This is a genomic window from Desulfovibrio porci (assembly GCF_009696265.1).
Lineage (GTDB): Bacteria > Desulfobacterota > Desulfovibrionia > Desulfovibrionales > Desulfovibrionaceae > Desulfovibrio > Desulfovibrio porci.
The window spans coordinates 1-56,866 of sequence record NZ_VUMH01000004.1 but is presented as its reverse complement, the minus strand read 5'-3'; the positions used below and the strand labels follow the sequence as shown (position 1 = coordinate 56,866).

51 protein-coding genes, 1 CRISPR repeat array and 1 riboswitch (1 of these 53 cut by a window edge) are annotated in these 56,866 nt (G+C 62.1%); of the genes, 27 read left to right on the top strand and 24 right to left on the bottom strand.

Annotation, left to right across the window (positions count from 1 at the left end):
* Window positions 1-31 carry the 5' end (the start) of a YigZ family protein gene (locus FYJ44_RS05270; protein ID WP_154509866.1) on the bottom strand. Its footprint begins 611 nt before the window's first position, so only the first 31 of its 642 coding nucleotides appear in the window; it begins with the start codon at window positions 29-31; its stop codon lies off the left edge, out of view.
* A 371-nt stretch (window positions 32-402) separates the two neighbouring features.
* Here FYJ44_RS05270 and FYJ44_RS05265 point away from each other — a divergent pair, with 371 nt between their 5' ends.
* From FYJ44_RS05265 to proC, 5 genes are all read left to right on the top strand, one after another.
* The gene (locus FYJ44_RS05265; RefSeq protein WP_154509864.1) at window positions 403-906 is read left to right on the top strand and encodes a rubrerythrin family protein; all 504 of its coding nucleotides are present in this window, start codon (window positions 403-405) and stop codon (window positions 904-906) included.
* A gap of 643 nt (window positions 907-1,549) precedes the next feature.
* The gene (locus tag FYJ44_RS05260; protein ID WP_154509862.1) at window positions 1,550-2,875 is read left to right on the top strand and encodes a S41 family peptidase; all 1,326 of its coding nucleotides are present in this window, start codon (window positions 1,550-1,552) and stop codon (window positions 2,873-2,875) included.
* 59 nt (window positions 2,876-2,934) lie between these two features.
* Window positions 2,935-4,251, top strand: a complete 1,317-nt coding sequence (locus FYJ44_RS05255; protein ID WP_288230343.1) for a divergent polysaccharide deacetylase family protein — start codon at window positions 2,935-2,937, stop codon at window positions 4,249-4,251.
* A 31-nt stretch (window positions 4,252-4,282) separates the two neighbouring features.
* Window positions 4,283-4,699: a nucleoside-diphosphate kinase gene (ndk, locus tag FYJ44_RS05250; protein ID WP_154509860.1), complete on the top strand. Its 417-nt coding sequence runs from the start codon at window positions 4,283-4,285 to the stop codon at window positions 4,697-4,699.
* 4 nt (window positions 4,700-4,703) lie between these two features.
* On the top strand, window positions 4,704-5,507 hold the full coding sequence (gene proC / locus FYJ44_RS05245; RefSeq protein WP_288230345.1) for a pyrroline-5-carboxylate reductase: 804 nt from the start codon (window positions 4,704-4,706) through the stop codon (window positions 5,505-5,507).
* Window positions 5,508-5,631: 124 nt separating this feature from the next.
* Here the strand turns inward: proC and FYJ44_RS05240 are convergent, their stop codons facing one another.
* Window positions 5,632-6,081, bottom strand: a complete 450-nt coding sequence (locus tag FYJ44_RS05240) for a MarR family winged helix-turn-helix transcriptional regulator (protein ID WP_154509858.1) — start codon at window positions 6,079-6,081, stop codon at window positions 5,632-5,634.
* 132 nt (window positions 6,082-6,213) lie between these two features.
* On the opposite strand from FYJ44_RS05240, the gene FYJ44_RS05235 reads away from it, so the two are divergent.
* Window positions 6,214-7,440 carry an MFS transporter gene (locus FYJ44_RS05235; RefSeq protein WP_229772516.1) on the top strand — a complete coding sequence of 409 codons (1,227 nt, stop codon included), beginning with the start codon at window positions 6,214-6,216 and terminating at the stop codon, window positions 7,438-7,440.
* 339 nt (window positions 7,441-7,779) lie between these two features.
* Here the strand turns inward: FYJ44_RS05235 and FYJ44_RS05230 are convergent, their stop codons facing one another.
* Window positions 7,780-8,607: an AMIN domain-containing protein gene (locus FYJ44_RS05230; RefSeq protein WP_154509856.1), complete on the bottom strand. Its 828-nt coding sequence runs from the start codon at window positions 8,605-8,607 to the stop codon at window positions 7,780-7,782.
* Window positions 8,608-8,648: 41 nt separating this feature from the next.
* The gene (locus tag FYJ44_RS05225; protein ID WP_154509854.1) at window positions 8,649-9,413 is read right to left on the bottom strand and encodes a tetratricopeptide repeat protein; all 765 of its coding nucleotides are present in this window, start codon (window positions 9,411-9,413) and stop codon (window positions 8,649-8,651) included.
* A 93-nt stretch (window positions 9,414-9,506) separates the two neighbouring features.
* Here FYJ44_RS05225 and FYJ44_RS05220 point away from each other — a divergent pair, with 93 nt between their 5' ends.
* On the top strand, window positions 9,507-9,851 hold the full coding sequence (locus FYJ44_RS05220; protein ID WP_374042601.1) for a hydrogenase maturation nickel metallochaperone HypA: 345 nt from the start codon (window positions 9,507-9,509) through the stop codon (window positions 9,849-9,851).
* Between the two features lie 63 nt (window positions 9,852-9,914).
* Window positions 9,915-10,574 carry a hydrogenase nickel incorporation protein HypB gene (gene hypB, locus FYJ44_RS05215; RefSeq protein ID WP_154509850.1) on the top strand — a complete coding sequence of 220 codons (660 nt, stop codon included), beginning with the start codon at window positions 9,915-9,917 and terminating at the stop codon, window positions 10,572-10,574.
* Between the two features lie 117 nt (window positions 10,575-10,691).
* On the opposite strand, the gene FYJ44_RS05210 is transcribed toward hypB, so the two are convergent.
* The 5 genes from FYJ44_RS05210 to FYJ44_RS05195 all read right to left on the bottom strand — a co-directional run bounded on the left by FYJ44_RS05210 (window position 10,692) and on the right by FYJ44_RS05195 (window position 16,038).
* Complete coding sequence (locus FYJ44_RS05210) at window positions 10,692-11,195, bottom strand: MFS transporter (protein ID WP_229772539.1); 504 nt, start codon at window positions 11,193-11,195, stop codon at window positions 10,692-10,694.
* A gap of 29 nt (window positions 11,196-11,224) precedes the next feature.
* Window positions 11,225-11,920 (bottom strand): MFS transporter, encoded by a 696-nt coding sequence (locus tag FYJ44_RS14585; RefSeq protein WP_229772515.1) that lies wholly within the window; start codon window positions 11,918-11,920, stop codon window positions 11,225-11,227.
* 147 nt (window positions 11,921-12,067) lie between these two features.
* Window positions 12,068-13,054, bottom strand: coding sequence for a carbon-nitrogen hydrolase family protein (locus tag FYJ44_RS05205; protein ID WP_229772514.1), 987 nt, complete (start codon window positions 13,052-13,054; stop codon window positions 12,068-12,070).
* A gap of 290 nt (window positions 13,055-13,344) precedes the next feature.
* Window positions 13,345-14,694, bottom strand: a complete 1,350-nt coding sequence (locus FYJ44_RS05200) for a sigma-54 interaction domain-containing protein (RefSeq protein ID WP_154509844.1) — start codon at window positions 14,692-14,694, stop codon at window positions 13,345-13,347.
* A gap of 369 nt (window positions 14,695-15,063) precedes the next feature.
* Complete coding sequence (locus FYJ44_RS05195) at window positions 15,064-16,038, bottom strand: peptidoglycan glycosyltransferase (protein WP_154509842.1); 975 nt, start codon at window positions 16,036-16,038, stop codon at window positions 15,064-15,066.
* 219 nt (window positions 16,039-16,257) lie between these two features.
* Between FYJ44_RS05195 and FYJ44_RS05190 the strand changes: the two genes are divergently transcribed.
* From FYJ44_RS05190 to FYJ44_RS05145, 10 genes are all read left to right on the top strand, one after another.
* Entirely contained in the window at window positions 16,258-17,022 is a 765-nt protein-coding gene (locus FYJ44_RS05190; RefSeq protein ID WP_154509840.1) for an SPOR domain-containing protein, read from the top strand.
* A gap of 205 nt (window positions 17,023-17,227) precedes the next feature.
* A complete protein-coding gene (locus FYJ44_RS05185; protein WP_326833669.1) occupies window positions 17,228-18,694 on the top strand; it encodes a catalase in 1,467 nt (488 codons plus the stop codon).
* Between the two features lie 215 nt (window positions 18,695-18,909).
* Complete coding sequence (locus FYJ44_RS05180; RefSeq protein ID WP_154509838.1) at window positions 18,910-20,769, top strand: sigma 54-interacting transcriptional regulator; 1,860 nt, start codon at window positions 18,910-18,912, stop codon at window positions 20,767-20,769.
* A gap of 213 nt (window positions 20,770-20,982) precedes the next feature.
* Complete coding sequence (locus FYJ44_RS05175; protein ID WP_154509836.1) at window positions 20,983-21,774, top strand: sulfotransferase-like domain-containing protein; 792 nt, start codon at window positions 20,983-20,985, stop codon at window positions 21,772-21,774.
* A 262-nt stretch (window positions 21,775-22,036) separates the two neighbouring features.
* Complete coding sequence (locus tag FYJ44_RS05170; protein ID WP_288230361.1) at window positions 22,037-22,864, top strand: ABC transporter ATP-binding protein; 828 nt, start codon at window positions 22,037-22,039, stop codon at window positions 22,862-22,864.
* Between the two features lie 37 nt (window positions 22,865-22,901).
* The gene (locus tag FYJ44_RS05165; protein ID WP_154509834.1) at window positions 22,902-23,708 is read left to right on the top strand and encodes an ABC transporter ATP-binding protein; all 807 of its coding nucleotides are present in this window, start codon (window positions 22,902-22,904) and stop codon (window positions 23,706-23,708) included.
* 247 nt (window positions 23,709-23,955) lie between these two features.
* Window positions 23,956-24,735, top strand: a complete 780-nt coding sequence (locus FYJ44_RS05160; protein WP_154509832.1) for an ABC transporter permease — start codon at window positions 23,956-23,958, stop codon at window positions 24,733-24,735.
* A 116-nt stretch (window positions 24,736-24,851) separates the two neighbouring features.
* A complete protein-coding gene (locus FYJ44_RS05155; RefSeq protein ID WP_154509830.1) occupies window positions 24,852-25,871 on the top strand; it encodes an ABC transporter substrate-binding protein in 1,020 nt (339 codons plus the stop codon).
* 83 nt (window positions 25,872-25,954) lie between these two features.
* Window positions 25,955-26,215, top strand: a complete 261-nt coding sequence (locus tag FYJ44_RS05150) for a CBU_0592 family membrane protein (RefSeq protein WP_154509828.1) — start codon at window positions 25,955-25,957, stop codon at window positions 26,213-26,215.
* Window positions 26,216-26,378: 163 nt separating this feature from the next.
* Complete coding sequence (locus FYJ44_RS05145; protein ID WP_154509826.1) at window positions 26,379-26,642, top strand: RNA recognition motif domain-containing protein; 264 nt, start codon at window positions 26,379-26,381, stop codon at window positions 26,640-26,642.
* 146 nt (window positions 26,643-26,788) lie between these two features.
* Here FYJ44_RS05145 and FYJ44_RS05140 read toward each other — a convergent pair whose 3' ends face one another.
* The 5 genes from FYJ44_RS05140 to FYJ44_RS05120 all read right to left on the bottom strand — a co-directional run bounded on the left by FYJ44_RS05140 (window position 26,789) and on the right by FYJ44_RS05120 (window position 30,289).
* Window positions 26,789-27,259: a hypothetical protein gene (locus FYJ44_RS05140; protein WP_154509824.1), complete on the bottom strand. Its 471-nt coding sequence runs from the start codon at window positions 27,257-27,259 to the stop codon at window positions 26,789-26,791.
* A gap of 75 nt (window positions 27,260-27,334) precedes the next feature.
* A complete protein-coding gene (locus FYJ44_RS05135; protein WP_154509822.1) occupies window positions 27,335-27,877 on the bottom strand; it encodes a flavodoxin family protein in 543 nt (180 codons plus the stop codon).
* 115 nt (window positions 27,878-27,992) lie between these two features.
* The gene (locus FYJ44_RS05130) at window positions 27,993-28,715 is read right to left on the bottom strand and encodes a carboxymuconolactone decarboxylase family protein (protein ID WP_154509820.1); all 723 of its coding nucleotides are present in this window, start codon (window positions 28,713-28,715) and stop codon (window positions 27,993-27,995) included.
* Window positions 28,716-28,728: 13 nt separating this feature from the next.
* The gene (locus tag FYJ44_RS05125; RefSeq protein ID WP_154509818.1) at window positions 28,729-29,232 is read right to left on the bottom strand and encodes a (R)-mandelonitrile lyase; all 504 of its coding nucleotides are present in this window, start codon (window positions 29,230-29,232) and stop codon (window positions 28,729-28,731) included.
* A gap of 64 nt (window positions 29,233-29,296) precedes the next feature.
* Window positions 29,297-30,289 (bottom strand): aldo/keto reductase, encoded by a 993-nt coding sequence (locus tag FYJ44_RS05120; RefSeq protein WP_154509816.1) that lies wholly within the window; start codon window positions 30,287-30,289, stop codon window positions 29,297-29,299.
* A gap of 204 nt (window positions 30,290-30,493) precedes the next feature.
* Here FYJ44_RS05120 and FYJ44_RS05115 point away from each other — a divergent pair, with 204 nt between their 5' ends.
* The 8 genes from FYJ44_RS05115 (at window position 30,494) to FYJ44_RS05080 (ending at window position 41,686) form a co-directional block, all read left to right on the top strand.
* Window positions 30,494-30,766, top strand: coding sequence for a hypothetical protein (locus FYJ44_RS05115; RefSeq protein WP_154509814.1), 273 nt, complete (start codon window positions 30,494-30,496; stop codon window positions 30,764-30,766).
* A 3-nt stretch (window positions 30,767-30,769) separates the two neighbouring features.
* A complete protein-coding gene (locus FYJ44_RS05110) occupies window positions 30,770-31,708 on the top strand; it encodes an AraC family transcriptional regulator (protein WP_154509812.1) in 939 nt (312 codons plus the stop codon).
* A gap of 172 nt (window positions 31,709-31,880) precedes the next feature.
* On the top strand, window positions 31,881-32,876 hold the full coding sequence (gene hlyD / locus FYJ44_RS05105) for a secretion protein HlyD (protein ID WP_154509810.1): 996 nt from the start codon (window positions 31,881-31,883) through the stop codon (window positions 32,874-32,876).
* Window positions 32,873-34,681, top strand: a complete 1,809-nt coding sequence (locus FYJ44_RS05100; RefSeq protein ID WP_154509808.1) for an ATP-binding cassette domain-containing protein — start codon at window positions 32,873-32,875, stop codon at window positions 34,679-34,681. The genes hlyD and FYJ44_RS05100 overlap by 4 nt, the downstream gene beginning before the upstream one ends.
* A gap of 175 nt (window positions 34,682-34,856) precedes the next feature.
* Window positions 34,857-35,192 (top strand): ArsR/SmtB family transcription factor, encoded by a 336-nt coding sequence (locus tag FYJ44_RS05095; RefSeq protein ID WP_154509806.1) that lies wholly within the window; start codon window positions 34,857-34,859, stop codon window positions 35,190-35,192.
* Between the two features lie 28 nt (window positions 35,193-35,220).
* The gene (locus tag FYJ44_RS05090; RefSeq protein WP_154509804.1) at window positions 35,221-39,240 is read left to right on the top strand and encodes an MFS transporter; all 4,020 of its coding nucleotides are present in this window, start codon (window positions 35,221-35,223) and stop codon (window positions 39,238-39,240) included.
* A 173-nt stretch (window positions 39,241-39,413) separates the two neighbouring features.
* A complete protein-coding gene (locus FYJ44_RS05085) occupies window positions 39,414-40,541 on the top strand; it encodes an ABC transporter permease (protein ID WP_154509802.1) in 1,128 nt (375 codons plus the stop codon).
* 2 nt (window positions 40,542-40,543) lie between these two features.
* On the top strand, window positions 40,544-41,686 hold the full coding sequence (locus FYJ44_RS05080) for an ABC transporter permease (RefSeq protein ID WP_154509800.1): 1,143 nt from the start codon (window positions 40,544-40,546) through the stop codon (window positions 41,684-41,686).
* 19 nt (window positions 41,687-41,705) lie between these two features.
* Here the strand turns inward: FYJ44_RS05080 and FYJ44_RS05075 are convergent, their stop codons facing one another.
* The gene (locus FYJ44_RS05075) at window positions 41,706-42,410 is read right to left on the bottom strand and encodes a potassium channel family protein (RefSeq protein WP_154509798.1); all 705 of its coding nucleotides are present in this window, start codon (window positions 42,408-42,410) and stop codon (window positions 41,706-41,708) included.
* Window positions 42,411-42,537: 127 nt separating this feature from the next.
* Between FYJ44_RS05075 and FYJ44_RS05070 the strand changes: the two genes are divergently transcribed.
* Complete coding sequence (locus FYJ44_RS05070) at window positions 42,538-43,014, top strand: hypothetical protein (protein ID WP_154509796.1); 477 nt, start codon at window positions 42,538-42,540, stop codon at window positions 43,012-43,014.
* Between the two features lie 221 nt (window positions 43,015-43,235).
* Here the strand turns inward: FYJ44_RS05070 and FYJ44_RS05065 are convergent, their stop codons facing one another.
* The 9 genes from FYJ44_RS05065 to dnaE all read right to left on the bottom strand — a co-directional run bounded on the left by FYJ44_RS05065 (window position 43,236) and on the right by dnaE (window position 54,504).
* Window positions 43,236-43,859, bottom strand: coding sequence for a flavodoxin family protein (locus FYJ44_RS05065; RefSeq protein WP_154509794.1), 624 nt, complete (start codon window positions 43,857-43,859; stop codon window positions 43,236-43,238).
* 80 nt (window positions 43,860-43,939) lie between these two features.
* Window positions 43,940-44,077: a hypothetical protein gene (locus tag FYJ44_RS05060; RefSeq protein ID WP_154509792.1), complete on the bottom strand. Its 138-nt coding sequence runs from the start codon at window positions 44,075-44,077 to the stop codon at window positions 43,940-43,942.
* Complete coding sequence (locus FYJ44_RS05055; protein WP_154509790.1) at window positions 44,062-44,913, bottom strand: WcbI family polysaccharide biosynthesis putative acetyltransferase; 852 nt, start codon at window positions 44,911-44,913, stop codon at window positions 44,062-44,064. The genes FYJ44_RS05060 and FYJ44_RS05055 overlap by 16 nt, the downstream gene beginning before the upstream one ends.
* A 170-nt stretch (window positions 44,914-45,083) precedes the next feature.
* Window positions 45,084-45,500, bottom strand: a complete 417-nt coding sequence (gene queD, locus FYJ44_RS05050) for a 6-carboxytetrahydropterin synthase QueD (RefSeq protein WP_154509788.1) — start codon at window positions 45,498-45,500, stop codon at window positions 45,084-45,086.
* A complete protein-coding gene (locus FYJ44_RS14425; RefSeq protein ID WP_195840955.1) occupies window positions 45,497-45,670 on the bottom strand; it encodes a hypothetical protein in 174 nt (57 codons plus the stop codon). Before FYJ44_RS14425 ends, queD begins: the two co-directional genes overlap by 4 nt.
* 95 nt (window positions 45,671-45,765) lie before the next feature.
* Entirely contained in the window at window positions 45,766-46,923 is a 1,158-nt protein-coding gene (locus FYJ44_RS05045) for a glutathionylspermidine synthase family protein (protein WP_154509786.1), read from the bottom strand.
* Window positions 46,920-47,480 (bottom strand): DUF1190 domain-containing protein, encoded by a 561-nt coding sequence (locus FYJ44_RS05040; RefSeq protein ID WP_195840954.1) that lies wholly within the window; start codon window positions 47,478-47,480, stop codon window positions 46,920-46,922. Before FYJ44_RS05040 ends, FYJ44_RS05045 begins: the two co-directional genes overlap by 4 nt.
* 212 nt (window positions 47,481-47,692) lie before the next feature.
* Complete coding sequence (gene mgtA / locus FYJ44_RS05035) at window positions 47,693-50,416, bottom strand: magnesium-translocating P-type ATPase (RefSeq protein ID WP_154509782.1); 2,724 nt, start codon at window positions 50,414-50,416, stop codon at window positions 47,693-47,695.
* Between the two features lie 308 nt (window positions 50,417-50,724).
* Window positions 50,725-50,882, bottom strand: a riboswitch (M-box (ykoK) riboswitch).
* A 145-nt stretch (window positions 50,883-51,027) separates the two neighbouring features.
* Entirely contained in the window at window positions 51,028-54,504 is a 3,477-nt protein-coding gene (gene dnaE, locus FYJ44_RS05030) for a DNA polymerase III subunit alpha (RefSeq protein WP_154509780.1), read from the bottom strand.
* A gap of 114 nt (window positions 54,505-54,618) precedes the next feature.
* A CRISPR array of direct repeats spans window positions 54,619-56,836; the repeat unit is 32 nt; unit sequence GTTTCAATCCACGCCTCCGCGTGGGAGGCGAC.
* Between the last annotated feature and the right edge of the window lie 30 nt (window positions 56,837-56,866).

Genomic DNA, 56,866 nt, shown 5'->3' with positions numbered 1-56,866 from the left:
GCCCGGCGGCGGGGATGGGATAACGCGCCATTGCTATGTTCCGTTTTCCGCCGGGCAGAATTCGTGGATGCAGGCCGCGGCGTTGGGAAGTGCCACAGGTGGAATGTCCCCGGCCCTGCAACAGGCGCGGCGGTAAAAGCCGCCTTCCGGATGGGAAACGAGCGCGAAATGCGCGATTACTGCCTCGGCGTTCATCGTTAGTTCAGTAACGTCCAATGCCCGCCGGGGCAATGGAAAAATTTATTTTATAAAACAAATTATATAAATAGGTTATGAGGTAAACGCAAATTTCTCTCGGCAAATGCCCAAAAAAGGCTTTACAAGACCGGCGGCTTTTTATAAACAGGAATCGTTCCTGCTAATGGAAGCAACAAAATTTCACATACGCTAAAGGAGAGAACAATGAGCAAGACCCAGGAAAATCTGATGGCCGCCTTTGCAGGCGAGTCCCAGGCCAATCGTAAATACCTCGCTTTCGCCCAGGTGGCCGACAAGGAAGGCATGCCGCAGGTCGCCAAGCTGTTCCGCGCCGCCGCCGCCGCTGAGACCATCCATGCGCACGCGCACCTGAAAAACGCCGGCAAGATCGGCGACACGGCCGCCAATCTGCAGTCCGCCCTGGAAGGCGAGACCTACGAATTCACCAAGATGTACCCCGAAATGATCAAGGACGCCCAGGCCGAAGGCAAGACCGCTGTGGCCAAGTACTTCGAATTCGCCAACAAGGTGGAAGAAGTGCACGCCAACCTGTACAAGAAGGCGATTGCCGATCCTTCCGGCCTTGCCAATGTGGACTATTATGTCTGCAAGATCTGCGGCTACACCCACGAAGGTCCCTGCGACGCCTGTCCCGTGTGCGGCGCCGGCGCGGCGGCTTTCTTCAAGGTGGAAGAGTGCTGCAAGTAGCCTGACCCGCGCGACGGAGCCATGCCGCTTTTGGGGGCGGCGTGGAAGCCGGGTTGCGACTGTGATGGTTGGAGGGGCCGCCGCAAGGCGGCTCCTTCAGGCTGCAGACAAAGTCGGCAGCCCCGAAAATCAGGAGTAGGTCGCGGCTTTGCCGCGCCGTTACGCGACTGATTTCCGTGCCTTTCCGCCCGGCGGCTCTGTCGCCGTCGGTGGCGCAAACCGCGCGAAGCGGGGTTTGTCATCACGCTGGAGGGGCCGCCGCAAGGCGGCTCCTTTCTTGTTGGCGCGGGCCGCGCGCCGGGCGGCCGCAACGCCTTCGGCATTGCATTTTGGGCTGAAAAGAGTCAGTATCCGCTTGATGTTTTTTGCAGCCATCGGCGCTGTTGGCGCAACAAGACCAGATTGGCGTTGAAACGGCATCCCGTTTCAAAACCGGCGTTATCTGCGGTCGGCGGAAAATGTGGTTTTCCCGTGGCTGCGGGTAGGGGCGTCGCCGTTCAGCGCCGCCGGGCGGTGCGTATGTTCAATGCGGAACCGCTTGTTATCAACAACTGACGGCGACGCGGGCGTCCGTCCGCTTTCCCGCTTCCCGGCTTCTGCCTCGGGAGAGCGGGTTTATGTATATCGCCGTGGAGGCCTTCTTATGCGTGTTTTTGTCCGCTCCTGCATTTTTGCGCTTCTTCTGGTTCTGTGCGGCCTGAGCGCGGTCCAGACCGCCGATGCGGCGGCCAAAAAAGAACCCGCCAAGGAAGCCCCCAACAAATTCGAAGCGTTGAAACGCTTCAGCCAGGTGCTCGACCTGGTGGAACGCTATTACGTGAAGGATGTGACCCAGACGGACCTGATCAACGGGGCCGTCAAGGGCATGCTGCAGGGCCTTGACCCGCACTCCACCTTCATGAATACGGAAGAATACAAGGAAATGCAGGAAACCACCTCCGGCGAATTCTTCGGGGTGGGCATTGAAATTTCCATGGAGAACGGCCAGGTCGTGGTGGTGACGCCCATTGAGGACACCCCGGCCTTCCGCGCGGGTCTCCAGTCCGGCGACGTGATCCTGTCCATCAACGGCCAGCCCACGCAGGAGCTTTCGTTGCAGGAAGTCGTCTCGCGCATCCGGGGAGCCAAGGGCACGGAAGTGGAGCTGACCGTCCTGCACAGCGACGCCAAGACCCCGCAGACCGTGCGCATCGTGCGCGACGCCATTCCCCTGATCAGCGTCAAGTCCAAGAAGCTGGACGACGGCTACTACTGGGTGCGCCTGACCCGCTTCTCCGAACGCACCACCGAGGAACTCAAGGAAGCGCTCAAGGATGCGGAAAAGGAAAGCAAGGCCACGGGCGGCCTCAAGGGCATTGTGCTGGATCTGCGCAACAATCCCGGCGGCCTGCTGGACCAGGCGGTCAGCGTGTCCGACATCTTCCTGCAAAAGGGCGTGATCGTTTCCATCAAGGGCCGTCGTGACAACACTGACCGTGTCTACGAAGCCAAAAAACAGTCCGACGACGTGCGCGTGCCCATGGTTGTGCTGGTCAACGCCGGTTCGGCCTCGGCCTCGGAAATTGTGGCTGGCGCGTTGCGCGACCAGAAGCGCGCCCTGATTCTGGGCGAACGCTCCTTCGGCAAGGGGTCGGTGCAGAACATCATTCCGCTGTCCGACGGCTCCGGCCTCAAGCTGACGGTGGCCCTGTACTATACGCCCAACGGCAGTTCCATTCAGGCCGAGGGCATCGTGCCCGACCTGGAAGTGGTCTTTGAACCGCCGCGCACCGAGGACAAGGATAACCCGCGTTTCCTCCTGCGCGAGCAGGACCTCAACCGCCATCTGGAAAACGGCAAGGACAAGAAGGGCGGCCAGAGCAAGGCCAAAAAAGACGAGGGCAAGGAGCAGCTGGCCCGCGACAATCAGCTGCGCATGGCTCTTCAGGTCGTGAAAAGTCTGCCCAAGATGCGGGAGATTCAGAATTAGGCGGCGTTGTCTTCGTCCCCGCAGCCGGGGATGAGGCCCGCCGGACGGCATAGCCCAGCGTGTACGATAAAGAAAGAAACGGCAGCCCCCTGACCGGCCCCCTCGGGTCCGGCGGGGGGCTGCGTGCTTCCAGCCGCCTGGGGCTGGGCGGCCTGGTCTGGCTGTTGTGCTCCCTGGTTTTTTCGCTCTGGTTGGGCGATGGGCTCAACGTGCCGGACGTTGCGGAACGGGGCGGCCCCGCCGCTTCTGACGCCCGGATCGACGCCGTCGGCCGTCAGGCGGCGCCGCCAATGGGCGAGCGGGAAGCCCGGCTCGCACTGGCCGGGCTGGACGCGCTGGTCATCCGGACGCTGCCCCAGGCCCTGCCGTTCGCCCGCTGGCGGCGCGAGGAAGAACTGCCGCCGGGCGTCGCGGACGCGGGCGCGCGCCGGTATCGGATCACAGGACGCTGCGCGCCGTTGCGCCTGGCCGTGGCGCTGCTGGAAAAGCTGCATCCGGCGACGACTTCGGACTTTTCCGCCCTGTCCGCCGCCGGGCGGGACGCTTTGCGTCCTCGTCTGGCCTGGACGGATGAGGGCGTGCTGGAAATCCGCCTCAACGGGCGGTTGAGCCACAGTTTCTATTTCCCCGGCCGGGAGCGGGAACTGGCCGACCTGGCCCGGCCCATGCCCACAGCCGCGCTGGTTCTGGTCATAGATGATCTGGGCCGGAGCCTGGAAGCCGCCGAAGCCCTGGCCGCCCTGCCTTTTCCCGTGACCCTGGCCGTCTGGCCGCTCGCGCCCAAAACCGGCGCGACAGCGGCCCTGGCCGGACAGATGGGTCTGGATTGTCTGGTGCATCTGCCCATGGAGCCCTTGCCGCGCGCCGACGGCTCCCGTCCCAAACCCGGACCGGGCGCGCTGTTCGCGGATATGAGCCCGCAGGCTCTGGCCGCCGTGCTGGAACCCGACCTGGCCGCCGCGCCCACGGCACTGGGCCTGAATAATCATATGGGTTCCCGCTTCACGGGCAGCGCCTCCGCCAGCCGTTTGCTCTGCGCGCAACTGGCCGGGCGCGGTTTTGTTGTTCTGGACAGCCTGACCCAGCCCCATTCCCGGCTGGCGGAGGCGGCCCGCGCCGCCGGACTGGTCAGCGTGAGCCGGGCTGTTTTTCTGGATACGCGCCGGGAAAGCTCCGCTGTTCTTGCCGCCCTGGACGCGGCGGCGGCCAGGGCGCGCTCCGCCGGTTTTGCCGTGGCCATCGGCCATCCCTATCCGGAAACGCTCAGCGCGTTGCGCCGCTGGCAGGACAAGGCCGCTACGCCCGTCGTTCCCTTGCGCCGCCTGGTCTGGCATCTGGCGCAACGCCAGGCGGCGCGGGACGCGCGCGGCCGCTGATTTTTTTGAACGGTATATCAAGGAGAAAACCATGCAGGACACCCTTGCCATCATCAAGCCGGACGCCGTGGCGCGCGATCTTGCCGGGGAAATCCTGGCCGCCGTGCAGGCCGCCGGACTCCGCATCGTCGGTCTGAAAATGCTGCGTCTGAGCAAGGCCCAGGCCCAGGGCTTTTACGCCGTGCACGCGGAACGCCCCTTTTTTGACAGCCTGACGGATTATATGGCCTCCGGGCCGGTGGTCTGCGTCGCGTTGCGGGGCGAGGACGCTGTGGCCCGCTACCGGGCGCTGATGGGCGCCACAAATCCGGAGCAGGCCGAACCCGGCACCTTGCGTCACAAATACGGGCAGAGCCTTGAGGCCAACGCCGTGCACGGTTCCGACGGACCGGACACCGCCGCCGTGGAACTGGCCTTTTTCTTCAACAAACTTGAAATAGTGGAGTGACGTCGTGAAGATCACCACAATAGGCTGCGTGGGCTGCGGCAATATGGGCGGGGCCATTCTCGCCGGTCTGGCGGACAGCCTGCATGCGGGCTATGCGTTCTGCGGCTATAATCGCACGCCGGAACGCATGAAGCCTCTTCTGGAAAAGGGCGTGACGGCCAAAGCCGACGCCCGTGCCGTGGCGGAAGATTCGCATATTGTCATTCTGGCGGTCAAACCCTACCAGGCGGCCGCCGTGCTGGCGGAGATGCGCCCGAAGCTCGGCGCCGACAAGGTGCTGGTGTCCGTGGCGGCGGGCATCAGTTTGAAAAGCCTGCGTGAGGCCGCCGGTGACCGGTGCGCGGTGGTGCGCTGCATGCCCAACACCCCGGCCCTGGTGGGCAAGGGCGTTTTCGCGTTTTCCTTTGAGGAGGACGCAACGTCGGAGAGCAAAGCCGGGCTGATGGAACTCTTCGGTGCGCTGGGCCTCTGTCTGGAACTGCCCGAAGCCCGCTTTACCGCCTTTTCCGCCCTGATCGGCGCGGGCCCGGCCTATGTGTTCGAGATGATGCAGGGGCTGGTGCAGGCCGGTGTGACCCTGGGCTTTCAACACAAGGAAGCCCGCCGCATGGTGGCCGCGCTCTTTGCCGGTTCGGCGCGCATGGCCGAACTGAATCCCGCTCCGTTGATGCAGCTGCGCGACGAAGTCTGCTCGCCCGGCGGCCTGACCATTGCCGGGGTCAATCAGTTGGACCGCGCGGGCTTGCCGGGGCTTCTGGTGGATGCCGTACTGGCCGCCGATGCGCGCGGCCGGGAAATGGAAAGCTGAACGTCGCGCTGTGAGCCCGACCGCCGGAAGCCGCGCAGGTGAGGGCGGACGGTCTTGCGTCAGATTGCGGGGAATCCGGGTGGACCGGGTTCCCCTTTGCGTTTGTAAGCTGGTTTTTTCCAGCTCAGAGTTGAGGATCGCCCGTCATCGCGTCGTCCTTGAATGCCTTGGCGGCGTCGGTGAGACGTTGCAAGAGCGTCTGCAAGGTTTCTTTCTCCTGCCCGGAGAAACGGCTGGTGACGGCGGCATCCCAGTGGGCCACGACCCGCATGATTCGCGGGTAGAGGTCATAAGCCCGCTGCGTCGGATGGACGGTGGTGGTGCGTTTGTCGTGCGGATTGCTTTCCCGGCGGATGAAGCCGGCCCGCTCCAGCTGCGTCAGGGCGCGCGTCACATTGCTTTTGTTGATGCCGATGCGCTCGGGCAGTTTGTCCTGGGTAATGCCCGGCTCTCTGCACAGCGCGAGGATGAAAAGATACTGGCTTGTATTGATGCCCAACGGCGCGAGCGCCTTGCCGAGATACATGTAGTAGTGGCGGTTGGCCAGTGTGATCCATTTGCAGGTCAGATCCAAAATTGTTTCCTTGGCGCTGGACGGTTTCGCGCGGGGCCGTTCCGCCGTAGCCGGTTGAATCCGCGCTTGACAGAGAAGAGAAAAACACATAACCGTTGCGTCCGCAACAATTTTATGCGCAGGAGATTTGCCATGCCTGATCGCCGCATCCGCCGCCAACAGGCGGCAAACACAGCCAACGTGGGAACATGGAGGACGCTGCGGGAGATCTGCAACCGCAACTTCAGTGTGGTGACGCTGATCAACCTGCTGGTGATGACCGCCTATTATCTGATATTTGTCACCAGCACCGCCTATGCCCGGGATGCCTTCGCTGCAAGCCTGAGCACCGCCGGTTTTACCGCCGGCATCATGGTCATCGGCTGTCTGGTCGGGCGTTTCGTCACCGGTAACTTGCTGTCTATTTTCGGTTGCCGGATGGTTCTTTTCGCCGGGTTGCTGCTGTACGTCGTCAGCATGGCGGGCTTTTTTCTGGTGGATTCCCTGGGCTTGCTGTTGGCGCAACGCTTCTGGGCCGGTGTGGGCGTGGGCGTTATCGGCACGGCCACGGGCACCATTGTGGCCTATGTAATTCCGCAGCGGCACCACGGCTTCGGGGTCAGCCTGTTCAGCATGAGCACGGCTCTGGCCCTGGCCCTGGGGCCGTTTCTGGGCATCACTCTGAGCACGCGCATAGGTTATGCGACGCTGATGTGGGTCAATGTGGGCATCGCCCTGGTCTGCATGCTCATCTTTTTCGGGCTGGCGGCCCTGCCGTCCATGCGCCACCGCCATCGTTCCTTCTTTAGCTTGAACAGCTACATTGACCCGCGCGTGGTGCGCTTTTCCCTCGTGGCCCTGGTGGTCTGTCTGAGCTACGGCTGCGTGCAGGCCTTTATGACCTCTTTCGCCGCCGAGCGCGCCCTTTCCGGTCCGGCCAGCCTGTTCTTTCTGTTGTACGCCGTGGCCGCCCTGGCCACCAGGCCGCTGACGGGCCGCCTGTTCGACACCCGCGGCGAAAACGTCATTTTTTATCCCATCCTGTTGCTGACCGCGCTTTCCCTGATTCTCCTCGCCCGCGCGGAAAGCGGCTGGATGCTGCTGCTGGCCGGTCTGGTGCTCGGTATGGCTTCGGCAACTTCCAGTCCGTGGGGCAGGCCGTATCCCTCTCGCTGGTCTCGCGTTCCCGCTTTGCCCAGGCCACCACGACCTTTTTCATCTTTTTTGATATGGGCATCGGCTTGGGTCCGTATATCTTCGGTTTCCTGGTGCCTTCCGTGGGGTACGGCGGCATGTACCAGGCGCTGGCCTTTACCGTGCTGGCCGCGCTGGGCCTTTACTATATGCTGCATGGGAGGTTTGCGGGTTAGGGCGTATTGACACTATGTTTGCCCCCTGGCTGCGTTGAACTTCGCCTTTTATTCCAGTCGAGTACCATATCTCTGCTGTGCTCATCCGTATGCAGCTTGCTGCAACGGCTGAGGCACGAGCACATTTCTTCCATAAAAGGCTTGTTCTCCTTGCCGGAAACAAAATTCCTGTAGTGTCAACACGCCCTGAGAGATGTTGCTGTATTGCCCATACGCCCTCCGTCTGCGCCGGATTCGCCCCGCGCGAAGGAAACTATCCGGCGGCTGGGCCTTGCCTCCAATAAAGAAAAACCCTTCCGAAATACTTCGGAAGGGTTTTTCTTTATCTCCGCCGTGTCGCGGAAAAAGCTTACTGATCCACCCGTACGTCCAGCGTGTTGCCGTCCTTGGCAAGCACCAGACGGGTGGTGCGCGGTTTTTCCTTGAGGTCGATGACCACGCGGGTCTTGTCACCCATTTTGCCGACGCGCACATTGCTTACCAGGGGGTTGCCGGGCACGCCCGGTGCCTTGATCTGCCACTGGCCCTCCAGGTCAACCACCACGCGCTCGGGATTGCTCAGATTCATGCTCTTGTAACGGAGGGGCGCGTTGCCCGTCAGGCGCACCGTGGCCCCCTTGTCCCGCGCGAAGACCACAAAACGGCTGATGCTGCGTTCACGCGGGGCTGCGGTTTTTTCCGCCTTGGGCTTTTCGGCCTTGGCCTTTTCAGTCTGGGCCGGGCGCTCGTCTTTTTTGGCCTCGGCGCGGGCGGGCGTTCCGCTTTCCGCCTTGGCGGACGGCGCGGGGCGCTCCGCGGCCGGGGGCGGCGTGGACGCGCCCGGATGTTCACGCTCGGCTGTCTGCGGCGCGGGAGCGGCAGGTGAAGCCGGGGGCGTTTGAGCCCGCTCCGGTGTCTGCTCCACGGCGGGCATGGCGGTTTCGGCGTCGTCCCGGGGCAAAGGCGGCAGTTTGGGTTCTTCGCGGGCCGCTTCCGGCGGTGCGGCGAATCCGTTGCGGCCGCCGTCCGCCGGAAGCGGCGGCAGGTCCGCGCCGTTGTCCGGCGTGGTTGGTTGGCTGACTTCCGCCGCCGGGGCCGGGGCGGGTTCAGATTTGCGGCCCAGACGTTCATTGAGCATGATCAGCGCCATGCCCAAGATGCAGACCGCCAGAAGAAGACTGAGAATGACTTTGTTCATGCCGTATGGCTCCTGTCAAAAGGCGAGTTGCTCGCTCTGGTTCAGCGCGTCCGCCGGGGACGGTTTTTGCCGGGCCTGAGCTGTTTTTCTTTCCTGATATGGGCCAGCATCCTGGGATAGAGGGCTTCGCGGGCGTCCAGGCGCATGGCCGTGTGAATGTGCGCGGCGGCTTCGTCATACGCGCCCATGGCGCAGAGGATGCGGGCCAGGTTGAAATGGGCGTGATCGTCCTCCGGGGCCAGTTCCAGAGCCCGCTTGCCGAAAAGCAGGGCCAAGTCCGGCATGGCTGTTTTGCGCAGTTTCGCGCCGAAATCGCGGAACATATGCTTGTGGACGGGCGAAATATTCTCGGTGGCGGCCGCCAGCTGCTCCAGCGCGGTGATGGCGGCCTGCCGCTCGCGCGGGCGCTTCAGGCGCAATAAGGCCTTGCGGAAGTTTTCGCGTAGTGTGATTTCCGTCTGTTTGGCCCGTCGCGCGTTGTCCAGGCCGCTCAGCAGGTCGCCGTCCAGTTCCGGGGCTTTTGACTCGGACTCGGTCGGAGCGGGCGACTCCGGAAGGTCCGCCAGGGCGCGGACGTCCAGCATGGTCATGGGCATGGCCAGAATGGAGGGCTCGGCCCGGAAGTGCGCGGCGAAACGGGCGGCGCTGACGCGTCGCGCCTCCGCCCTGGGCTGGAAGGCGCTGTCCAGTTGTTGCACCGCGTAACCCGCTTCCGCCAGTTCCCAGACGAAAAAGAGCGTCTTGCGGGAGCCGTCCGCCTTGGCCGAGGGCTGAGAGTATACGCCAAGATATTTTGGAGGACGCATGGGCGAAATGTACATTATTTGCGCCGAATGGCAAGATTCCCGGCGCGCCCTTTACGCAGCGGGGGCTTTCGGCTAGCATGGGGAATGCACGAAATGGCTATCGCACAAAGCCTTCTGGCTATGGCAGAGGAAGAAATAGCCCGCCAGAACTGCACCCGTCTGGAAATGGTGCGCGTGGAGTACGGCGCGCTGTCGGGCGTGGTGCCCGAATCGCTGCAATTCGGCTTTGAAACCCTGATCAAGGGCACGCCTCACGAAGGGGCCCGGCTGGAGCTGGTCTGCCTGCCCTTGCGCCTGCGTTGCCCGTTCTGCGGCAAGGTGTTCGGCGGTGAAGGGCAGGATGCCCTCTGGCAGCCGTGCCCCGGCTGCGGCGAGCAGTTCGGACATGTGGTGGAGCAGGGCAAGGAGTTAATTTTGAGCCGCCTGGAAGCCCGCTAGGGCGTGTTTCTAAAGAGTGGTCACCCTGCCCGAGAGCAGGGCCGGAGATGGAAGGAGAAAAACATGCAAATTCCCGTGGTGCGCAACGTCCTGGAAGCCAATGAAAAAATGGCCGCCCATGTGCGGCGGCAGTTGAGCGGCCGCAAAATTCTGACGCTCAATCTGATCAGCTCTCCCGGCGCGGGAAAAACCTCGCTGTTGGAGCGCACCCTGCGCGATCTGGCCGGGGAGTTCCGCATGGCGGTCATCGAGGGCGACCTGCAGACCGACAACGATGCCCGCCGGGTAGCGGCCACCGGCGCGCAGGCCGTGCAGATCAACACTGACGGCGGCTGCCACTTGGACAGCAATATGGTTCTCACGGCGCTGGACAGCCTGGAACTGGACGGCCTGGACATCCTCTTCATTGAAAATGTGGGCAATCTGGTCTGCCCGGTGGAATTCGACTGCGGCGAGGACGCCAAAGTGGCCCTGCTGAGCGTGACCGAGGGCGACGACAAGCCGGAGAAATATCCCCTGCTGTTCAATCTGGCCAAGGCTCTGGTGCTGAACAAGGTGGACCTGCTGCCGCATGTGGACTTCGACATGACGCGCGCCCGTTCCTTCGCCACCAAGCTGAACAAGGACCTCAGCGTGTTCGAGGTCTCCTGCCGCGACGGCGGAGGCCTGGATGCGTGGTATGCCTGGCTGCGCAAGATGCGTGAGGAGAAGAAGGCTTCATAGCTTTTGCTGTCGTCATTTCTGTCCGCGAAGAAGTATTTGTTTTTAATCCGGGAAAGAAGGCCGGAACGTTGATAACCCAGTCAGCGTTCCGGCCTTCTTTCGGCGAAGCGTCCCCGGCTACGCCTCTTTTGGGGCTGGCGGCCGGTTTATGAGTACCAGGATCAGGGCCAGGAAGCCGAGCGCCGAGGCCATGATGAAGGGCGTGATATAGGTGCCCGTCATATCCCTGAGAAAGCCGCCGGAGAAGGGGCCGAAAAAGCCCGCGATGCCCCAGGCGGTGAAGAGCAGGCCGTAATTGGAATTTTGCGCGCCGGAGCCGAAAAACTGCACGCACAGGGCCGGAAACAGGGTGAAGATAGCTCCGTAATTCCAGCCGATCACGGCCGCCGTCAGCCACAGCAGCGCCGGACTGGAGCCGGTGTAGTACAACGCGCCGAGCGCCACCCCCTGGATCAGGGAGATGATGGTGAAATAGCGCTTGCTGCCGAAGCGGTCGGCGAAGTAGCCGGAACCGACCCGGGTGGCCGCGTTGGTTATGGTCAGCGCCATGACGGCGCCTGCGGCGAGCCCCGGAGTAAGGCCGGAGTCCGTGCCGAAGGCCGCGATGTGCCCCGTGACCAGAAGACCGGCTGAAGCGGTGAAGAAGTACGTCAGATACAGCAGCCAGAACTGTCCGCTGCGGATGCTCTCCTCGTATGTATAGTCCCGGTATCGTGCCGGTTTGCCGTTCGCCCCGCTCTGATCGGCGTCCGTCCGTGCGGCGACCAGCCGTCCGGCGGCGCGGTGAGCAGAAGGCCCGGCAGGCAGGAAATGAGGGCCATGATGACGCCGCAGTAACGGAAGACGTAACGCCAGCTGAGGTTTTCGATGATCCAATTGGATACCGGAGCCATCAGCGAAGAGCCGATGCCCAATCCCAGAACGATGACGCCCGTGGCCAGCGCTTTGCGATCGGGCCACCATTTGGGGGCGAGCCCCACGGGCGGAAGATAGATCAGACCCGCGCCGCAGCCGGACATGAGGCCATAGGTGAGGTACAGCTGCCATTTTTCCTGGATATAGCCCGTCAGAAAGAAGCCGCATCCCAGAAGAAGTCCGCCGAAGAAAACCACCATTTTGGGGCCGTAACGATCCGTCAGGCGCCCGGCCACAAAGCTGGCCGCGCCGTAACAAAGGCAGCAGATGGAAAAGGCCAGCGCAATCGCGGTGCGGCTCCAGCCGAACTCCTGCTGAAGCGGGGCGATGAACAGACTCCAGGCGTAGGTGGTCATGCCCACGGCCGCGTTGATGAAAAAGCCCAGCACCAGTATGACCCAGCGCGGATATGGAAGTTTTTGCGGATCCATGTCTATCCCTCCTTGCACTCGGTTGGCCGGAAACGCGGAACAGTCAGGGCGCTTCCGGCGGTGTGGTCCTGTCCCGTGGGCGGATGCGCACACCGCCCGGCCCGGCACGGGCAAGGCCGAAGGAAACGGCCTTGCCCGCGGGCTTGCTTATTCCTCTTCGCATTCTTCTTCGAAAAAAGCGCAGTCGGACAGGTTTTCGTAGTTGAAGGAGGACTGCTCCCGCTCGTTCACGAACAGGCGCATGACGTCAGGCCGCGTGTAATGGCCGGTCACGTCAAAATCGAACTTGGCTTCCCGGATCTGCCCCATGTCGAGCTCCGCGCAGGCGATCCCTTCCTCGTCCCAGAGGGGGCCGCCGAGGTATTCGCCAAAGGGGTTGATGATGGCGCTGCCGCCGCGGTGCAGAACATCCGGCTGGCCGGCCAGTTCGTCGTAGCACAGCAGATCGGTGGGGAAAGCGCTCTTGGGCAGGAACTGATTGCAGGTCAGCACAAAGCAATGGCTTTCCAGGGCTATGTGGCGCATGGATATCTGCCAGCTCTCGCGGGCGTCAAAGGTGGGCGCGAGGTAGATGTCCAGCCCTTTGCCGTACATGGCGGATCGCAGGAGCGGCATATAGTTTTCCCAGCAGATCACAGCGCCGATCTTGCCGAAGGGTGTTGTGAAAACCGGCAGGGTGCTGCCGTCGCCGCTGCCCCAGATCAGCCGCTCGGCGGCCGTTGGGACGAGCTTGCGGTGTTTGCCCAGAACCTTGCCGTTGGGACCGATGAAGAGCGCGGTGCAGTAGAGGGTGGAGGTGTTTTCCTCCCGTTCGATGACGCCGCTGACCACATACGCTCCGGCCTTGGCGGCCGCCGCGGCCAGAGCGTCGGTTTCCGGGCCCGGGATGCAGATGGCGTTTTCATAATACCTGCGGAAATCCTTGCGCCCTTCAGGGGTGCGTATGCCCACCCGCACCCCCAGGTGCATGCCCTTGGGGTAGCCGCCGATGAAGGCTTCCGGGAAAAGCATCAGCTTCACGCCGTTGCCTGCGGCCTTTTCAATCAGTTCACAGGCCTTTTTTATGGTGCCGGGAGTGTCAAACATGCGGGGGGTGGCCTGGATGACGGCTACTTTTACGGTTTTCTCTTTCATGTCCAAATCCTCCTTTGGGGATATGCGGTTCGCTCCATGCGGAACCGTTCATGAAAACAGGCGCTTGCCGGATTTCAGGCGCGGAGCGCCTGAGACTGTTGACAAAGTCGGCAGCGGCGGCAAACGTTTTCCATGATCGCAAAACGCATGCCAAGGACATGCGTTGCGCAACGCTTGGTCGCGAACCTTTGAATGGCGCGCGATTAAGAAGAATGGTCTTTGTGCCGGAAGGGCGGATGGGATGGACGCGGTATGCAATGCGGCATACCCTGGGGCGGAGAGGCTATGCGCTAACGCATAGGCCCCAGAATTTTACGCAGTTTGCGGCTGGCCGTGGACTGGTCTATGCCCAGGGCCCTGGCGACGCCCGTTGTGGTTCTGTACTTCCTCCAGGCCATCTGGAGAAGGTTTTCCTCCGTCAGGCGCAGGCAGTCCCTGAGCAGCATCACGTCGTCGAGGTTCATACTTTTCTCGTAGGATTCCCCGCTGATGTCGCCGGGCAGGTCGCAGGCGTCGATAGTGTTCGTTTCGGCTGTCAGCAGCATGCGCTCCACGATGTTTTCCAGCTCACGGATGTTGCCGGGCCAGAGATGGTTCGCCAGACAGGCGAGGGCGCGCGCGTTGAATTGCCGGGAATAGCCGAAGCGCCGTTCGAAGCGGGCGCGGATGTGGTCCACCAGAGCCGGGATGTCGCTCCTGCGCGCCCGCAGGGGGGGCAGGTGGATGGGCAGGGTGGTCAGCCGGAAGTACAGGTCCAGCCGGAACTCCTTGTCTTCCACCATTTTCGCCAGGTCGCGATGAGTTGCGGCAATGATGCGGGCGTTCAGCCGACGTTCTTTGGTGCCCCCCACCTTCAGGTAGGTTTTGTCCTGGAGGAGGCGCAGGAATTTGCTTTGCAGGGAGAGAGGGATTTCACCGATCTCGTCCAGAAAAAGGGTGCCGTCCCCGGCGGCTTCCACAAGGCCCTTTTTCCCGCTTCGCTCCGCTCCGGAAAAGGCGCCCGGCTCGTATCCGAACAGTTCCGATTCCAGCAGGTTGGCGGCGACGGCGCCGCAGTCCACCTTGACGAAAGCTTTATCCGGACTGCGCAGCCTGTGTATCCGGCGCGCGACGATATCCTTGCCGGTGCCCGATTCGCCGGTCACCAGCACGTTGACGTCCAGGGGGGCGACCCGGTCGACCAGCCTGTTGACCTCGCGCATGGCCTCGCTCTGAAAGAAAAAATCCTGTCCTTCCGCGGATTGCCTGTCGCGCGGGCTGACGTCCCTGGCGCTGTTGACGACCCTGTTGAGGTTGCCCTTGCCGTCAAAAATGGGCGTTCCAACGATATGCAGGCGTCGTCCGACGGCGGTTTCCTGGGCGACCGCGACACGCTTGCGGGCTTCCAGGACTTTCCGGACTCCGGAAGGTTTCCAGACCCCTTTCCTTTCCAGGTCAACGACGTTTTTCCCATATAACTCCGGAGCGGTATATCCCCAGAGCTGTTCGCAGCCGCTGCTCACCCAGAGCGTGTTGCCGCGGGCGTCCGCAATATAAACGCCGTTGATGACGCTGCCGGCGTCCGGAAAAAGTTCTCGCCCGGTCAGTAAAAGGTACAGAGTCGTTAAATCTATCCGTTCGGAGATCTGGACTGGTTTCATCGCTTGCACCTCGTTTGCGGAAAAGCATTCGTGCCGGGCGTTCCCTCCAGTCCGGAGCAAAGGCGTGTAAAAAAACGGGTGAACCCAGGTTCACGGCCTATGGCGTATGCCGTCGCCATGACCGGACGCAACCGGCGGTGAACGGCGGAAAGGAAACAAGCCAATATGAATCTACGCTATGCCGGAGTATACGTCCACAGGTAGCGGAGGCTGGGTGGGGTAATCAGAGAAATTCAGGAAAGGGTAACGCCCGGAGCGCGGGAGATCCCGCCTTGCGGGCATGAGAAATTTCACCCGGGCGGCACACCGCGAATCCGGGTAGCCGAAGGGCGGATTGCTTCCGGCAATACGCATAAAGATTAAGATGCCCTAACGGCCGCCTTCACCGCCCTGATACGCCGCCACATCCACCACCAGGGTCCTGGAACTCTGGCGCAGGGTGAGGGTGAAAAGCTGCACGTCGCGCTGCGGCGCGTCGGCGTCGGCCAGCGCGGGCAGCATGGCCGCCGGGGCCAGCATCACTGTGGCCTCGCCCCGGCCGGATTGCAGAAAATAGTGCAGGGTCTGCCGCAGAATGTCCTTCTGCTTGGCCGTGTCCAGGTCCGTCATTTCCGTAAAATTCATGTCCAGACCGGGCAATTCGGCTTGCCAGGGCACATAGCCCTGAGCGTAGAGGGTCCGCAGCAGGCTGTCCAGCGTGGCGGCGGTCAGCTGCCGGCGCAGTTCCAGATGCCCCAGACGGTCATGCCCGTTGAGGCGATGGTCATCGGGGGAGGGCTGGCCCGGCGCAAGCCGCGCGGCCCAGACCATGCCCGCGAAGCCCAGGCTGGTCAGCACGGCGTCGTTGTCGTCGCGCGGGGGATCGGGATCCAGCAGGGAGCAGACGTCGCTCATGGCCATACCGGGGCGGAACTGATCCAGGGTGCAGACCGGGCGGCTGAGTTCTTCCGGCAGCAGGCTTTGCACAGTGCCGCTGAGATGCCGGGAGATTTTGTTGACCTGTTCCAGAATCAGGCAGGCCGCGTGTTCGCCGCAGAAGGTCAGGCGGCGCGCCTGGTTCAGGGGCACGGCTTTGAAAAACCAGAAGGCCAGGCCCGTATCCACCCGCAGATCCGCCGTGACGCCCGGATTCTCAATATCGTCCCGCGCGCCGGGAGCCATGTCCAGCCGTACGAAATACATGCTCCGGCCCTGGCGGAAACGGATATTGAGCAGATCATAGCTGCTCTGGTTGCTGATTGTCAGGTTGGCGGGGGGGGAGGCGGCCGACGGGCTTTCCGCCGGGAGGGCGCAGGCAAGGGCGCAAAGCAGAAGGAGGAAAACGCGGCAACGCGCAAATTTCATGGCTGAACTCCGGTTGGAGATGACGACGCCCGCAGTGTAACAGAGTGCGGGGGCCGCCCGCAAGGCGTCTTGCCGGACGCCCGCCCCCGCGCTCTGGACCTGATTCTCCCTCTCTTTACGCTGACGGCGCGGGCTGCTATGGTGCGCACAATGCCCGTGCCGGAAGGCGCGACGGCATGGCAGAACAGCAAGAATCAAGAAGAATATTAAGGAGTAAGCATGTCCCCCGTCTCCCGTCCGTCCGCATCCGCGCAAGACAGCCCCAAGGGCGCTCTGCGCCTGCGTCCCTCGTCGCTGGTGGCGGCCTGCTTTCTGGTGCTGGCGGCCATTGTCCTGTCCTATGTGGGCGGGGTTATGAGCGGACGCGCCTACGCTGTCAGGCACGCGGCTCCGGCGGGTGCGGCCCGTGGCGGCACGGAGCGGCCGCCGGTATCGGATGGGGCTAATCCGTTGGCGGACCCTGTGGCGCAAGGCATGGAAGCGGTGCGGGACGGCGCGGACGCGGGCCAGCGGATTCTGGCCCCGGAGGATCTGCGTTTTGCGCGTGCCCTGCGCAACGACAACGCCGCGCAAGGCACGCCGGAACCGGCCGCGCCCGCACAGCCGCCGGTTGCCGCCAATGGCGCGCCCGCCTCGAACGCGCAGGCCGGACAGAACGGCCAGGCCGCGCCGGCCGTCGTTTCGACCGCGCCCTTCACTCCGGCCGTGCCGGAAGGCCAGACCCCGCCGCCCGCGCCTGTAGCCACCATGTTCGACTATGTCTTCCAGGTAGGGGCCTTCAAGGATGCGGAAAGCGTGGACAGCCTGCGCCAGCGTCTGGAGGGCAGGGGACTGCGCACCCGCATGCAACGTGACGGCAAGCTCTTTCTGGTGCTGGTGCTGCTGCGCGGCGACGCCTCCCGTGCGGCCGAAGTGCCGCAGATCACGGAAGAGCTGCATCTGGGCCAGCCCATTTTGCGCAGCCGCAAACCCGCCATGCCCTGAGAACCGGATCGCTGATCGCACTTATCCTGGTAAAATAAAAGATATTTTTGTGAATGCTCAGGCTGAATTTTATTTATTCAAAAATAGTAATAATTACTATTTACAAAAAGCGGACCCTGTGCCATAGTCTTTTCAACGCAAAGACAGCAGGTACGGAACCGTTTTCTCACCCGAGCCCTTCGGATAAACCAAGGAGAAAAGCGCCATGGCGGATAATATGAAAAACAAGAACTCGCTCACCACCAATGCCGGTGCACCGGTGTCCGACAATAATCATGCCCTGACCGCGGGCCCGCGCGGCCCCATGCTTATGCAGGATGTCTGGTTTCAGGAGAAGCTGGCCCATTTTGACCGGGAAGTGATCCCGGAACGGCGCATGCACGCCAAGGGTTCCGGCGCCTACGGCACCTTTACGGTAACCCATGATGTGACCAAATACACCAGGGCTTCGCTTTTTGCCGAGATCGGCAAAAAAACCGAAGTGTTCGCCCGTTTTTCCACTGTGGCGGGCGAGCGCGGCGCCGCTGACGCGGAGCGCGACATCCGCGGCTTTGCCGTCAAATTCTATACGGATCAGGGCAACTGGGACATGGTGGGCAACAACGCCCCGGTCTTTTTTTTGCGCGATCCGCTCAAGTTCCCTGACCTGAACCACGTGGTCAAGCGCAACCCGCGCACCAATATGCACAGCGCCAAGGACAACTGGGACTTCTGGACCCTGCTGCCCGAAGCCCTGCATCAGGTCACCGTGGTTATGAGCGATCGCGGCATTCCGGCATCCTACCGCCATATGCACGGCTTTGGCAGCCATACCTACAGCTTGATCAACGCCAAAAACGAACGCTTCTGGGTCAAGTTCCATTTCAGAACCCAGCAGGGCATCAAAAATCTCACGGACGCCGAGGCTCAGGAACTCATCGGGCGCGATCGCGACAGCCATCAGCGTGATCTGTTCGAGCACATTGAAAAAGGGGATTTCCCACGCTGGACCCTGTATTTCCAAGTCATGCCCGAGGAAGACGCCGAAAAGCTGCCCTACCATCCTTTTGACCTGACCAAGGTCTGGTATCACAAGGATTATCCGCTCATGGAAGTGGGCGTGCTGGAGCTGAACCGCAATCCGGAAAACTATTTCGCGGAAGTGGAGCAGGCCGCCTTCAACCCCTCCAACCTGGTGCCCGGCATCGGCGTTTCGCCGGACAAGATGCTTCAGGGCCGCCTGTTCTCCTACGGCGACGCGCAACGCTACCGTCTGGGTGTCAACCATCATCTGATCCCGGTGAACAAGGCGCGCTGCCCCTTCCACAGCTACCACCGCGACGGCCAGATGCGCGTGGACGGCAACTACGGCGGCTATACCAGCTATGAGCCCAACAGCGAAGGTGCCTGGCAGGAACAGCCCGAGTACGCCGAACCGCCGTTGAAGATCAGCGGCGACGCGGCCCGCTGGAATTACCCCTGCGACGACGCCGACTATTTCGAGCAGCCCGGCAGGCTCTTCCGGCTGATGAGCCCGGAACAGAAAGATGCCCTGTTCGGCAATACGGCCCGCGCCCTGGGCGACGCGCCCAAGGAAATCAAACTGCGTCACATCCGCAACTGCGCCAAGGCCGATCCGGCGTACGGCGCGGGCGTGGCCAAAGCCTGCGGCATCGCTGAAAGCGAAATCTGAATTTCAGCGTAGTATCCTCCTTGCGGCGGCATGCCCGCGCCGCCGACGCTGATTCCCCGAACCCCCTCCGGCTGAAAGGCCTGAGGGGGTTTTTGTGTGCGCTTTTTGCATAGAATAGTGTGTTTGACCGTCATATCCCGCTGATTGTATAATTAATATATATGTATAACTATATTTATATATAACAAACGCACTTCAATGCTTATGGAGTGGCTATGCACGATGCTGAACTTTTGGAAAAACGCATTTCCTATGAAAAAATGCTGGCTGAAATCTCGGAAATGGCCGTCCGTGTCACCGATATGGGTGATTTTCTGCAAGGGGCCTTGCGGCGCATGGGAATGACGCTGCATGTCAGTCGCGTATTCATGTTCAGTTATCAGCAAGAGGACCAAAGTTTCATCTGCCGTTGCGGCTGGGATGAACCGGCGCTGGGTCTCAAGCGGGGCTCCGCCGATATTGTGCTGCACATTCCCATGGCCGCCAGGGAACTGAGGGCGGGCAAAGTGCTCAATTATCCCGATGCGGACAGCATGCCGTTCAGAAACTACCGGGAACATCTGCGCGCTTCCGGGGTGAAGTCCACCTTGAACGTGCCGCTCTTCGTATATGGGAGCATGTACGGATTCATCGGCTTTGACGAGCACAGATACCACCGGCAGTGGCATGATTCGGATCTCTACATCCTGACCACGGCGGCCCAGATTCTGTCGCGGGCCATTGAAAACAAGATCTATGAGCGGGAGCTTATCGAAAACAAGAATCTGCTGGAGTCCATTTTCGGCAGCGTGCAGGACGCCATCATCACCGTGGACGCCTCGCTGCGCGTGATCACAGCCAACCGCGCGGTGAACGGCATCTGCCACGGGAACGTCGCGGCGGGCGAACAATTCGACCTTCGCGCCGGGGATTGCAGCAAAGCCTGTCTCGCCCCGCTCAGGAAAACCCTGGAGACCAAGCGCGGCCTGCGCGATTCGCAGATTTGCTGCTTCCGTGGCCGGGGAGGCGAGCAGGTGGCCGTGGTCAACTGCTCCCCGCTGCTCAACGGCGAAGGCGCCTTTATGGGCGCGGTGCTGGTCATCCGCGACATCACCCGCCTGGCCCGGCTGGAAAACGCCCTGCGCGAACGGCGCAATTATCAGGGCATCATCGGCCAGAGCGAGAAAATGCAGAAAATTTACGACCTGCTGCACACCCTGGCGGACATGAGCACCACTGTGCTGATCACCGGCGAATCGGGCACCGGCAAGGAGAAGATAGCCCATGCCCTGCATTACGGCGGCCGCCGCGCCGGGCGGCCCTTCATCCGGGTCAATTGCTCGGCCCTGGCCGAAAGCCTGCTGGAAAGCGAGTTGTTCGGCCACGCCAAAGGGGCGTTTACCGGCGCGGACCGGGAAAGCGTGGGCCGCTTTGAGGCCGCCCACGGCGGCACCATCCTGCTGGACGAAATCGGGGACATCTCGCCCCTGATCCAGCTCAAGCTGTTGCGGGTGCTGGAGGAAAAGGAGATCGAACGCGTGGGCGAAACTACCCCCCGCAAAGTGGACGTGCGCGTGCTGGCCGCCACCCACCGCAATCTCAAAAAAGCCATTGCCGAGGGGACCTTCCGGGAGGATCTCTACTACCGCCTGAACGTCATGAATCTCCGTATCCCGCCGTTGCGCGAGCGGGTGGAGGATATCCCGCTGCTGGTGGAGCATTTCCGCGTCAAGTTCAACGCCCAGTATGCCAAGAGCATTGCCGGCGTGTCCACTGAAGTCATGGAGATCTTCATGCGCCATCCCTGGCCGGGCAATGTGCGCGAACTGGAGCATATCATTGAGCGGGCCTTTGTGCTCTGCGGCGGGGAAATGATCAGGCCCGAGCATATCGCTCTGGAAACCGCCGCGCGCCCCGTTTTTCATGCGGACGCGCCCGCCGCGCTTTCGGCGGACGGAAAGGAACGGCTGCTGGCCGCGCTGGAAAAGACCGGCTGGAACATCAGCAAAAGCGCCCGCCTGCTGGGCGTCAGCCGCTGGACCCTCTATCGTCGCATGCTCCGCCTCGGTCTGGAACGTCCCGGAGAAGAAGTGTAGCAGTCCGCACACTAATGGTGCACCAGAATCGTGCGGACTGCTACAGTCCATGGGCAGCCCTTTGCCAGGATTGTTTTATTTTCTTTTAATATGCTAAAATAATGTAATATTTTTTATATCCCCAGGCTTTCTTCTGGCATGCTCCTTGCTTTTTGCCGTGTACAACCCGGCACACGTCCGGGCAGACACGTACAGGACTTTCAGGAGGCTGGCATGAACAGAATTATCGTCAATTGGATGTACCCGCGTTCGCTCACTACCGTTTTTATGCGGGCCATCACCAATCGGGGGGATTTCCGCACCATTTTCGAACCCACCCTGCCGCTGTACTGGCGGAACAGAAACGAGCCCGGCGTGCAGTCGCACCAGGACTACGAAGGCTGGCCTGTGGTCTATGAGGAGGTCATCCGGAAGATTTACGGCATCGCGGAAAAGAGCCCCACCTTCATCAAGGAATGTCCCTACCACGCCATTGACCACTACCTGGCCGACGAGGCCTATCTGCGCCGCTGCACCCACATGTTCCAGATCCGCAACCCCAAATATGTGGTGCTGTCCTTCTGGAAGGTGATCGGCTCGCAGCGCTCCATGCGCATTGAGGATGTGGGCCCCGTGGCCTCGGACAGGATTTTCAACCGGCTCAGCGAACTGGGCCTGCACGCCCTGGACAACGGCAAGACCCCGCTGGTCATTGACGGCGACGACTTCCAGAACGACCCGGCCGGGATCATGGCCGCCTGGTGCGACGCTATGGGACTGGAATTCAAGCCCGAAACCCTGCGTTGGACGCCGGAATGGCGGCCTGAATACGACCACTGCAAGGATTTCTACTATGATGTGAGCAGCAGCACCGGCATCCAGAAGAATATGGAGGCCTTCCTCTATGATGAAAAACTGGTGGACGCCATTTTTGAGGATCTGCCCATGCTCCGGATGCTCTATGAGCACTGCCTGCCGTACTACGAAAAGTTGTATGAATATCGCTTGAAGCCCAAAAAAGTCTAGGGACAAGCTCCGGCAAGCGTCTTTTGTCCCCTGGACTGCGTTAACAGGCGGCTGCGGGCCGGAGATAATGTTCTTATTGCGCGGTCTTGGCCCGCAGCCGCCTGTTTTCTTGCCGGGAAACAAAATGCGCCGTTAGCGACTGCTCCTCGTCCGCTTCGCTCATCCCGTTCCGGGGAGCGGCGCGGGGGGCGCAGAATTTCTTCCCTCCCTATTCCGGCCGGGCCCCGGCCCGGCAGCGCCTGAAGCCATCAGGGGGAATGCCGTGGACACCAAGGAAGGACATCTGGAGATCATCAACGCGAGCAAGATCTACGATCCCGAAGGGGGCAACGTGCTCGCGGTGGACAATTGCAGTTTTGAAATACAGGCCGGGGAATTCGTGGCCATTGTGGGGCCGTCGGGCTGCGGCAAAACCACGCTGCTGAATATGACCGCCGGTTTTGAGGACATTTCCAAAGGCGAGATCCGCATGGACGGTCAGGTCATCGCCGCGCCGGGGCGCGCGCCCCGGCCGGGCGCGGACCGCGTGGTGGTCTTCCAGGCCGGGGCTCTGTTCGACTGGATGACCGTGCGGCAGAACATCATGTTCGGCCCGCTGACCACCGGAGCCATGAGCGCGGCCCAGGCCGACGCCCGGGCCATGGAGCTGATCCGCATGGCCGGTCTGAAAGGCTATGAGGACGCCTATCCCATCCGCATTTCCTCGGGCATGCGGCGGCGCGTGGAAATTCTGCGCGCTCTGATCAACGAGCCGAAAACCCTGCTGCTGGACGAGCCGTACCGGGCCATGGACGCCATCACCAAGTCGGTGATGCACCAGTTTTTGCTGGACATGTTCGACAGGGTGCACAAGACCGTGCTTTTCATCACCCATGATCTGGATGAGGCCATTTACCTCTCGGACAAGGTGGGCATCATGACCACCAGGCCGGGCCGTTTTAAAAAATGGATTCATGTGGACCTGCCCCGGCCGCGCACCTTCAGCACCAAGAAGCTGCCGGAATTTCTCGACTACAAGCGCCAGACCATCGAAGCCGTGCGGGAGGAAGCCCGGAAATCCTTTGAGCGCGGCGAGCGCGAGGGCGCCTAACCGTTCCGGCGCTGTCGGACAAAGCGGAGGTAACGTCATGTCGGATGCGGTTCGGGCGGCGTCGTCGTCCATCATGCGGGTTGACCATGTCAGCGTCGGTTTCGGCGCTGTGAAAGTTCTGGATGATCTTTCCTTCAGCCTGGAAGAAGGGGCCTTCACCTGCATCTGCGGCCCGTCGGGCTGCGGCAAAACCACCATCATGTCCGTGCTGGCGGGCTATCTGACGCCGCAAAGCGGTTCCTGTCTTTTCGACGGGCGGCCGGTGAGCGGTCCCAGCCCGGACCGCCTGGTGGTCTTTCAGGAAAATACGCTCTTCCAGTGGATGAATCTTTGGGACAACACCCTGTTCGGCCCGCGCATTCAGGGCAAAAATCTGCGGGAAGCGGGCGAGAAGGCTAGGGAGCTCATCCATCTCACAGGTCTGGACGGCTTTGAAGGCAAGTTCCCCGGCCAGCTTTCCGGCGGCATGCAGCGCCGCGCCGAGCTGATCCGGGCCCTGATCAACGAACCCAGGATTCTGCTTATGGATGAACCCTTTCGCGGCCTGGACGCCATGACCAGGGGCATGATGCAGGAATATTTTCTGCGCGTCTTTGAAAGCACGCGCACCACCATGCTGCTGATTACTTCGGAACTGGACGAAGCCGTATTCATGGGCGACGTGGTTTACCTGCTGTCCACCATGCCCACGGCCATCAAGAAAAAAATGCGCGTGGATCTGCCCCGGCCGCGTCTGGTGGAGCACCAGACCTGCCCGGAATTCGCGGAAATCCAGGGCGAGGCCTTTGCGGTGCTGGAATCCGAGGCCCTGAAATCCTTTGAACATGTCCCCGACGGCCATTGAGCCGGAGGGGAGGGCGGTCCCTCCCGGAGCAGTGTGAGATGGAAAATATCCATTGTCCCGGCGGCGGAAGCAGACGCCCGTGGGCGAAGCCAGGGCAAAATCGCGTTTTTGCCGTCGGCTGCGGCCGACGTCTGACGAGTGAACAGATATGTTCATTCGCACAATGCTCCAAGCTGTTCCAGCCGGTCCGGCGCGCCGCCCGCCCGGACGGCGAAATCCCACAAGCGGCGGCGTTGCGGAGGTTGTTATGAGCGGCACACGTTTCAAGTTCAGGGTGGAAAACTGGATCACCTTGGCGACCCTGCTGATTCTTTTTCTGGCCTGGTATGAGGTGACCCGTCGGGGCGTTGTGCCCAAAATTTTTATTCCTTCGCCCTACGACGTCTGGCAGGGCTTTGAGGAAACCATTTTTCAGGGCTACCACGGCAAGGGGCTTTTCTACCACTGCCTGGTGAGTCTGGGCCGCGTGCTACTGGGCTGGCTGGCCGCCTGCCTGGTGGCCATTCCCCTGGGCCTGGCCATGGGCCTGAGCTCCAAGGTGCGGGCCGTGTTCGACTATCTCATCGAATTTTACCGCCCCCTGCCGCCCCTGGCCTACTACACACTGCTGGTGCTCTGGTTCGGCATCGGCGAATTCTCCAAGATTCTGCTGCTTTTTCTGGCGGCCATTCCGCCCCTGACCATCGGCGCGGTGGAAGGCGTCAAGGAGGTCAGTCTCTCGGTGATCCAGGCCGCGCGCTCTCTGGGCGCGGACAGCCGGCAGGTCTTCTTCAAGATCATCCTGCCCGCCACCACGCCGGCCATCATCACTTCCATGCGCATCAGTCTGGGCTTTACCTACACCGTGCTGGTGGCCGCCGAAATCGTGGCCGCCACCGAGGGCATCGGCTGGATGGTCTGGGACGCCAGCAAGTTTATGCGCTCGGACATCATTTTTGTGGGCATCATCACCATGGGCGTCACCGGCATCGGCCTGGACGCCTGCCTGCGCTTTGCGGCGAGGCATCTGCTGCGGTGGAAGCGATAGTAGGGACTTTCCCGGCAAGCGTCTTTTGCTCCCCGGCCCACGCCTTCTTTCTCGCCGGGACCAGTTTGGGCGCTTGCACAGGCATTCATCAACGTAAACATATTGGGAGTACAGCTATGAAGAAGTTTATTTGCCTGGCGTTGACGGCATTGCTCGTATTGCTGACCCTCCAGCCGCTCCAGGCGGCGGACAAGCCTGAAAAGGTGCGCATCGGCTACCTTTCGCTGGTCAACGGGCAACTTCTCTCCAAGTATCTGCAGCTGCATGAGAAGGAACTCGGCGTGCCGGTGGAGTGGTTCCGCTTCAATTCCGGGCGGGACGTCAACACGGCCATGGCCTCCAAAAGCATTGATTTCGGCAATGTGGGTCTGCCCCCGGCCACCATCGGCCTGGCGGGCGGCATGAACTACTGGGGCATTATGAACGCCAATGTGCTGGGCGCGGTGGAATCCCTGGTGGCGCGCAAGAACATCAACAGCCTCAAGGACCTGGAAGGCAAAACCGTGGTGGCTCCCTTCGGTTCCACCACCCACTATCTGCTGATCAAGGCCCTGCGTGACGCCGGGGTGGACATGGCCAAGGTCAAAATCATGGATATGGCTCCGGGCGAGGCCCTGGCGCCCTTCATCAGGGGCGACATCGACGCCGCCTATATCTGGGAGCCGAGCCTCGGCCTGGTGGTGCAAAACGGCGGCAAGATCCTGCTCACCAGCGAACAGATGGCCCAAAAGGGTCATCTGACCTGGGACGTGATCAGCGTGCAGCCGGAATTCGCCGCAAAGTATCCCGAGCTGGTCAGCAAGTTCATCAAAAGCGAACTGGCGGCCATGGACTACTGGCGGGAGCATCCGGAAGAGGCCGCCAAGATCATCGCCAAGGAACTGGGCGGCATTTCCGTGGAGGACGCCAAGCGCATGATGGCCGGCACCCGTCTCATCGGCCTGGACGAGCAGCTGAGTCCCGCCTTTCTGGGCACCAGCGCCCAAAAGGGCCGGTCGGCCGAGGATATTGTGAATGTGGCCGCCTTCCTGCTGGAGCAGGGGCGCATCAAGAACGGCGTGTCGCGGCAGAAGGCCGAGGACTTCCTGCATCCGGAATTCCTTGAGGCCTTGCGGGACGGGAGCAAAACAAAGTAACCTTTCCTCCGGACGCCGGAATGCGGCGGGCGGTTCGTCCCCCGTGTTCCGGCGGAACAGAGGGGGGAGCGTGTGAGGTTGCCATGCACTACGCCTTTTACGATTTTATCGGCAATATCGGCCTTGTCCTCTTGCTGGGCACCTATCTGCTGCTGCAACTGGGCAGAATTGACAGTCACGGGCTGCTCTATTCCCTGCTCAACGCGCTGGCCGCGCTGCTGATCGGCATTTCCCTGCTTTTCGCCTTCAATATGTCCGCCTTTCTGGTGGAGGCCTTCTGGTTTCTTATCAGCCTTTACGGCGTCGTCAAATGCTGCCTGCGCCGCCGGGCGTCCCGTCTGTGAAAAAAGAAGATGTCGGCGCGGAAAAGACTTGACGCATCCCCCTCCCCCGCGTAGGGTCGCCTCGTTGATTGATTGGGCGTCGTATTTCTTTTTTGCCAGAGACTTTGCGTGTGTAAGGCTTCAAGCGGAAAGTGTACATCCCCGTAACGTTTGGAGTTTTACTATGGCTACTTCTCTTTATGTCGGCAATTTGTCTTTTTCCAGCACCCAGTCCGGCGTTGAGGCCCTTTTCGCCCAGTACGGCACGCCGATTTCCGTGAATCTGATCATGGACCGCGTTACCGGCCGTCCGCGTGGCTTCGGCTTCGTGGAAATGGAAGAAGGCGAAGCCCGCAACGCCATCGCCGGTCTGAACGGCGTTGAATTTGAAGGCCGCGCCCTGCGCGTCAACGAAGCTGAAAAGCGTCCCGCGCCGCGCCGCTGGTAAGCTGCTTTACAAGCAATCTCAAAGGCCGTGGAGTTTTCCACGGCCTTTTTCGTATGGAGGGATTCCCCGCTTGGTCTGCCCCCTGTCAAATAGACAGGGGGCAGACCAAGCGGGGAGTTCCTTTTGGGAAAGAGGGTATCCGCCGCTCAATGCGGCAGCAGGCCGGGGTATTTTTTACTGCGCAGACCGGCCAGCAGAGCCTCGGCCGGAGCCGAGCAGCCGGAGCGCAGCACGGCGAGATAAAGCCCGGCCTCGCGGTCCGTGCTGACGATGCAGGCCGTGTCCACGCCCTGACCGTCTTTACCTGTGAACAGCCAGCGGCCGTTCCGGCGGCGCGCGGGTTCGCGCACGCCCGTGGCCGCGCGCAACAGACCGGCCACATCGGCGGCGTCCGGCGGCCCGGCGGTTTTGCCCACCAGCAGGCTCACCTGGCTCCCGGCCTCGTCATTGCGCAGACGCAAGACCCAGGTTCCACTCAGTTGTCGGGGTTCCTCGGCCCGCCAGCCCGGCAGGAGGTCCAGTTCAAACCAGCCGTAATCCTCGGCGCGAACCGGCACGGCGGCCAGCAGAAGCAGCAGCACGGACATCAAGTGGAAGCGGGGACGGATATTTCTCATGATTCGTTCAAGACAGCATGCCGGGCGGGTGCTGTCAAGGCTGCTGCGGCTGACCGGCGAAGTCCCGGTTCGTTTTCAGACCCCTTTTCCCATGGCACAGGCCGCCGCAAGAGCCGCTGCGTTGTGGCGGATGTCGCCCGGATCGGTTGCGCCGACGCCTCTGACCACCCCTTTGAGGCGGGCTTTCTCAAAACAGGCAATCCAGCCGTTCAGGCCGTTCACCGCGCCGTCCACCGCGCTTTCTTCATTTTCCGCCGCCGAAGCCAGTAAATAGATGTCACGAAAGGCGTAGTCCGCCGGAAACAGCGGATTGGCGCGGTCAAGCATGGTTTTCATCTGACCGCACATTTCGTAGTAGTAAATGGGCGTGGCAAAGACGATGACTTCTGCGGTCAGCATCTTCTGCGCGATCACATCCGCGTCGTCGTGGATGACGCAACGCCGTGTTTTCTGACAGGTCAGACAGCCTTTGCAGAAGCCGATGGTTTTGTCGTACAGGCAGACTTTTTCCACCTGATGGCCCGCCTGCCGGGCGCCCTTGGCGAATTCGTCAGCCAGGATTTCGGAATTGCCGCCTTTGCGCGGGCTGGTGGAGATAATCAGAACATTTTTGCTCATGGATTTATACCTCTTTTGTTTTTTGCGGCAGGGCTTACTGCCGCTGTATCTTTTCAGCGATTCCCCGGAGGACGCGCCACAGGCGCGTCTGTCCGCGCGCTCCTTTTGCCGCGGATCAATTGTTGCGCGCATTCAATACGGTCTTGAGCACTTCCCCGGCGTTGGCGCCGACCTCCGCGCCGACCCTGTCGCTCAGCACGGCCACAACGGCCTCAAGCTGCGCGGGGGTCAGCCCTGTGTTCATGCCGATGCCGAAGTGGGCCCGCAATTGCGGGTTCAGCCCGCTGATGCAGGCCAGAGCGGCGATGGTCGCCAGTTCGCGGCTTTGCCAGTCAAGATTGTCCCGCTGGAAGATATCTCCGAAGAGGTGGGCTTTCAAAAACCGGTCGATGGCCGGGGCGAACTCGAAAATCGCGCCGGACACGGGGCGGCCCACCACCCTGGTCTGATTGTCCGTGCCGAACTCCAGGCTGCTTTTGTCCGTGGGCAGGGGACCGGGCTCTTTGCCGGTTTCGTCCGCGACGCCCTTTGCCCGGCGTTCTTTCACCACCGCCATGAAGGTTTCCAGGGCGTTCAGGCTGCGCGGAAAGCCCGCGTATGCATAGAGCTGGACGAGGATTTCCTTGATTTCATTGATGGTCAGACCCGTATCCAGACCTTCGTTCAGCGCGGGTTTCAGTTTTTCAAGGTCGCCATTGGCGCTAAACGCGGCGATGGCGACCATTGCTTGTTGTTTTGCATTCAGGGTTTGCGTGTTCATGGTCTGTGCCGCCTTTGAGATGGATGTGAAACTCAGGATCAACAGAAAAACACCCGCGATGCGCAATGCTGCTTTCATGGGAGCCTCCGGGTTATCTGGAGCCGTTGTACTGTTCATCGCTGACCGCTTCCAGCCAGTCCACGTTCTTCCCGTCAGACAACTCGCCCGTCAGGGCGATATGGGTCATGGACGAGGTGGGCGACGCTCCGTGCCAATGCTTGACGCCGGGCGGGCACCAGAGCGCGTCGCCGGCCCTGACTTCTTCGATTCTGCCGTCCGCCGTGCCGGTGCGGCCCACGCCCTGCGTGACGATCAGATGCTGCCCTAGAGGGTGGACGTGCCAGTGGGAGCGGGCTCCCGGCTCAAAGGTGACCGCGCCCGCACCGAAGGGAGCCTGCGGCTGTTTTGAGCCGAACAGGGGCTGCACGCTGACCTTGCCGGTAAAGAACTTGTCGGGCCCCTTGAAGGCCGCCTGCGATCCGGCGCGGTAGATGACCTGATTCTGTTGCGTTTCTTCAGCCTGGGCCTGTTTCCCGCAAATACCCGCTCCCGCTGTCAGGGCCAGGGCGGCGATCATCACTGCAAAGCATTTCATGGCTGCTCCTTTTATGATGGAAGTTATATCCGGCGGCTGGACAATGCCGGAGGCATCTTTTTTCTTATTGAGCCCGTACCGTGCCCAGCCGCGCAATGTCCTCATCCGTGCGGTTGCCGTGGATGGGGATGGCGTCCAGCGCGCGCTCCAGGGCGTCGAATTCCTCATCCGTCATGCGCACATCGGCCGCGCCGAGGTTCTCCAGCAGCCGTTCCTCCCGACGCATGCCGGGGATGGGCACAATAAAATCTTTCTTACGCAGCATCCAGGCCAGAGAGATCTGTGCGGGCGTGGCTTCTTTGGCGCGCGCGTACGCGCGCAGCAGGTCAAGCAGAGGCTGGTTGGCCTTCACGTTTTCCCTGGCGAAGCGCGTGATGACGCGGCGCACGTCGTCGCCTTCATAGCGGGCGTCCGTACCGTATTTGCCGCTCAGAAAACCGCCGGCCAGCGGCGAAAAAGGGACGAAGCCGATCCCCAGCTCTTCGCAGGCCGGTATGACGTCCTTTTCGAACATCCGCTCCATCATGGAGTATTCGCTCTGGATGGCCGTCAGCGGCGTCACGGCGTGCGCCCGCCGCACCTGGGCTTCCGTGGGCTGGGACAGGCCCCAGCCGCGAATCGCGCCTTCGCGGATCAGTTCGCCCATCCACCGGGCCACCTCTTCCACGGGGCAGTCTTCCGGCACGCGGTGCTGGTAGTAGAGATCCACATACTCCGTGCCCAGCCGCCGCAGGGAATCCTCCAGCGCGCGCCGCACGCCCGAGCGGCTGAGCTTGTCTTCGGGCTGGCCGGGCAGGGCGAAGGGGCTGAACTTGGTAGCCAGTACGATCTCTTTTCTGAAGGGGGCCACGGCCTTGCCCGTCAGTTCTTCATTGACATAGGGACCATAGACCTCGGCAGTGTCGAAGAATGTGCAGCCCAGCTCAAAGGCCCGGCGCATGAGACGGATGGACTCCTCTTCTGGCGGCACGGCTCCGTAGCCGTGGCTGAAACCCATGCAGCCCATGCCGATGGCCGAAACTTCCATGCCGCTTTGGCCCAATTGTCTTTTATGCATGTTTTGATCTCCTTATGTTCAAGAATGTCATTTTCTCAAACCGCCGCCGGTTGTTGCCGTTCATGGTTTATTCACACTGTGTTTTCTTTAGCCGGACCTTCGGGCCGGGGATAGCTCCAGAACTCTACACTTTCTGCCTGATTCTCCACGGGGTGAAGTTTTGCGGCGGCATGGCCGCTCTCTTGAAGTTTTTTGGAGTAGCAAATGGAGAATCAGGCAGGATTTGTGGAGGATTATATCTGTATCCAGAGGCGGCTTGCCGCTAAACAGGCCAAAGAGAGCGAAGCAAGATTTGCTGAAGGCGGGCAGGCAGAACGCCGGACAGGAAGAATTATTCTTGATACTGTCTTGCGTTTACCTGTAAAGGGATGTCATGGCGTTGCTGTTTTCTGCCTGATTTTCTTCTTGGCATGGCAGCTCGCAGCGTTCTGTGTCGGCAGACTGCCGCATGTTAAGGCTCGTCCAACAGCGGGGTAAATCATGGCGGAAAATTATCGGGTTGATTTTGAGAAAAGCCGCGCGGCTCTCCAGAGCATTTTGCTCCGGTCTCTCCCTGAGGACGGCGATTTCCCGACGCCTGTCTGCGGGTTCATGCTTCACCGCCATAGCCGGGGACACGCTCCGAAGGCGAATTTTTACGATCCCGTCATTATTGTTGTCGTGCAGGGCAAAAAGTGGGTTCGCATCGGCATGGAGGATATCCAATATGGCGAGCAGACCTGCTTTATAGCCGGCATAAACATGCCGGTATCAAGCTGCGTGTTGGAAGCAAGCGAAGACAAGCCTTTTCTCTCCATGTCCCTGGAGCTGGACAAGAGCCTTCTGGCCGGCCTGGCCGCAAAAGTTCCGCCGCCCGCGGAAGACCGCATTCAATCCTCCGCCGGAGCGGCGGTGCAGGAGGTCAGTCCCGAGTTGCTCGACGCGTTTCTGCGCCTGCTTGAACTGCTGGAAAGCCCCGGACAGGCGGAAGTGCTGGGTGACCTGATCCGGCAGGAAATCTACTACAGGCTGCTGACGAGCCCTTTTGGGTATCATCTGCGTATGCTGAGCACCCTCGGTTCCCAGAGCCACCAGATCAATAAGGCCATCATGTGGCTCAGAGAGAACTACAGGGAATCGCTGCATGTGGAGAAACTGGCGGGCCGTCTGAACATGGCCACATCCACATTTCACAAGTATTTCAAGGAAATCACCACGCTGAGTCCCTTGCAGTACCAGAAACGCCTGCGCCTCAGCGAAGCGCAGCGCCTGATGCTTTCCGGCGATTACGACGTCACCCAGGCCGCGTTCGCCGTGGGCTATGAAAGCGCGACGCAGTTCAACCGGGAATACAAACGGCTCTACGGCGAGTCGCCGCGCAAGGATATCATGAAGATGAAGAACGTAACGGAGAGCCGGTCATTGCGGATGCGGTATTGAGGCTATCTCCGGGAGACGGCGAAGCGGGAGCGCGGAAAGACTCCCCTCACGGCGGTTGGTCGGCTGGACGCTCTTCTTTTCAGACGCTATATTCGGCGAAAGAGGGCTGACGCCCGGCACCCCGCCGTCCGGGAACGGAAGGCGGCAACTTCAAGTCCCCGGAATAAAAAACATGTCTATTCCCCGGAAAATACGAATCATCGCTGTTGTGGCCGTCCTGGCCGGGGTCGGGCTGCTGGCCTGGCATCTGCTCGGAGCTCGGCAGGACGGCGCGCTGACCTTATACGGCAATGTGGATATCCGGCAGGTGGATTTGGGCTTCCGCGTGGGCGGGCGCATCGCGGCCGTGCTGGTGGACGAGGGCGACGCGGTGGTCGAGGGCCAGCCCCTGGCCCGGCTGGACGACGATCTCCTGCGCCAGCAGCGGGATCAGGCCGCCGCCAGGTTGGCCGGGCAGAAGGCCGATCTGGCCCGGCTGGAGCGCGGCTACCGCGTGGAGGAAATCGCCCAGGCCCGCGCCTCGGTGGCGGCGGCCACCGCCGTGGCGGAGAACGCGGGCATTAATCTGAGGCGCGTCACGGCCATGCGGGCCAACAACGCCATTTCCCAGAAAGAACTGGACAACGCCCGCGCGGCGGATCGCGAGGCGGCGGCCAAGCTGCGTTCGGCCCAGGATCAGCTGGACATGCTCACCTCCGGCTACCGCGAGGAGGACGTGCTGGCCCAGCGCGCTGCCGTGGCCGCCGCAGCCGCCGAGCTGAACCATGCGGAAATCCAGGTGCGCGACGCGGTGCTCACTGCGCCGCAGAAGGGCATTATACTGACCCGCGCCCGCGAGGCCGGGGCCATTGTCCAGGCAGGACAGACCGTCTACACCCTTACCCTGACCAATCCCGTCTGGCTGCGGGCCTATGTGGATGAGCCCAATCTGGGCAAGGTCAAGCCGGGCATGCCCGTGAGCGTGGCCGTGGACGCCGCGCCGGGCAAGAGCTTTCCCGGCACGGTGGGTTTTATTTCGCCCACCGCAGAGTTCACGCCCAAGACCGTGGAAACCCGCGAGGTGCGTACGGCCCTGGTCTACCGTCTGCGCATCCAGGCCGAGGATCCGGAAAACGTCATGCGTCAGGGCATGCCCGTAACCATCACCCTGGAACCGGTCACGCCATGACGTCAGTCATTGCGCCCGCCGTGCGGGAGAGGCTCGATACGGCGGTGCGTCTGGACAATCTGGGCATGACCTTCGGCAAGGGCGCGGCGGCGGTGGAAGCGCTCAAGGGCATTGAGGCGGAGATTCCCGCCGGGCGGATCACCGGCCTGGTGGGTCCGGACGCGGCGGGCAAGACCACCCTGATCCGCACTCTGGCCGGATTGATGCGGCCCGGCAGCGGCGCGGCCCTGGTCTTCGGGCGGCCCGCCATGGAACTGGCCCGGCGCGAGCCCAACAGTATCGGCTACATGCCGCAACGTTTCGGCCTTTATGAAGACCTCACGGTCATGGCCAATCTGCGTTTGCACGCCAGCCTGCGCGGTCTTACGGGCCAGGCCCGCGACGAGCTTTTCCACAAATTGCTGGGCTTCACTTCCCTGGGACCGTTTACCGAGCGGCTGGCCGGGCGGCTTTCCGGCGGCATGAAGCAGAAATTGGGCATTGCCTGCGCTCTGCTGGGTTCGCCGCGCCTGCTTTTGCTGGACGAGCCGGGCGTGGGCGTGGACCCGCAGTCGCGCCGCGAGCTCTGGAGCATGGTGCAGGAGCTGAGCCACGGCGGTATGACCGTGATCTGGTCCACAGCCTATCTGGACGAGGCCGCGCGCTGCCCCGGCGTGATCATGCTGGACGCGGGCAGGGTGCTTTTTGCCGGGCCGCCGGAAGAGCTGACCCGCCGGGCGGAGGGCAGGGTGTATCTGCTGCGCGGCGCGGCAAACAAGCGGGACCAGGAGGACGGCGTGGGGCATCGTGAGGCCCTGGCCCGCTGGAGCATGCGCCCCGGCGTGGAGGACGCCCTGATCCAGGGCAGCCGTTTGCGCCTGGTGCTGGCCGCCGCCGCGTCCGATGCGCTGCGCGAGGAAGTGCTGGCCCAAGGCGGCGAACTTGCGCCTCCGCGTCTGGAAGACGCCTATATGAGCGCTGTGGGCGGCATCAACCAGAAAGCCTCGCCCTATGGCCGTATCGCCGTGGAGCACCGCCACGATTCCCTTGATCCGGGGGGCGTGGAGGATGTGACGCGGCCCCGCATCGCGGCCCGCCAGCTAACCAAAAAATTTGGGGATTTCATTGCGGCGCGCGACATCAGCTTTGAAGTGCGGGCCGGGGAGATTTTCGGCCTGCTGGGTCCCAACGGCGCGGGCAAATCCACCACCTTCCGCATGCTTTGCGGCCTGTCGCGCCCCACTTCGGGCGATTGCGCGGTGGACGGCGTGGACCTGCTCAGCGCGGGCAGCGCCGCGCGTTCGCGCCTGGGCTACATGGCGCAGAAATTTTCGCTCTACCCCGACATCCCGGTGAAGGAAAACATCAACATTTTCGCCGACCTCTACGGTCTGGACAAAAAGCGCCGGAACGAACTGCTGCCCGTGCTGGCCGAAGCCCTGGAACTCAAAAATTTTCTGCATAGCCGCACCGGCGCGCTGCCCCTGGGGCAAAAGCAACGTCTGGCGCTGCTCTGCGCCACTCTGCACGAACCGCCGGTGCTCTTTCTGGACGAGCCCACCTCCGGCGTGGACGCGCGCACCCGGCGCGACTTCTGGAAGCATATCCTGGCCATGACGTCCGCCGGCGCCGCCGTGCTGGTGACCACCCATTTCATGGAAGAAGCCGAATACTGCGACCGTATCGCGCTCATTTATCGCGGCTCCATGATCAGCGTGGGCACGCCGGACGAACTCAAGGCCTCGGCCACGAACCTCGCCGACCCCACCCTGGAAGAGGCCTTTATCGCCAGCATCGAACGCTATGACAGGGAACATCCCTTGTAGCGTCCATCGCCGTTCAATATCCCACCCTCCGCCTCATTTTCCGAACGCGACCGAAGCCGCGATCCGGATGGGTTGCGTAACAAAAACTATAAAACTAATTTTTTAGTTGACAATATAAAACTAGTTTTATAGTTTCTTCTTGACAGCAGTCCACAGGCTTCTCTATGACTGGGGCATGAATACGCAATACCTGCATGCCCTGCCGGAAGACTGGGAAGCCGTCGCCAGGGTTTTTTCGGCATTGGGCGACGCCACGCGGCAGAAGATTCTGCTGCTGTTCGAGCCGGGAGAGAGCATCAGCCTGAAGAGTCTGACCGAGCTCCTTCCCCTGAGCCGGACGGCCGTGGCCCACCATGTGACTACCCTGGTGCGGGCCGGACTCCTGCAACCCGTCCGACGCGGGCGGGAAGTCTACTACAGTCTGAATCTTGAACTGGCCATTGAGGCCCTGGACAAGGTCAGAACCTATGCGGCGGACTTGTTGGCGGCCACGGGGAAACAAAAGCCCTGAAGCCGCTCCCGCCGGGGAGGAAAGGCATATGGCGGGCACTTTGTTGAAGCAGGCCGCGGCTCTGGGAGCCAGCTACACGCTGGGTACGTTCAACGACAACTTTTTCAAGCAGGCGGCCCTGTTGCTGGCGCTCAGCCTGGGTTACGGCACGTTTCAGGCTTGGGGCACGTTTTTGTTCGCCCTGCCGTTCGTGCTTTTTTCCGCCTGGGCGGGCTGGCTGGCCGACCGTTTCCCCAAAAAGTATCTGGTGGTGGCCGCCAAGTGTCTGGAATTGGCCGCCATGCTGGCCGGAGCCTGGGGCATACTGTCCCTGAACTGGACCGCCATGTTGTTCATGCTTTTCTGTATGGGCGCCAGTTCCACCCTGTTCAGCCCGGCGCTCAACGGTTCCATCCCGGAGATTTTTCCCCCGAGCAACGTACCGCGCGTCAACGCGCTCTTCAAGCTCTTCACCACGGCGTCCATTCTGCTGGGCGTCATGCTGGCGGGCGCGGCCCTGGACAGGCAATGGTTCGACACCCTGATTCCCTTTGGCCGCTGGCTGGTGGCCGTGGGCGTGGTTTTGGCGGCTGTCCTCGGTCTTGCGGGCGCGGCCCTGGTTCCCTATCGCCCGGCCGTGGAAAACCGGCAGCGCCCGCCCTTCCCCTGGCTGGGGGCATGGGACTCGTTGCGCGATTTCCGCCGCATACGGCGGGACCGGGCCCTGGCGCTGGTCATTGCGGCGGACGCCTTTTTCTACTGCATCTCCACCCTGGTGCTGCTGGAAATCAACGCTCTGGGCCTGCGTGAACTGGCCTTCAGCAAGACCGTCACCAGCCTGCTGCCCACGGCGCTGATGCTGGGCATCTGCGCGGGTTCGCTGTTGGCGGCGCGCGGTACGCCTCAAAGCTGGCGGCGCTGGCTTGCGCCCTCCTGCGGCGGCATCGGCTGCGCCCTGCTGGCGGCGGGCTTTACGCCGCATCTGCCCGAAAATCTGCGCTTTCCGGCTCTGTTGCTGCTGTACGGCGCGGCGGGCGTGTGCGGCGGCCTGTACCTGATTCCGGTGTCCAGCTTCATTCAGGTGCGCCCAGCCCCGGAGGAAAAGGGACGTGTGCTCGGCACGGACAACTGCCTGGTGTTTTCCGGCATCCTGTTGGCCAGCGCCGTCTACTGGGGACTGGAGTTTTTCGCGCCCTCCACGGGGCATTACATTTTGGGCGGCATGGCCCTGACGGCGACGGTCTGCTTCGCGTACAGCCTGCATTCCCTCCCCGCGCCCGATGCGCCCCATGCGCCAATACCCGCCGGTGATCCCCATGCTAAAAAGTCGGCGCGGAAGGGTGGGCGCGCTCTGGACATCCTGGCCGCCCTGCTGCGCGGTCTGATCGCCCTGCGCTACCGCGTGCGCGTGGAAGGATTGGAAGAAGTGCGCGCCGCCAACGACGGCAGGCCCATCCTGTTCATGCCCAACCACCCGGCCCTCATGGACCCGGTGCTGGTCTACAGCCGTCTGATTTCCTTCCGGCCCCGGCCCCTGGCCGACGAGTGGCAGATCAGCCGTCCCCTGGTGCGCCGCATCGCGCCGCTGGCCCGGCCCGTGCCGCTTCCCGATCTGCGGGCGCAGGGCCGTGCGGCGCGCGGGGCAGTGCTGGAAGCCCTCACGCGTTGCGCCGAAGCGCTCAAGGCTGGCGACAATCTGCTCTTTTATCCGGCGGGCGGCCTCAGCCGCGACGGTCAGGAACATCTCGGGGCCAACAGCGGGGCGCACCGGCTGCTCCAACTGGTTCCCCACTGCCGCGTGGTGCTGGTGCGCAGCCGGGGCCTCTGGGGTTCCTCGTTCAGCTATGCCGTGAGCGGGCGGCCCGACATGCTGCGCGGCCTGGCGCGCGGCGCGCTGCGCCTGCTTTGCAATCTGCTTTTCCTCATGCCCCGGCGCGAGGTGCGTATCAGCCTGCGTGAAATGCGGGATCTGCCGCCCGCCGAGGCCGGAGCCACTGCCCTGAACCGGGTCCTGGAAGACTGGTACAACGCGGAGCCCGAAGAAGCCTTGGTCGTGCCCTGTTATTTCTGGCAGGGCGGCGCGCCCCGGCCGCTGCCGCGCGCGGAAGCCGAAGCCGCTTCTGGCCGGAACGTCGCGGACGTCCCCGCCGATGTGCGCCGGCGGGTCTACGCCCTGTTGGCGGACAGCGCCGCCGTGGAGGCGGACCCCGCGAGCCTGACCCCGGAAACCCGGCTGGCCGTGGATCTGGGCATCGACAGCCTGGCCCTGACCGAGTTGAGCCTCAAGCTGGAAGAGGTGGCCGGGCACGGCGTGAGCCGCCTGGATATGCTGCTCACAGCCGGAGATTGCGTGCTGGCCGCCGCCGGGCTGCTGGATGAAGACGAGGATGCGGCCCCCGCGCCTGCGGGCTGGGACGCGCATGATTCCCGCAATCCGGCCGCCGATCCGACCCGGCGTCTGGACGTGCCCGCCGCGCCGCATTTGCCCCTGGCCATCCTGCGCCAGGCCCGGCGCGCGCCCGCAAGCCTGATGCTGGCCGACGCCGAGGGCGCGTTGAACTGGCGCGACTTCTGGCTGCGTTCCCTGGCTCTGGCTTTGCTGTTGCGCCGCCGTTGCGCCGGACAGGAGCGCGTGGGCGTCATGCTGCCCGCCTCAAGCGCGGCGGCCATGAGCTGGCTGGCCGTGCTGCTGGCGGGAAAGACGCCGGTCATGCTCAATTGGACCACCGGCCCGGCCAACTTCGGCCATTGCGTGCGTCTGGCGGAAGTGCGGACCATTGTCACGGCCCGGCGTCTGCTGGAGCGTCTGGACGGGCAGGGCTTTGACGCAACGGCGGCAACGCGCTCCGGCGGGGACTGGTTCCTCCTGGAGGATGCCGCGGCGGCCATGCCCCGGCGGCTCAAGCTCGCGGCCCTGCTGCGCAGCCGTCTGGCCCTGCTGGGCTGGGAGCGGGCGGCCCTGCCCGCGCATGTGTCCGACACGGCGGCCGTGCTGTTCACCTCCGGCTCCGAGGCCGCGCCCAAGGGCGTACCCCTGAGTCACGCCAATATTCTGGCCAATTGCCGCGACATTGCCGAGGTGCTCGCCATAACCTCGCACGACCGCATGCTGGGCATGTTGCCGCCCTTCCATTCGCTGGGGCTTACCGGCAATATCGCCCTGCCGCTCTGCTTCGGCCTGCCCGTGGTCTTCCATCCCAATCCCACGGAGGCGGCGCGCCTTAACCGGCTCTGCCGCCGCTGGCGGCCCACGCTGACCGTGGCTCCGCCCACCTTTCTGGACGGCATGCTGCAACAGGCCGCGCCCGGCGATCTGGCCTCGCTGCGCCTGGGATTTGTGGGCGCCGAGGCCTGCCCCAAGCGGGTGTACGAGGCCTTCGCGGCGCAGAGCGGCGGAACGCTGTGCGAAGGCTACGGCGTCACCGAGTGCGCCCCGGCCATCAGCGTCAACCGACCCGAGTCCCCGCTTCCCGGCAGCATCGGTCTGCCCCTGCCTTCGGTGGAAGTGGCCCTGGTCAGCCCTGAAGGCTCTCCGCGCCGGGTGGCGGAGGGAGAGGCGGGCATGCTGCTGGTGCGCGGTCCCAATGTTTTTGACGGCTATCTGGCCGGAGCGGGACAGACGCCGCCTGATCCCTTTGTGGAATTTGAGGGCCGCCGCTGGTACCGCACCGGCGATCTCGTCCGGGCTGATGCACAGGGCCGCCTGACCTTCGCGGGCCGTCTGGGCCGCTTTGTGAAGATCGGGGGAGAGATGATTTCCCTGCCGCAGATGGAAAAGGCCCTGCTGGACCATCTTGCCGGGCGCGCCGCCACGGCGGATACGCCGGAGGCGGCGCGGGAGGGCGGCCCGGCCCTGGCCGTGGAGAGCGTGGAGCGCGACGGCGCGCCGGAAATCGTACTGTGCAGCGTGACGCCCCTGACCCGTGAGGAGGCCAACGCGGCCCTGCGTCAGGCCGGGCTGTCGGCCCTGTATGCCGTGCGGCACGTGTTGCGACTGGAGGCCATCCCGGTGCTGGGCACCGGCAAGACTGATTACCGCGCGCTCAAGGCTCTGGCGGCGGGGGAATGAGGGGGCTTCACATGGCGCGGCCCCGGCTGTGCCGGCCGGGGCCGCGCGGCCCCTTGAAGACGGCGGTGATTCGGTCTACCACAAAAGAAGGCGCGTATTCCGTCTCGGGGCGGATATGCGATGGGGGCGGGCATGGGAGGCGTGAACCCGGCCGGGAAAGGCGCAATAAAGGTATGAAGCAGAATCTCTGGCTGCGCCAGCTTCTGGCCCTGATGGGCAAGGAATTTCAGCAGATCGTGCGCGATCCCTCCTCCTATCTGGTGGCCGGGGTGATGCCGCTGATCTTTCTGTTGCTCTTCGGTTTCGGCATCACGCTGGATGCGGGCATATTGCGGCTGGCCGTGCTGGATCAGAGCGGCGGCGGGCGGGCCTTGTCCCTGGCGGCGGATTTCGCCCATTCGCCCTGGTTTGAAACCCGGCCCGTGGGCGACATGGAAGAGGCCGCGCGCCTGATGCGTAACTCGGACGTGCAGGGCATTCTGGTCATCCGTCAGAATTTCGACCAGGAACTGGCGCGCGGCGGCGTGGGCGGTCTGCAACTGCTGGTGGACGGCTCCGAGCCGAACACGGCCCAGTTCATCCAGAGTTACAGCCAGGGCCTGATCACCAGCTGGCAACGCACCTCCCTGCCCGGCGGCGCGGCCCTGGAGCCGCCAGTCAATCCGGAAACGCGTTTCTGGTACAATCCCACGGCCAAGAGCGTGCAATTTCTGGTGCCCGGCGCCATTACCGTGATTATGACCCTCATCGGCACTCTGCTGACCTCCCTGGTCTTTGCCCGCGAGTGGGAGAGGGGCACCATGGAGGCCATGTTCGCCACGCCCGTGAGCCGGATGCAATTGCTGCTGGGCAAGCTGATCCCCTATTTCTGCATGGGCATGTTCAGCATGGCGCTCTGCGCCGTGGCCGCCGTGACGCTCTTCGCCGTGCCGTTCCGGGGTTCGCTCTGGGTGTTGCTGCTCCTGTCCTCGGTCTTCATGCTCAGCGCCCTGGGCCAGGGCCTGCTCATTTCCGTGAGCCTGCGCGGGCAGTTGGCGGCGGCGGAGGCCGGGCTGTTTTCCGGCTTTCTTCCGGCCCTGCTGCTTTCGGGCTTCGTTTTCGACATCAACAGCATGCCGCCCGTATTGCAGGCCATCACCAGACTGCTGCCGGCCAGCTATTTCAATACCTGCCTGCGGACCATTTTTCTGACCGGCGACGTCTGGAGCATCTTCGGGCCGAGCCTGCTGTTCATGGCCTTGCTGGCCTCCGTGCTGCTGGGTCTGGTGTACAAAAATCTCGTCAAACGCCTGGACGTCTGAAGATGGCCTTTTTCGAGTTTCCCCGCCTGAATTGGCGGCGCATGGTCACCATTGTGCGCAAGGAACTGTTGGTCCTGCTCTGCAACCGCGTCTCGCGCATGCTGATCATCGTGCCGCCCCTGGTCCAGATCGTGATTTTCGGCTGGGCCGCCACCATGGAAGTGCGCAATGTGGACGTGGCTGTGCTGGACCACGACAACGGCCGCTGGAGCCGCGAGATCGTCCACCGTCTGGAGGGTTCTCCCACCTTTCGCAGCGTGCGTTTTCTGCCGTCCGAACAGCGCATCCGGCCCGTGCTGGAAGGGCAGGAGGCGCTCTTCATCCTGACCTTCGACCAGGAATTTTCCCGCCGGGTGGAGCGGGGTGAATCCGCTGAGATGCAGGTGATTCTGGACGGGCGACGCTCCAACGCGGCGCAGATCGCGGCCTATTATCTCAGCCGGATCGTCGAGGGCATGGCCGTGGACACGCCTCTGGGCCGGGCGGCGGCTACGGCCGCCGCGCCCCGCCTGGACGTGCGGATGCGCTGCTGGTTCAATCCCAACCTGGAATTCCAGTGGTTTTTTCTGCCCAATCTTATCGGCATGCTCAGCCTCATCCTGGGCCTGGTGGTCACCGGTCTGTCCGTGGCGCGCGAGCGTGAGGTGGGCACCTTCGACCAGCTTCTGGTTTCACCGGCCACGCCCACGGAGATCGCCCTGGCCAAACTGGCGCCCGGCTGCATTGTGGGCCTGGTCCACGGCACCATCTTTCTGTTGATCACGGTCTTCGGCTTCGGCGTGCCCTTTACGGGCTCCGTGGTGCTGCTCTACCTGGCCATGCTGGTTTTTGCCGTGGCCTCGGGCGGGGTGGGACTGATGGTTTCCTCCCTGTCCGCCACTCAGCAGCAGGCCTTTCTGGGGGCCTTCACCGTGGGCGTGCCCTGCATTCTGATTTCCGGCGCGGTGACGCCCATCATCAATATGCCGATCTTTCTGCAGCACGCCAGCCAGTTGAATCCCCTGCGCCATTTCACGGTCATCAGCCAGGGCGTCTTTCTGAAAGATATCACGTTCGCGGCGGCGGCCGTGAGCTTGGGCAAGATCACCCTGATCAGTCTGGCGGCCGTGAGCGTGGCTGTGTGGATGTTCAAGCGCCGCACCTGACGGGCCGGATTGGCCGGATTCAGGACAGACTGTCGCCGTTTCCGCCCCCGTCTCCATTTTTCTTTCTGGAGCGCGTGGCCTCGCTCACGATGGTGGCGATGACCACCAGAGAATAGATGTAGGCCGTGAAGGCCACCAGCACCGTGGCGTTTTTGGCGATCCAGGTGTGCGGGGTGATGTCGCCGTAGCCCACGGTCAGGATGGTTATGTAGCTGAAATAGAACAGGTCGTTCATGGCCTGCACGCCCTGACCCAAGCCGTTGAAAGAGCCCGGTTCATGGAATTCGATGGCCAGAAAGATGTAGAAACCGCAGTAGCCGATGAGCAGCAGGCCGCAGACGGCCGCGTAGACGATCTTGGTGGTGATGAGGTGGGCGTGGTAGATCTGCCGGAAGACCTCCAGCATGACGCTGCCGAAAAAGCAGATATAGAGCAGCAGCAGTTCGTTCTGGATATTTTTGACAAAAAAAAGATCCAGCGCCCGGCAGGCCACCAGCAGTAGGGCAAACAGCAGCACCAGCCGCAGCAGGTTGCGTTTTGACTCAAACAGCACCGTGGCGGCCAGCAGCTGAAAGGGCAGATACACGGCCTGGGCTATGCCGCCGTAGATGTTGTCGGGGAAGAAGATATTCAGTACAAACACGCAGAGCAGAGAGGCCAGAAGCAGCTCGAAACGGTAGACGTAGAGCCTGGTCCGAAAGGGCGAAAGAATTTTTTTGTTCATAAATGTGCCTCGTGAATCTGGCTGAGCATGCTACCCGGCTTGCCGGAATGGGGCAAGAGGCCCGAGAATGCCGCCCGTGGCGGGCGACCGGCCGCATGCCGGTTGTATGCATCTATATGGAGTCGTTATGAAACTGATTGCGCGTATTGCCGTTTTGCTGGCCCTGCTGCTGCCCGCCCTGGCCGGAGGGCTTTGTGCCGCGCCGCTGACCACCAAATATTACAGTCTGGATCTGCCGCCGGACTGGGTGGTGGTCAATGGGCCCGTAACACGGAACGGCGCTGTGCAGGTGCTGCTGGGGCAGAAGGATCACAAAACGTCGGCGGCCGTCATTGTCGGCCCCGCAGAACCGGGCGACGCCGAAAAGGCGGCCGAGACCGGCTCCAAAGGCCTGAAGGGCAGCAAGCCCGTGGCCCGTAACGGCCAGTTGCAGTTCAGCTTTGAGCAGAAGGGCGTCAAGGGCTACAGCGTGGTGCGCGAGGATCCGATTTCCAAGCTGTTGCTGGTGCTCATCATCAGCGGCGATGTGCGGCAGGCGGATTTTATCTACAAAATGCGCGGACCGTACAAGGCTCTGTATCCCCTGCGTCCGGATTCTTTTTGAAAACACGTGGGTTCAGCGGGAATCCGTTTCTGAATACTGTTTCGGACGAGGTTTTTTGAAAAGAATTTCCCGCTGCGGCGAGAATGCTTCCAGAAAAAGAGAATCCCCGGAATGCGTCAGCAATGCTGCGGCATGCCGGGGGATTCTTTTTTGCGGAGCATGAGTGAGGAGGAATTTTTGTGGATAACAGTTCCCCCCCCCACTCATAACTATTGCACCGCTCAGCGGATGAAGTTGGTGGCCTCCCAGGGCTCGGGCGTGGGATACTCCACCCCGGCGGCCTTGCCCGCGGCGATGCATTTAAGCAGCCAGGCCATGTTGTCGCCCAAGGTGCGCATGGTCTGAAGGCCTTCCCTGTCCTGAAGCACCTCTGCGGGCGTGTTGCCGTGCACGGAGTTCCAGTACTGGGACGCCACCACGGGCATGCGCGCGATGGTAAAGTACTTGTTCAGCCGGTCGAAAGAGGCGCTGGCCCCGCCCCGGCGGCAACTGACCACGGCGGCGGCCGGTTTGAAAGCGTAGGGCGCGGATTTCATATAGAACATCCGGTCCAGAAAGGCGCAGATGGAACCGTTGGGCCCGGCATAATAGACCGGCGAGCCCACCACCAGGGCGTCGGCTTCGCGCAGCAGGTCAATGGCCTCGTTGACCGGATCGTCCGTGAACACGCAGTGCCCGGTATCGGCGCATTTGCCGCAGGCGATGCAGCCGCGCACGGCCTTGTTGCCCATTTGCAGAATGTGCGTGTTCAGGCCGTTTTTTTCCAGCTGGTCCGCCACGGTGCGCAGGGCCGTATACGTACAGCCCTTGGGATGCGGGCTTCCGTTGATTAAAAGTACGTTCATAAAATTCTCCTTGCGGTGTCATGGGACCGGATATGGACTCCGGCGTCAGTGTACGGAATGGCGGGGCGGGGGGCAAGGCGTCAGCGGGTGCGGTCCCTGGTCCGGGTCCGGCTCAGGGCCTGAAGCCGGTTTACGGCCAACCGGGCCGGACAGAGCGCGGGCGAGATGGGCGCGGCAAGCCGGGAGGCCACGGCGGCTCCGCTCAGAATGCCGGGCATGTTCCGCTGGGCGGCAGGTTGTGCAGCATGGTCAGCAGATCGTCCACGCCATGCCGACGGCAGGCCAGATAACAGGATGTATATTCCCGATGGGTGAGCCGGGCGGCGAACACCTGGTAGCGCCGCTCCCGGCTTGCAAAGGGCAGGCCCAGCAGCGGTCCCAGAGCGGGGTGGAGGGGCAGCCAGAAATCCTCCTGCGGATGGACGTAGGCGCGGCGCGCCTCTTCCGGCAGGCCGCCCAGATCCAGCAGGCGCAGCAGGCTGTCCGCCAGATGGAAGAGCAGGGTCCTGCCCGGATGGTTGACCGTGATGAACAATTGCTCTTCCCGCCAGCGCTCACGCAGCAGCGGCGCGCAGCGGATGGGGCAATCCGCTTCCTTCTCTTCCTCCCGCGCCAGAGAGTCCTCGGCCACGGCGGCCACGTCGCCCAGCAGGGCCGGATCGCCGCGCAGATAGAGATTCAGCGCTTCTTCCGGCGCAAGTCCCTGGGCCAGCAGGCGTTCCAGCAGGCTGTCGGCGAAGTCGATGTTCTGGACGGCATTGGTCCAGAACGGCCAGTAGCCTTTGAAAAAAAGATTGGGAATTTCAACGCATCGGCAGAATGCGGGCAGGCGCGGCAGCATCTGCTCCGTGGACAGCGCGCCCCAGCGCGGGGCCAGGCGCTGGTAAAGAAAGAGCGCGCACTGCTCCAGATCCGCCTCGGCAATGCTTTGGCGGGTGTAGTTTACGTACTGCCGGATGCGGAAGTGCCGTGCGAAAGTCGGCGTGTTTTCCAGCAGGGGACGCAGGGCGTCGCCCTGGCAGTTGGCGTGCAGAAGGCAGAGAGCCTGGGACATGGCGTTGCGTCAACAAATCCTTGTTTCCGGGACGGGCGGCGCGCGGGCTAAAGCAATTTCAAAGTGAAATTGCCCACGGAGTCTCGCTTTGCTTGACTCCGGCGGAGGCGTGAAACTTGCCGGTCAGAACATCGTGTCCCGGTCATGCATAATCGTAAAGTTAATCTGCTCTAACTTTCCGCCAGTTCCAGATAGGTGGCGCTCTGGCTGCCTTTTTCCGACACGCTCACGCTGACCAGCCGCACGGCGCGGGCCTGTGGGGCCGGGCTTGCGGCCAGCCGGTCGGCCACGCCGCGCCAGATGTGGCGGGAGAGATTTTCCGAAGAGGGATTGATGCGGTCAAAGGGCGGCGTTTCGTTGAGCACGCAATGGTCCAGATCGCGCAGCACCTCTTTGAGCGCGTTTTTCAATACCTTGAAATCCAGCAGCAATTCGGTGTCCGGCGTGAGTTCACGGCCTTCCACGCAAAGCTCCACGCCGAAGTTGTGGCCGTGCAGGCGTTCGCATTTGCCCTGGTAATGCCGCAGGGCGTGTCCGGCCGAAAATTCGTCGCGCACGGTGAGGCGCCAGCAGTGCCGCGCGCTCATGAGACTATCCACCAGACCACCAAGGCCGAGAGAAAAACGACAATCAGGGCCAGAACGATGCGTACATTCTGGTTCCATTCAAAACCGGAGGTGTCGTCCTCCAGGTCGGCATCGCCGCCGGAGGTGGAAGGAGGGCTGAAAATGCGTTGCAGCCAGGACGTGAAAGACATGGTTCTCCTGTCGGCCAGGGGCTGTTTTTATACGTTATGCCATACAAGCGCAGCATAACAAGTGTCCGTTTTTTGTCAAAATATCCGGCAAATGCCTATGGCGTTATGAAGTGCGGCACGAAGCGCGAAAGGTCGCCGGTAACCGGTGTGTCGTCCTCACGTATGCCGAGCCCGCAGGCCTTGCCGCCCACGATCCATACCCCGCAAACCGGGCCGTGCCCGTCCACGAACGGCGGCGGGCAGAGTTCCTGCCCGATATAGCCTTCCTCCCCGTACTCGCCGCCGGTGGAGAAGACCGCCTTGCGGTTCCTGAAGATATGCACGTTCGCGCCTTCGCGCGATAACAGGGGTTTGAGCACGTAATCGTTGACCGGAGCGGCCTTGTCCGCGCCGTGAAACCAGGCGCGCAGCAGGTTGGGGTGCCCCGTGTGCCGCTCCCAGAGCAGCGGGAGCATGCCCTTGCTGGACAGCACCATCTTCCAGGCCGGCTCCACAAAGGTGGTGTCCGAGCGCTGCACGTTATCCGCAAAATCGTCGCGCCAGATGAATTCCCAGGGATAGAGCTTGAACAGCCAGTGGATGGGCGCGTTCTCCAGATCCACGAACAGCCCCTGCGCATCCACGCCGATGTCTTCCATAAATATCTGCTTGCCCCGGATACCCGCCTGGGCGGCGCAGTCCATGACGTACTCCACGGTGGCGCGGTCTTCCTCCGTGTCCTTCATGCTGGCGAAATGCATGATGCCGGGAACATGGAAGGTCGCGAAGGTCTCGCACAGCCGTTCCTGGATGCTGTTGAATTGGTCCGCGCCCTCCGGCAGTTTGCCCGAAGCCAGACAGTCCTCCAGCCAGAGCCATTGAAAATAGGCCGCCTCGTAGAGGGACGTGGGGGTATCCGCGTTATACTCGTAGAGCTTGGCCGGACCGTGCCCGTCATAGGCAAAGTCGAAACGGCCGTACAGGGAGGGCTCGTTGCGTTGCCAGCTGTCGCGGATCAGATCCCAGAAGGCGGCCGGAATGGCCAGCGCCGAGAGCATTTCCTCGCTGTTCACAATATCGGCGGCCAGATCCAGACACATGTCGGCGATTTCCTGCGCCGGGTCTTCAAGGCCGGATTCGATTTCCTCAAGGTTGAGCGCGTAGCAGACGGACTCGTCCCAGTAGATTTCGCCGTTGACGTGATGAAAAAAGAAGCCGTTGTCTTCCGCGATTTGCCGCCAGTTTTCGCGCGGCTCAATGGGGATGCGCCTCATGAAGCCGCGCCTCGCGCGCCGCCGCCGAAAAAGCCGCCGCGCGCGCCGGAGCCGGAACGGCTCATGACGGGCCGGGCATTGTGTTGCATGCTCTGGGTGAGCCTCGGGGACGGGTTCGCTACTCTGCCGCCGGGTCCGGGCTTGACCGTGTCGCCGGTGGCCGTGCGGAACGAGCGACCCTGCTGCGGGTTGGCCGCCGGATCGCGGTACAGGCCTTGCGAACCCTGCATCATGCCGCCGCCGCCGAGAAAGCGCCCGGCCATGAAACCCATCATCATGGGCATCCACATGCCGCCGCTGTGCTGTTGTACGGCGGTCCCTTCTTGACCCGGCTGCGCGTCAGGGCGTGTACAGGCCCCCGCGCCGAACTTGGCTTCACATTCTTCCTGCGACGAGAAGCGCGGCGTCTCGGCCAGCGCTCTGGCGGCAAGTTCCCGGCATTCGGATTCGCTGAACATGGCGCTGGCGACGCATTCATTCAGCGACGTGAAGGTATAGGTGCCTTCTTCGATTTTTTCGGAGCTGCAGCCCGCGCTGCCCGCGGCGAGAGAACCCATGAGAAGGAGTGATATTGCCCTGGAACGTTTCATTGGCGGCCCCCGGTAGAGTATGGATAATCCATTGCCTACCGTGATTCCGGCCGGAGCGCAAGGAGACTCAAGTCCGTCAGGTCAGACATATCGTCGAAACCCCACCCCCTCAGCGGCGACAGAATTGCCGCCCGATGCTAAGGGGATGGGATTTCGCGTTGTTGAATTATCCAGCACTGTTACAGTAATTCACCATACCTTTTGATAAAGATGTTTTTGAACAAGGTGGCCAGGGCCATGTACAGCAGGATGGTCAGGGCCAGCCAGGCGAAATAGACGGGCGGCAGAGCGGCAAGGCCGATGGACACGCCGAAAGCCGTAAAGGGAATGGCGGTCAGCACGGCAATACCGGCAAAGGTCAGCAGCGTCAGCGGTGCGGAGGCCCGGCTCTGGATAAAGGGCAGTTTGGGGGTGCGGATCATATGAATGACCAGCGTCTGGCTCCACATGGATTCCACAAACCAGCCTGCCTGAAATACCGCGATGTAATAGGCCTGAACCGCCGGATCGCTGATCTGGTGGAACAACAGGCCGCCGCACAGGGACGGACAGATGACAAAGTACATGAGCAGATAGGTCGTGATGTCAAAGACCGAGCTGGTCGGGCCGATCCACAGCATGAACTTGCCGATGGACGAGGGATCCCATTTGCGCGGCACAGTAAGGTATTCCTTGTCCACATTGTCCCACGGAATCGCCGTGCAGCTCAGATCATAAATCAGATTCAGCAGAATCAGGTGAATGGGCAGCATCGGCAGAAACGGCAGAAACGCGCTTGCCGCCAGCACCGAAAACATATTGCCGAAATTGGAGCTGGCCGTCATTTTGATATACTTGATCATGTTGGCGTAGGTTTTACGCCCTTCGGCAATGCCTTTTTCCAGCACCATCAGGTCTTTTTCCAATAAAATGACATCCGCGGATTCCTTGGCGATATCCACGGCGCTGTCCACGGAAATGCCCACATCCGAGGCTTTCATGGCGGCGGCGTCGTTAATGCCGTCGCCCATGTAGCCCACGCTGTGCCCTCTGTCCCGCAACGCCTTGATAACCCGAACTTTCTGCTGCGGCGACAGTTTTGCGAAAACGCTGACCGTTTCAGCGGCCTCGCTGAGGGCAATATCTGTCATCTTTTCAATGTCGAAGCCCAACAGGATGCGCTCCGCCGGGATGCCCAACTGGCGGCAGACGCAACGCGTCACCTTCTCGTTGTCCCCGGTGAGAACCTTGACGGCAACGCCGTGTTCCTTCAACGCCTTGAGCGCCTTGGGCGTGGATTCCTTGGGCGGATCAAGGAAGGCGAGATAGCCCATCAGGACCATGTCGGCCTCGTCCGCCACGGAGAACGCGCCTACCGGAGAGGGATTGGTCTTCTGGGCCACGGCGATGACCCGCATGCCGTCCTCATTGAGATCATTCACTTTTTTCAGGATATATTCCCTGATCTCATCCGTCAGCGGCAAAACCCGGCCCTCATACTCGGCAAAGCCGCACACGGAGAGCATTTCTTCCACCGCGCCCTTGGTGATCATCTGCGTTTTGCCGTTTTTCACCACAACACTCATGCGGCGGCGCTCAAAGTCGAACGGTATTTCATCCACCTTGAGGAACTTTTCGGAAAGCCCGCGCAGCTCCGGCACGTTTTCCTGTTCCTGCAGCGTCCGTTCAATGATGGCATGGTCCATCAGGTTTTTCAGACCCGTCTGATAATAGCTGTTCAGAAAGGCATGCCGCAATACCCGCATGTCTTCCTGCCCGTGGATGTTGAGATGGTAGAGCAGGGCCACCTTGTCCTGCGTGAGGGTTCCGGTCTTGTCTGTGCACAGAATATCTATGGAACCAAGATTCTGGATGGAGTTCAGATTCTTGATGATGGTCTTTTCCCTGGCCATGCTGACCGCGCCCTTGGCAAGGCAGGTGGTCACGATCATGGGCAGCATTTCAGGGGTAAGCCCCACCGCGACGGAGAGCGCGAACAGGGTCGCTTCCACCCAGTCGCCCTTGGTAAAGCCGTTGATGAACAGCACGACGGGAACCATGACCAGCATGAAACGGATCAGCACCCAGGAGACCTGGTTGATGCCCTTTTCAAAACTGGTCCGGACCGGCTTGGTGCTGACGCTTTTCGCCATCTGGCCGAAGATGGTGGCATCGCCGGTGGCCACGCACACCCCGGCGGCGCTGCCGCTGATGACGTTTGAGCCCATAAAGGCAAGGCACGGGCATTCCGTCAGGCTGCCGTCCCCGCTGTTGCCCACGGGCTGCGCAATCTTTTCGACCGCAATGCTCTCGCCGGTCAGGGCCGACTGGCTAATGAACAGGTCTTTGGACTGGAGGATGCGCATGTCAGCGGGAATCATGTCGCCCGCCGCCAGATGTACGATATCGCCCACGACAACGTCCTCAAGCGGGATCTCGCTTTCGCCGGACTCCCGCCGCTGAACGCAGGTGGTTGTGGTGATCATTTTCAAGAGGTTTTCGGCGGCGTTGCCGCTGCGCGTCTCCTGGACGAAACGCAGCACGCCGGAAATCATCACCATGGTCATAATGATGATGACAGTGGTGGGATCGACGTCGTCAGGGTCGGCCCACAGAATATCCGTGCAGGCCGAGACCCCGGCCAGGCCGAATAAAATGGCCGTGAACGGGTTGATAAAAGCTCCGGCAATGCGCTTGGGCAATGACAGCTTTTTTCCGTGGGTGATCTTGTTGTTCCCGTACTGCTCGCGGGAAGCTTCGACCTGAGAGGTTTCCAGGCCTTGCGGGCCGCTGTGGAGTTCTTTCAGCAGATCGTCCGCCGGGCTGGCGGCGGCAAACGCGAGCCTGCTGTTGGCCGCGGTTTGCCGGAAAGATTTCAGTTGCGTATTTTGAGCGGATTCATGGGTGGTCGCAAAGATAAACATTGGTCTGTACCTCCGTTCGTTGCTGATGAAAAACGAAGAAGCACAGCCCATACACTGATAAGCCGCAATTACGGTGGCGGATCTGAAATTGTTTTCGTTTCCGTCACGCGCCTTCGGGGCGGCGCGTCAGAACGTGGGCCATGTCTACTGTCCGGTTCCATTGTGTCCTCCTGTTGTGTTTTTCCGGTGAAAACTGAACAGCCGTTTCATGGCGGGCGCCGGGCCGTCGTGTCGCAAAAACAAAAAACCCTGCCACCGCGTACAACGATGACAGGAAATATCCCATAACAGCCTTACCTGTGGAGGCACTGCAACGTCATCGTCCAAGCTTCAGCTTCACAGGGCGATGAAGTTACATAGTCCATGCCTTGTTTTCGACATGGACTGTTGGCCTTCTCATAGTGTCTCCACTACTCCGCGGCAGTAACCCGTATCCCTGTGGTAGCCTCACCTACCGAAACGGTCTCAATTTTCCGAGATTTTGATACTCCCATCATTATTGGGGTGTCAAGCCCTGCGGAGGGGAAATCAAATGATATGAGCCGGTTCTCCTTCATGCACGGGATTTTCATCTGATCGCCCCGAAGGAAACGTGAGGGCGCTGCCAACCCTCACGAGGCCCAGGCGGCCAGCGCCTTGTCCAGCTCCGGGCCGGGCCGTACCTTGAGCGCGTTGTCCAGGCGCAGATGGCAGCGGCAGCCGTCCAGGCAGACCAGGGCCTCGGCTTCCACCGGGCCGGGATACATCTCCAGAATGTTTTTCAGGGCCAGCATGTCCTCGCGGCCCAGACGGTGCGCCGGGATATGCACGCAGACCGGCGTGTCGCTCTGGCCGCAGGCCTCGGCCAGGGGTCGCACGCTCTGCCCCAACATCTTGAGTTCGCGTGGAGCGTCCTCATTCTCCTCGTCCGTGTCGCGGGCGTCGTCGCTCTGGCTGTCCAGGCGGGCCGTGAGGCAGAGGGGCTGCTCGGCCCTGATCAATTCGCGGGCTTCAGCGTAGGAGCGCGGGAAAAAGGTCACTTCCGCGTGGCCGGTGAGATCCTCCACGCCCACAAAGGCCATGCGCTCGCCCTTGGACTTGGTGAGCACCTCCTTGACGCTGGTCACCAGCACCGCGCAGGTGAGTTCCGCGCCGGGGAAGAGTTCGCGCGCGTCTTCCAGGGTGGTCAGGCGCAGGCGGCGGATCTCGCGGCTGTAGGGCTGGAGGGGGTGGCTGGTGAGAAAGAAGCCCAGGGCTTCCTTTTCAGCCTTCAGTTTCAGGTCGTCCTCCATTTCGGGCAGCGCGGCTTCCGGGCAGTCCAGGCCCACGCCGGGCTGGGGCGGGGCCTCCGCCACCGGGGCCATGGCCAGCAGGGAAACCTGGTTGGAGCTCTTGTCCTTGGCCTTTTTCTGGGCGCGGGCCACCACAATTTCCACGGCGGCCAGCATGCCCGCCCTGGAGACGCCGAAGCAGTCGCAGGCCCCGCCCTTGATCAGCGATTCGAGCACCCGTTTGGTGACCTTGCGCAGATTGACCCGGCAGCAGAGGTCCAGCAGGGAAAGGTACTCCCCGCCGTCCTTGCGAGCCTCCACAATCTCGCGGATGGCTTCGTCCCCCACGTTCTTGATGCCGCCCAGGCCGAAGACCACCCGGCCGCCATGGGCCGTGAACTCGCGCTGGCTCTGGTTCACCGAGGGCTGGACCACGTCGATGCCCATATCCTTGCAGCAGGAGACGTATTTGAGCAGCTTGTCCTGATTGCCCATTTCCGAGGTGAGCAGGGCGGCCATGAACTCCACCTTATAGTGCACCTTGAGATAGGCGGTGTAGTAGGAGATCAGGGCATAGGCCGCCGAGTGGGACTTGTTGAAGCCGTATTCGGCGAATTTTTCCATCAAGTCGAAGATTTCGTTGGCCTTTTCCTTGGCGATGCCGTTCTTTTCCGCCCCGGCCACAAAGGTCACGCGCTCCTTGGCCATGGCCTCGGCTTTTTTCTTGCCCATGGCCCGGCGCAGCAGATCGGCCCCGCCCAGCGTGTAGCTGGCGATGATCTGGGCGATCTGCATGACCTGTTCCTGATAGACGATGACCCCGTAGGTATCGCGCAGGCATTCGGTGAGCGAGTCGTGCGGATAGACCACCGGCACCTGGCCGTGCTTGCGCTTGATGAACTCGTCCACCATGCCCGATCCCAGCGGGCCGGGCCGGTAGAGGGCCAGCATGGCGATGACGTCCTCGAAGCAGGTGGGCCTGAGCATGCGCAGATACTGGCGCATGCCCGAACTTTCCACTTGGAAGACGCCGTCCGTGTCGCCCCGCGCATAAAGGTCGTAGGTTTCGGCGTCGGTGAGCGGCAGATTGTCCAGATCCGGCGGGATCTGGCCCTGAAGGCTGATGTTGTCCAGAGTGTCCTGGATCAGGGTCATGGTCTTGAGGCCCAGAAAGTCGAATTTGACCAGCCCGGCCTTTTCGGTCATGGGGCCGTCGAACTGGGTCACAAGTTCGCCGCGTTTACCCAGATAGAGGGGCAGATACTCCTCCATGGGCTTGTCCGAGACCACCAGCCCGGCGGCGTGGGTGGAGGCGTGGCGGGCCAGACCTTCCAGGCGGCGGGCCGTGTCCAGCAGATGTTTGACCTGCTGGTCCTCCTCGTAGAGTTTTTTCAGGTCCGGCTCCAGGTCCAGAGCCTTCTTGATGGTCATTTTCAGGTCGTCGGGCACCAGCTTGGCGATGCGGTCCGTCTCCGCGAAGGTCATGCCCAGAGCCCGCCCCACGTCGCGCACCACGCCCTTGGCCTTCATGGTGCCGAAGGTGGTGATCTGGGCCACCGAGCCTTCGCCGTAGGTGTCCACCATGTGTCGGATCACGTCGCCCCGGCGGCGTTCGCAGAAGTCCACGTCGATATCGGGCAGGGAAACACGCTCGTTGTTCAGGAAGCGCTCAAAGAGCAAATTGTAGGGCAGGGGGTCCAGGTTGGTGATGCGCAGCGCCCAGGCCACCAGAGAGCCGGCCGCCGAGCCGCGCCCCGGCCCCACCGGGATGCTGTGATCCTTGGCCCAGTTGATGAATTCCTGCACAATGAGGAAATAGCCGGGAAAGCCCATTTCCAGGATGACATTGAGCTCGTATTGCAGGCGCTCGCGGTAGCGCTGCGGGTCGATGTTTTCTCGGTCCGGGTGTTTTTCTAGACGCTTTTCCAGGCCTTCCTCAGCCAGACGGCGGAATTCGGACTCCATGCTGGCCCCTTCGGGCAGTTGGTAGACCGGGAAATAGTGGTGGCCGAAATCCAGCTCCACATTGCAGGATTCCGCGATGCGCATGGTGTTGGCCAGGGCTTCGGGCACATGGGCGAAGGGTTTTTCCATCTCTTCGATGGACTTGTAGTAGAGTTCGTGCGTTCCGAAGCGCATGCGCTTGGGGTCGTCCATGGTGGTCTGGGTCTGGATGCAGAGCAGCACCTCATGGGCGTCGGCATCGTCGGCGTTGAGATAGTGGCAGTCGTTGGTGGCTACCAGGGGCAGCTTGGCGGTTTCGGCGATCTCCAGCAGGGCGTTGTTGACGACGTCCTGCTCGGCCAGGCCGTTGGACTGCAATTCCAGATAAAAATTGCCGGGGTAGATGGCCGCGTATTCCTGGGTCAGGCTCAAGGCCTTGTCCATGTCCTTGGCCAGGATGGCGCGGGGAATTTCGCCCGCGATGCAGGCCGAAAGGCAGGTCAGGCCCTCGGCGTAGCGGCGCAACAGGTCCTTGTCCACGCGCGGCTTGTAGTAAAAACCGTCCAGAAAGCCGTGACTGACCAGCTTGACCAAGTTGTGATAGCCCAGCTCGTTTCGGGCCAGCAGGATCAGGTGGTGGCGGCGGCGCGCCAGCTCGGAGGTTTTGTCCGTATGGTCGTGGCAGACGTAGACCTCGCAGCCGAAAATGGGTTTGACGCCGAAGTCCTTGCAGGCCGTGTAGAAATATGCCGCGCCGAACATATTGCCGTGGTCGGTGATGGCGCAGGCGGGCATGCCGTAATCCTTGGCGCGGGCGCAGAGATCCTTGATGCGGATGGCGCCGTCCAGCAGGCTGTACTCGGTATGGCAATGCAGATGCACAAAGTCGGACATGGGAACTCCTGAAAAAATGGCTGAGTTCCTTGTATAGCAAATGGCGGGAGGGGGCTCAAGGCAAAGGCAAGGGCGGCGGCCCACGGCGTCAGCCGCCCTTGCCTTTGGCGAATTGTTGTAATCCACGCCTCCGCGTGGGAGGCGACTTGCCGCCCGGCCCCGACTGCCTGGCCAGGGGCTCGTTTCAATCCACGCCTCCGCGTGGGAGGCGACTATTTTGCCGCGTTGTCGCTGTAATAGGTGATGCTGTTTCAATCCACGCCTCCGCGTGGGAGGCGACCGGTAGGCCGCCGTCTCTGGCAACGCGGGCCAACAGTTTCAATCCACGCCTCCGCGTGGGAGGCGACCGGCCTCCGCGCCCTGTTTGCCAAGATATGGACGGTTTCAATCCACGCCTCCGCGTGGGAGGCGACCATTTACAGGAAATAGCCTGACTGACGATTTCAGGTTTCAATCCACGCCTCCGCGTGGGAGGCGACGCAGGCCGCCGTCTCTGGCAACGCGGGCCAACAGTTTCAATCCACGCCTCCGCGTGGGAGGCGACGCAGTTCTTCAGCGGTCAGCTTGCCGTCGGCCATGTTTCAATCCACGCCTCCGCGTGGGAGGCGACGCTGGGAGATCAGGGGCGGTGTGGGAATAGCGGGTTTCAATCCACGCCTCCGCGTGGGAGGCGACTTATCAGGAGAGACACACGGGCCAAGAACCGCTGGTTTCAATCCACGCCTCCGCGTGGGAGGCGACCTGACCAGCGTCCCCGGCCTCACGCCGGAACAGCAGTTTCAATCCACGCCTCCGCGTGGGAGGCGACCTGGAATCCTGGTATGATGACTACGGCCGATATGTTTCAATCCACGCCTCCGCGTGGGAGGCGACCTTGGCGTTTCATCCGATTGGCTTATATTTGGCAAGTTTCAATCCACGCCTCCGCGTGGGAGGCGACCCGTTATCGGGGAGGATGAGGCCCGTGGCGAAGAGTTTCAATCCACGCCTCCGCGTGGGAGGCGACGCCGCCCGCCAGGCCAGCGCCGCCCAGCATGCCGGTGTTTCAATCCACGCCTCCGCGTGGGAGGCGACATTTCCCGTTCAGCGCCCGTAACCGTCCAGACCGGTTTCAATCCACGCCTCCGCGTGGGAGGCGACGCCCGCGACCAGCGCGGCATAGGAGGGCGTGGATGTTTCAATCCACGCCTCCGCGTGGGAGGCGACCGGCGGACGGCATCGGGCATGGCTTCGCGGCGCTTGTTTCAATCCACGCCTCCGCGTGGGAGGCGACCCTCAGGTCCGGCCAGCGGGGCCACGGACGTCAACCTGTTTCAATCCACGCCTCCGCGTGGGAGGCGACAACTGCTTCACGCGCTGCTTTTTAAGCTTATACGGTTTCAATCCACGCCTCCGCGTGGGAGGCGACGTTTTTTCTCGTTCCGCCGTCAGCAACGCCGCTGGTTTCAATCCACGCCTCCGCGTGGGAGGCGACGCGCCGTGTATAATGCGGAAAGTAGGTACGCCGGAGTTTCAATCCACGCCTCCGCGTGGGAGGCGACCGGCCACCGGCGTCTTTGGCTCGCACTACCAGAGCGTTTCAATCCACGCCTCCGCGTGGGAGGCGACCAGAAAAACCACCGTCAGGGGCCGTAACGGTCGGTTTCAATCCACGCCTCCGCGTGGGAGGCGACTGCAGCGCCTGAACGTATTTCAAATGCATCTCACGTTTCAATCCACGCCTCCGCGTGGGAGGCGACGACTACGTATGATATTCTTGACGAGTTGGATTTGTTTCAATCCACGCCTCCGCGTGGGAGGCGACTCTCAGCGGCCTATGACGGCGACTGTTACGCAAAGTTTCAATCCACGCCTCCGCGTGGGAGGCGACTTCGGCTCTGGTGATCCAGACGTAGCGGATAAAGTTTCAATCCACGCCTCCGCGTGGGAGGCGACCAACTGCCGGAGGATTATGTCATCATTGAGACGAGTTTCAATCCACGCCTCCGCGTGGGAGGCGACAAGAAACTTGTGCAGCTATACTGATCTGGCGACGGGTTTCAATCCACGCCTCCGCGTGGGAGGCGACCGTCTACATTGGCAACACGGCCCGCGAAGTTCGTGTTTCAATCCACGCCTCCGCGTGGGAGGCGACGCTCTACACGAGACGGCCTCAACCAATTGTCCGAAGTTTCAATCCACGCCTCCGCGTGGGAGGCGACGCATGGAAAAGCTAAAGCAGCTTCGTGATCGCCTGTTTCAATCCACGCCTCCGCGTGGGAGGCGACCCTTGCCGGGCTTGCGCGTAATAGCATTGAGTTGTTTCAATCCACGCCTCCGCGTGGGAGGCGACGGCCAGGATCGCCTGCTGGGCCTGCTGGGC

Coding starts and splice junctions, on each gene's coding strand:
- FYJ44_RS05265 (WP_154509864.1), top strand. CDS start 403: ATGAGCAAGACCCAGGAAAATCTGATGGCCGCCTTTGCAGGCGAGTCC.
- FYJ44_RS05260 (WP_154509862.1), top strand. CDS start 1,550: ATGCGTGTTTTTGTCCGCTCCTGCATTTTTGCGCTTCTTCTGGTTCTG.
- ndk (WP_154509860.1), top strand. CDS start 4,283: ATGCAGGACACCCTTGCCATCATCAAGCCGGACGCCGTGGCGCGCGAT.
- FYJ44_RS05235 (WP_229772516.1), top strand. CDS start 6,214: ATGCCTGATCGCCGCATCCGCCGCCAACAGGCGGCAAACACAGCCAAC.
- FYJ44_RS05230 (WP_154509856.1), bottom strand. CDS start 8,607: ATGAACAAAGTCATTCTCAGTCTTCTTCTGGCGGTCTGCATCTTGGGC.
- FYJ44_RS05225 (WP_154509854.1), bottom strand. CDS start 9,413: ATGCGTCCTCCAAAATATCTTGGCGTATACTCTCAGCCCTCGGCCAAG.
- FYJ44_RS05220 (WP_374042601.1), top strand. CDS start 9,507: ATGGCTATCGCACAAAGCCTTCTGGCTATGGCAGAGGAAGAAATAGCC.
- hypB (WP_154509850.1), top strand. CDS start 9,915: ATGCAAATTCCCGTGGTGCGCAACGTCCTGGAAGCCAATGAAAAAATG.
- FYJ44_RS14585 (WP_229772515.1), bottom strand. CDS start 11,920: ATGGATCCGCAAAAACTTCCATATCCGCGCTGGGTCATACTGGTGCTG.
- FYJ44_RS05205 (WP_229772514.1), bottom strand. CDS start 13,054: ATGAAAGAGAAAACCGTAAAAGTAGCCGTCATCCAGGCCACCCCCCGC.
- FYJ44_RS05200 (WP_154509844.1), bottom strand. CDS start 14,694: ATGAAACCAGTCCAGATCTCCGAACGGATAGATTTAACGACTCTGTAC.
- FYJ44_RS05195 (WP_154509842.1), bottom strand. CDS start 16,038: ATGAAATTTGCGCGTTGCCGCGTTTTCCTCCTTCTGCTTTGCGCCCTT.
- FYJ44_RS05190 (WP_154509840.1), top strand. CDS start 16,258: ATGTCCCCCGTCTCCCGTCCGTCCGCATCCGCGCAAGACAGCCCCAAG.
- FYJ44_RS05185 (WP_326833669.1), top strand. CDS start 17,228: ATGGCGGATAATATGAAAAACAAGAACTCGCTCACCACCAATGCCGGT.
- FYJ44_RS05180 (WP_154509838.1), top strand. CDS start 18,910: ATGCACGATGCTGAACTTTTGGAAAAACGCATTTCCTATGAAAAAATG.
- FYJ44_RS05175 (WP_154509836.1), top strand. CDS start 20,983: ATGAACAGAATTATCGTCAATTGGATGTACCCGCGTTCGCTCACTACC.
- FYJ44_RS05165 (WP_154509834.1), top strand. CDS start 22,902: ATGTCGGATGCGGTTCGGGCGGCGTCGTCGTCCATCATGCGGGTTGAC.
- FYJ44_RS05160 (WP_154509832.1), top strand. CDS start 23,956: ATGAGCGGCACACGTTTCAAGTTCAGGGTGGAAAACTGGATCACCTTG.
- FYJ44_RS05155 (WP_154509830.1), top strand. CDS start 24,852: ATGAAGAAGTTTATTTGCCTGGCGTTGACGGCATTGCTCGTATTGCTG.
- FYJ44_RS05150 (WP_154509828.1), top strand. CDS start 25,955: ATGCACTACGCCTTTTACGATTTTATCGGCAATATCGGCCTTGTCCTC.
- FYJ44_RS05145 (WP_154509826.1), top strand. CDS start 26,379: ATGGCTACTTCTCTTTATGTCGGCAATTTGTCTTTTTCCAGCACCCAG.
- FYJ44_RS05140 (WP_154509824.1), bottom strand. CDS start 27,259: ATGAGAAATATCCGTCCCCGCTTCCACTTGATGTCCGTGCTGCTGCTT.
- FYJ44_RS05135 (WP_154509822.1), bottom strand. CDS start 27,877: ATGAGCAAAAATGTTCTGATTATCTCCACCAGCCCGCGCAAAGGCGGC.
- FYJ44_RS05130 (WP_154509820.1), bottom strand. CDS start 28,715: ATGAAAGCAGCATTGCGCATCGCGGGTGTTTTTCTGTTGATCCTGAGT.
- FYJ44_RS05125 (WP_154509818.1), bottom strand. CDS start 29,232: ATGAAATGCTTTGCAGTGATGATCGCCGCCCTGGCCCTGACAGCGGGA.
- FYJ44_RS05120 (WP_154509816.1), bottom strand. CDS start 30,289: ATGCATAAAAGACAATTGGGCCAAAGCGGCATGGAAGTTTCGGCCATC.
- FYJ44_RS05115 (WP_154509814.1), top strand. CDS start 30,494: ATGGAGAATCAGGCAGGATTTGTGGAGGATTATATCTGTATCCAGAGG.
- FYJ44_RS05110 (WP_154509812.1), top strand. CDS start 30,770: ATGGCGGAAAATTATCGGGTTGATTTTGAGAAAAGCCGCGCGGCTCTC.
- hlyD (WP_154509810.1), top strand. CDS start 31,881: ATGTCTATTCCCCGGAAAATACGAATCATCGCTGTTGTGGCCGTCCTG.
- FYJ44_RS05100 (WP_154509808.1), top strand. CDS start 32,873: ATGACGTCAGTCATTGCGCCCGCCGTGCGGGAGAGGCTCGATACGGCG.
- FYJ44_RS05095 (WP_154509806.1), top strand. CDS start 34,857: ATGAATACGCAATACCTGCATGCCCTGCCGGAAGACTGGGAAGCCGTC.
- FYJ44_RS05090 (WP_154509804.1), top strand. CDS start 35,221: ATGGCGGGCACTTTGTTGAAGCAGGCCGCGGCTCTGGGAGCCAGCTAC.
- FYJ44_RS05085 (WP_154509802.1), top strand. CDS start 39,414: ATGAAGCAGAATCTCTGGCTGCGCCAGCTTCTGGCCCTGATGGGCAAG.
- FYJ44_RS05080 (WP_154509800.1), top strand. CDS start 40,544: ATGGCCTTTTTCGAGTTTCCCCGCCTGAATTGGCGGCGCATGGTCACC.
- FYJ44_RS05075 (WP_154509798.1), bottom strand. CDS start 42,410: ATGAACAAAAAAATTCTTTCGCCCTTTCGGACCAGGCTCTACGTCTAC.
- FYJ44_RS05070 (WP_154509796.1), top strand. CDS start 42,538: ATGAAACTGATTGCGCGTATTGCCGTTTTGCTGGCCCTGCTGCTGCCC.
- FYJ44_RS05065 (WP_154509794.1), bottom strand. CDS start 43,859: ATGAACGTACTTTTAATCAACGGAAGCCCGCATCCCAAGGGCTGTACG.
- FYJ44_RS05060 (WP_154509792.1), bottom strand. CDS start 44,077: ATGCCCGGCATTCTGAGCGGAGCCGCCGTGGCCTCCCGGCTTGCCGCG.
- FYJ44_RS05055 (WP_154509790.1), bottom strand. CDS start 44,913: ATGTCCCAGGCTCTCTGCCTTCTGCACGCCAACTGCCAGGGCGACGCC.
- queD (WP_154509788.1), bottom strand. CDS start 45,500: ATGAGCGCGCGGCACTGCTGGCGCCTCACCGTGCGCGACGAATTTTCG.
- FYJ44_RS14425 (WP_195840955.1), bottom strand. CDS start 45,670: ATGTCTTTCACGTCCTGGCTGCAACGCATTTTCAGCCCTCCTTCCACC.
- FYJ44_RS05045 (WP_154509786.1), bottom strand. CDS start 46,923: ATGAGGCGCATCCCCATTGAGCCGCGCGAAAACTGGCGGCAAATCGCG.
- FYJ44_RS05040 (WP_195840954.1), bottom strand. CDS start 47,480: ATGGGTTCTCTCGCCGCGGGCAGCGCGGGCTGCAGCTCCGAAAAAATC.
- mgtA (WP_154509782.1), bottom strand. CDS start 50,416: ATGTTTATCTTTGCGACCACCCATGAATCCGCTCAAAATACGCAACTG.
- dnaE (WP_154509780.1), bottom strand. CDS start 54,504: ATGTCCGACTTTGTGCATCTGCATTGCCATACCGAGTACAGCCTGCTG.